The sequence below is a fragment of the Paraburkholderia sp. BL6665CI2N2 genome (genome assembly GCF_004366535.1).
In the GTDB taxonomy this organism is placed as follows: Bacteria; Pseudomonadota; Gammaproteobacteria; order Burkholderiales; family Burkholderiaceae; genus Paraburkholderia.
Genome location: NZ_SORC01000002.1, coordinates 57304 through 114974 on the forward strand (window position 1 = coordinate 57304; position 57671 = coordinate 114974).

36 protein-coding genes and 15 pseudogenes (1 of these 51 running past the window's edge) are annotated in these 57671 nt (G+C 56.4%); 23 read left to right on the forward strand and 28 right to left on the reverse strand.

Features of this window, described 5'->3' with window-relative positions:
- From B0G81_RS37900 to B0G81_RS37925, 6 genes are all read right to left on the reverse strand, one after another.
- Positions 1 to 1091 carry the 5' portion of a phosphoserine transaminase gene (locus tag B0G81_RS37900; protein WP_134143360.1) on the reverse strand. The gene continues 4 nt to the left of window position 1, outside the view, so the window shows 1091 of its 1095 coding nt (coding positions 1–1091); its start codon is at positions 1089 to 1091; its stop codon lies off the left edge, out of view.
- Positions 1091 to 2362: a hypothetical protein gene (locus B0G81_RS37905; protein WP_134143361.1), complete on the reverse strand. Its 1272-nt coding sequence runs from the start codon at positions 2360 to 2362 to the stop codon at positions 1091 to 1093. The genes B0G81_RS37900 and B0G81_RS37905 overlap by 1 nt, the downstream gene beginning before the upstream one ends.
- Before the next feature lie 122 nt (positions 2363 to 2484).
- Positions 2485 to 5601, reverse strand: a complete 3117-nt coding sequence (locus tag B0G81_RS37910; protein ID WP_134143362.1) for an efflux RND transporter permease subunit — start codon at positions 5599 to 5601, stop codon at positions 2485 to 2487.
- Positions 5598 to 6809, reverse strand: coding sequence for an efflux RND transporter periplasmic adaptor subunit (locus B0G81_RS37915; RefSeq protein WP_134143363.1), 1212 nt, complete (start codon positions 6807 to 6809; stop codon positions 5598 to 5600). Before B0G81_RS37915 ends, B0G81_RS37910 begins: the two co-directional genes overlap by 4 nt.
- Positions 6806 to 8284, reverse strand: a complete 1479-nt coding sequence (locus B0G81_RS37920; protein ID WP_134143364.1) for an efflux transporter outer membrane subunit — start codon at positions 8282 to 8284, stop codon at positions 6806 to 6808. The genes B0G81_RS37915 and B0G81_RS37920 overlap by 4 nt, the downstream gene beginning before the upstream one ends.
- Before the next feature lie 145 nt (positions 8285 to 8429).
- Positions 8430 to 9107 carry a response regulator transcription factor gene (locus B0G81_RS37925; protein ID WP_134143365.1) on the reverse strand — a complete coding sequence of 226 codons (678 nt, stop codon included), beginning with the start codon at positions 9105 to 9107 and terminating at the stop codon, positions 8430 to 8432.
- 165 nt (positions 9108 to 9272) lie between these two features.
- Between B0G81_RS37925 and B0G81_RS37930 the strand changes: the two genes are divergently transcribed.
- The 3 genes from B0G81_RS37930 (at position 9273) to B0G81_RS37940 (ending at position 12421) form a co-directional block, all read left to right on the forward strand.
- Complete coding sequence (locus B0G81_RS37930) at positions 9273 to 9956, forward strand: response regulator transcription factor (protein ID WP_134143366.1); 684 nt, start codon at positions 9273 to 9275, stop codon at positions 9954 to 9956.
- Entirely contained in the window at positions 9943 to 11319 is a 1377-nt protein-coding gene (locus B0G81_RS37935; protein WP_134143367.1) for an ATP-binding protein, read from the forward strand. The genes B0G81_RS37930 and B0G81_RS37935 overlap by 14 nt, the downstream gene beginning before the upstream one ends.
- A gap of 532 nt (positions 11320 to 11851) precedes the next feature.
- Complete coding sequence (locus B0G81_RS37940) at positions 11852 to 12421, forward strand: hypothetical protein (protein WP_134143368.1); 570 nt, start codon at positions 11852 to 11854, stop codon at positions 12419 to 12421.
- Positions 12422 to 12986: 565 nt separating this feature from the next.
- Here B0G81_RS37940 and B0G81_RS37945 read toward each other — a convergent pair.
- On the reverse strand, positions 12987 to 13862 hold the full coding sequence (locus B0G81_RS37945) for a lipid A biosynthesis lauroyl acyltransferase (RefSeq protein WP_134143369.1): 876 nt from the start codon (positions 13860 to 13862) through the stop codon (positions 12987 to 12989).
- Positions 13863 to 14645: 783 nt separating this feature from the next.
- Entirely contained in the window at positions 14646 to 14933 is a 288-nt protein-coding gene (locus B0G81_RS45005; protein ID WP_134143854.1) for a PepSY domain-containing protein, read from the reverse strand.
- Positions 14934 to 15154: 221 nt separating this feature from the next.
- Here B0G81_RS45005 and B0G81_RS37955 point away from each other — a divergent pair, with 221 nt between their 5' ends.
- The 8 genes and pseudogenes from B0G81_RS37955 to B0G81_RS37995 all read left to right on the forward strand — a co-directional run bounded on the left by B0G81_RS37955 (position 15155) and on the right by B0G81_RS37995 (position 22694).
- Positions 15155 to 15481: a DUF4148 domain-containing protein gene (locus tag B0G81_RS37955; RefSeq protein ID WP_134143370.1), complete on the forward strand. Its 327-nt coding sequence runs from the start codon at positions 15155 to 15157 to the stop codon at positions 15479 to 15481.
- Between the two features lie 1181 nt (positions 15482 to 16662).
- A pseudogene (locus B0G81_RS37965) lies at positions 16663 to 17344 on the forward strand (IS5 family transposase); the annotation flags it as partial.
- 209 nt (positions 17345 to 17553) lie between these two features.
- A pseudogene (locus B0G81_RS37970) lies at positions 17554 to 18164 on the forward strand (IS6 family transposase).
- Between the two features lie 77 nt (positions 18165 to 18241).
- A complete protein-coding gene (locus B0G81_RS45475) occupies positions 18242 to 18883 on the forward strand; it encodes a PAS domain-containing protein (RefSeq protein ID WP_166679169.1) in 642 nt (213 codons plus the stop codon).
- A gap of 10 nt (positions 18884 to 18893) precedes the next feature.
- Entirely contained in the window at positions 18894 to 20192 is a 1299-nt protein-coding gene (locus tag B0G81_RS45480; protein ID WP_279590543.1) for an ATP-binding protein, read from the forward strand.
- Positions 20193 to 21047: 855 nt separating this feature from the next.
- On the forward strand, positions 21048 to 21398 hold the full coding sequence (locus tag B0G81_RS37985; protein ID WP_134143375.1) for a DUF2384 domain-containing protein: 351 nt from the start codon (positions 21048 to 21050) through the stop codon (positions 21396 to 21398).
- A complete protein-coding gene (locus tag B0G81_RS45020; RefSeq protein WP_243856825.1) occupies positions 21395 to 21652 on the forward strand; it encodes an RES family NAD+ phosphorylase in 258 nt (85 codons plus the stop codon). The genes B0G81_RS37985 and B0G81_RS45020 overlap by 4 nt, the downstream gene beginning before the upstream one ends.
- 727 nt (positions 21653 to 22379) lie before the next feature.
- Positions 22380 to 22694 carry an AAA family ATPase gene (locus B0G81_RS37995; RefSeq protein ID WP_243856893.1) on the forward strand — a complete coding sequence of 105 codons (315 nt, stop codon included), beginning with the start codon at positions 22380 to 22382 and terminating at the stop codon, positions 22692 to 22694.
- A 7-nt stretch (positions 22695 to 22701) separates the two neighbouring features.
- Here the strand turns inward: B0G81_RS37995 and B0G81_RS38000 are convergent.
- Positions 22702 to 23456, reverse strand: a pseudogene (locus tag B0G81_RS38000) (IS5 family transposase).
- A gap of 187 nt (positions 23457 to 23643) precedes the next feature.
- Between B0G81_RS38000 and B0G81_RS38005 the strand changes: the two are divergent.
- The 3 genes and pseudogenes from B0G81_RS38005 to B0G81_RS38015 all read left to right on the forward strand — a co-directional run.
- A pseudogene (locus tag B0G81_RS38005) lies at positions 23644 to 24225 on the forward strand (acyl-homoserine-lactone synthase); the annotation flags it as partial.
- A gap of 109 nt (positions 24226 to 24334) precedes the next feature.
- Positions 24335 to 25042: pseudogene (locus tag B0G81_RS38010) on the forward strand (IS6 family transposase).
- A 145-nt stretch (positions 25043 to 25187) separates the two neighbouring features.
- The gene (locus tag B0G81_RS38015) at positions 25188 to 26240 is read left to right on the forward strand and encodes an IS110 family transposase (RefSeq protein ID WP_134143377.1); all 1053 of its coding nucleotides are present in this window, start codon (positions 25188 to 25190) and stop codon (positions 26238 to 26240) included.
- Positions 26241 to 26487: 247 nt separating this feature from the next.
- On the opposite strand, the pseudogene B0G81_RS38020 reads toward B0G81_RS38015, so the two are convergent.
- Positions 26488 to 26817 (reverse strand): annotated as a pseudogene (locus B0G81_RS38020) (transposase); the annotation flags it as partial.
- A 471-nt stretch (positions 26818 to 27288) separates the two neighbouring features.
- Between B0G81_RS38020 and B0G81_RS38025 the strand changes: the two are divergent.
- From B0G81_RS38025 to B0G81_RS38035, 3 genes and pseudogenes are all read left to right on the forward strand, one after another.
- Complete coding sequence (locus B0G81_RS38025) at positions 27289 to 27999, forward strand: autoinducer binding domain-containing protein (RefSeq protein WP_134143378.1); 711 nt, start codon at positions 27289 to 27291, stop codon at positions 27997 to 27999.
- Positions 28000 to 28246: 247 nt separating this feature from the next.
- Positions 28247 to 29569, forward strand: a complete 1323-nt coding sequence (locus tag B0G81_RS38030; RefSeq protein ID WP_134143855.1) for an IS5 family transposase — start codon at positions 28247 to 28249, stop codon at positions 29567 to 29569.
- A gap of 165 nt (positions 29570 to 29734) precedes the next feature.
- A pseudogene (locus B0G81_RS38035) lies at positions 29735 to 31094 on the forward strand (IS5 family transposase).
- Positions 31095 to 31165: 71 nt separating this feature from the next.
- Here the strand turns inward: B0G81_RS38035 and B0G81_RS38040 are convergent.
- Positions 31166 to 31879 (reverse strand): autoinducer binding domain-containing protein, encoded by a 714-nt coding sequence (locus B0G81_RS38040; protein WP_134143379.1) that lies wholly within the window; start codon positions 31877 to 31879, stop codon positions 31166 to 31168.
- Positions 31880 to 32989: 1110 nt separating this feature from the next.
- Positions 32990 to 33585 (reverse strand): annotated as a pseudogene (locus tag B0G81_RS38045) (IS66 family transposase); the annotation flags it as partial.
- 62 nt (positions 33586 to 33647) lie between these two features.
- On the opposite strand from B0G81_RS38045, the gene B0G81_RS43990 reads away from it, so the two are divergent.
- Positions 33648 to 33806 carry a hypothetical protein gene (locus B0G81_RS43990; RefSeq protein WP_166679171.1) on the forward strand — a complete coding sequence of 53 codons (159 nt, stop codon included), beginning with the start codon at positions 33648 to 33650 and terminating at the stop codon, positions 33804 to 33806.
- Here B0G81_RS43990 and B0G81_RS38050 read toward each other — a convergent pair.
- A pseudogene (locus tag B0G81_RS38050) lies at positions 33803 to 33979 on the reverse strand (ATP-binding protein); the annotation flags it as partial. The gene B0G81_RS43990 and the pseudogene B0G81_RS38050 sit on opposite strands and share 4 nt — an antisense overlap.
- A gap of 1519 nt (positions 33980 to 35498) precedes the next feature.
- Between B0G81_RS38050 and B0G81_RS38055 the strand changes: the two are divergent.
- A complete protein-coding gene (locus tag B0G81_RS38055; RefSeq protein WP_134143380.1) occupies positions 35499 to 35903 on the forward strand; it encodes a DUF4902 domain-containing protein in 405 nt (134 codons plus the stop codon).
- A 181-nt stretch (positions 35904 to 36084) separates the two neighbouring features.
- On the opposite strand, the pseudogene B0G81_RS38060 reads toward B0G81_RS38055, so the two are convergent.
- From B0G81_RS38060 to B0G81_RS45485, 6 genes and pseudogenes are all read right to left on the reverse strand, one after another.
- A pseudogene (locus B0G81_RS38060) lies at positions 36085 to 36357 on the reverse strand (DDE-type integrase/transposase/recombinase); the annotation flags it as partial.
- A gap of 38 nt (positions 36358 to 36395) precedes the next feature.
- The gene (locus B0G81_RS38065; RefSeq protein WP_166679172.1) at positions 36396 to 37709 is read right to left on the reverse strand and encodes an IS110 family transposase; all 1314 of its coding nucleotides are present in this window, start codon (positions 37707 to 37709) and stop codon (positions 36396 to 36398) included.
- A 269-nt stretch (positions 37710 to 37978) separates the two neighbouring features.
- Positions 37979 to 38414 (reverse strand): annotated as a pseudogene (locus B0G81_RS38070) (IS6 family transposase); the annotation flags it as partial.
- 72 nt (positions 38415 to 38486) lie between these two features.
- A pseudogene (locus B0G81_RS44215) lies at positions 38487 to 38573 on the reverse strand (IS6 family transposase); the annotation flags it as partial.
- An 87-nt stretch (positions 38574 to 38660) separates the two neighbouring features.
- Entirely contained in the window at positions 38661 to 39053 is a 393-nt protein-coding gene (locus B0G81_RS38080) for a VF_A0006 family four-cysteine protein (protein WP_243856826.1), read from the reverse strand.
- A 990-nt stretch (positions 39054 to 40043) separates the two neighbouring features.
- Complete coding sequence (locus tag B0G81_RS45485) at positions 40044 to 40178, reverse strand: hypothetical protein (protein WP_279590544.1); 135 nt, start codon at positions 40176 to 40178, stop codon at positions 40044 to 40046.
- A 129-nt stretch (positions 40179 to 40307) separates the two neighbouring features.
- Here B0G81_RS45485 and B0G81_RS38085 point away from each other — a divergent pair, with 129 nt between their 5' ends.
- Positions 40308 to 40928 carry a hypothetical protein gene (locus B0G81_RS38085; RefSeq protein ID WP_243856827.1) on the forward strand — a complete coding sequence of 207 codons (621 nt, stop codon included), beginning with the start codon at positions 40308 to 40310 and terminating at the stop codon, positions 40926 to 40928.
- 162 nt (positions 40929 to 41090) lie between these two features.
- Here the strand turns inward: B0G81_RS38085 and B0G81_RS38090 are convergent, their stop codons facing one another.
- From B0G81_RS38090 to B0G81_RS43995, 4 genes and pseudogenes are all read right to left on the reverse strand, one after another.
- Positions 41091 to 41723, reverse strand: coding sequence for a hypothetical protein (locus B0G81_RS38090; RefSeq protein ID WP_134143382.1), 633 nt, complete (start codon positions 41721 to 41723; stop codon positions 41091 to 41093).
- Between the two features lie 236 nt (positions 41724 to 41959).
- On the reverse strand, positions 41960 to 43105 hold the full coding sequence (locus B0G81_RS38095) for a hypothetical protein (RefSeq protein ID WP_134143383.1): 1146 nt from the start codon (positions 43103 to 43105) through the stop codon (positions 41960 to 41962).
- A 123-nt stretch (positions 43106 to 43228) separates the two neighbouring features.
- Entirely contained in the window at positions 43229 to 48139 is a 4911-nt protein-coding gene (locus tag B0G81_RS38100; protein WP_134143384.1) for an RHS repeat-associated core domain-containing protein, read from the reverse strand.
- 377 nt (positions 48140 to 48516) lie between these two features.
- Positions 48517 to 48807, reverse strand: a pseudogene (locus B0G81_RS43995) (transposase); the annotation flags it as partial.
- Between B0G81_RS43995 and B0G81_RS45025 the strand changes: the two are divergent.
- Both B0G81_RS45025 and B0G81_RS38110 read left to right on the forward strand, forming a co-directional pair.
- Positions 48703 to 49017, forward strand: a complete 315-nt coding sequence (locus B0G81_RS45025; protein ID WP_243856894.1) for a group II intron maturase-specific domain-containing protein — start codon at positions 48703 to 48705, stop codon at positions 49015 to 49017. The pseudogene B0G81_RS43995 and the gene B0G81_RS45025 overlap by 105 nt on opposite strands.
- Positions 49018 to 49175: 158 nt before the next feature.
- Positions 49176 to 49586: pseudogene (locus tag B0G81_RS38110) on the forward strand (DDE-type integrase/transposase/recombinase); the annotation flags it as partial.
- Positions 49587 to 50106: 520 nt separating this feature from the next.
- Here the strand turns inward: B0G81_RS38110 and B0G81_RS38115 are convergent.
- The 4 genes and pseudogenes from B0G81_RS38115 to B0G81_RS38130 form a co-directional block, all read right to left on the reverse strand.
- Entirely contained in the window at positions 50107 to 51123 is a 1017-nt protein-coding gene (locus B0G81_RS38115) for an IS110 family transposase (protein ID WP_018418421.1), read from the reverse strand.
- Between the two features lie 132 nt (positions 51124 to 51255).
- Positions 51256 to 52065: a hypothetical protein gene (locus B0G81_RS38120; protein WP_134143386.1), complete on the reverse strand. Its 810-nt coding sequence runs from the start codon at positions 52063 to 52065 to the stop codon at positions 51256 to 51258.
- Between the two features lie 214 nt (positions 52066 to 52279).
- Entirely contained in the window at positions 52280 to 53218 is a 939-nt protein-coding gene (locus tag B0G81_RS38125) for a hypothetical protein (RefSeq protein WP_134143387.1), read from the reverse strand.
- Between the two features lie 558 nt (positions 53219 to 53776).
- Positions 53777 to 54625: pseudogene (locus tag B0G81_RS38130) on the reverse strand (IS110 family transposase); the annotation flags it as partial.
- A gap of 412 nt (positions 54626 to 55037) precedes the next feature.
- On the opposite strand from B0G81_RS38130, the gene B0G81_RS38135 reads away from it, so the two are divergent.
- Entirely contained in the window at positions 55038 to 56360 is a 1323-nt protein-coding gene (locus B0G81_RS38135) for an IS5 family transposase (protein ID WP_134143857.1), read from the forward strand.
- Positions 56361 to 56531: 171 nt separating this feature from the next.
- On the opposite strand, the gene B0G81_RS38140 is transcribed toward B0G81_RS38135, so the two are convergent.
- Positions 56532 to 57479, reverse strand: a complete 948-nt coding sequence (locus tag B0G81_RS38140) for a hypothetical protein (protein ID WP_134143388.1) — start codon at positions 57477 to 57479, stop codon at positions 56532 to 56534.
- Positions 57480 to 57671 lie beyond the last annotated feature (192 nt).

The window sequence follows — 57671 nt, forward strand, 5'->3', positions numbered from 1 at the left end:
GCCCGTTGCATACTGAATTCCGTTAGTGCGTTTGCCAGAATGTCCACGGCTTGCTCGGTAACGGCGTTGTATAGAGACGCACGCAACCCGCCAATTGAACGGTGCCCCTCTAGTCCAACGATACCCTGTTCACGAGCCGCCGCGATAAACGCATCGCCGAGCCGAGAATCACCAAATTTAAAAGCCACGTTCATTTGTGAGCGCCAGCGACGGTCCGCGTGGACGGTCACGACCCCCTCCAAAGCGTCCAGCGTGTCATACAGCCGCCGCGCCTTTCTCTCATTGATGCTTTGCATCGCATGCAGACCGCCAACATCGAAGCGCAGCCAGCGCGTAATCAACGTCAGCACATAGATCGCGAATACGGGCGGCGTGGTGTAGTTGGAACTGTGCGAGACGTGGGTGCGAAAATCGAGGATCGCCGGCAAGCCGTCGGGGATCCGTTCAAGCAGCGAACGCTTGATTACCGCTACCGTTACCCCAGCCGGACCTAGGTTTTTCTGGGCGTGGGCATAAATCATCGAGTATGCGTCTGGCCGAATGGGCTTCGACAGAAAATCGGACGACATGTCCGCAATCAGCGGTACCCGCGTCGCCTCTTCGCAAACCGGAAATTGCAAACCTTCCACGGTCTCGTTCGACACGTAGTGCAGATAGGCGGCCGAGCCGGAGATGTCCAGCTTATCGAGGGCGGGCAACTGCCGGTAGCCTGTCGCGTGGCCGTCCCACGCAACTTTCCTCTCAGTCACCTTGGCCGCCTCCGAGGTCGCCCGACCGCTCCAGTAACCGGACGTCACATATTCGGGCGGGGCGATTCCTTTCGCGGCAAAATTCATCGGGATCATCGCGAACTGCAGACTACTGCCGCCCTGCTGAAAGGTAATGGCGTAGTCGTCGGATATACCGAGCAGAGCGCGCAGATTCTGTTCCGCTTCGTCCAGTATGGAGCGAAACCAGTCCGAGCGATGACTCATGCCGAGTACGGAGATGCGGGTTTCCGGTAACGCGGTAATCGCTATGCGCGTCTGTTCCAGCACGGTTTCAGGGAGCGCTCCGGGACCACCGGAAAAATTCAATGCATTGGACTTCACTATGCCTCCGAGGCCGGCCGTTGGATTTTGTCTGCGTTCGCAGCCGCGCCGCGCAGCATTTCATGAAAGGCGTCAGCAACCCGGCGAATTTGCGGAACCTTATAAGGAAAGATGCTCTGGTCGTCCAAGTCATGCACAACCATGCCCGTCGCGATCTCGAATATGAGCAGCAGGCCATCGCTCGTTTCAGCGCAATCGAATCCTACGTAATCAAGACCGGTCAATTCCGCGACGTTGCGAAACGCCTCGCGGTGACGCACAGCAAAATCGGTGTCAAAGCTCGCCATCAGGTGCGATTCTTCCTCTCGCCGGTCGGGATGCATCGACATTTCCGCGTAAGGGTAGTGAACAATCCATTCCTTCGAAATGCCCATATGGCACACGAATGGCGTTCCCTCGATCATCACGATCCGGTATTTGCGAAACAGACCGTCGGCGCTGCTGTAGTCGATAAAAGGCGCCATGTAATATTCCACGGCGTCAGACTCAGCCATGTAGCGCGCGAGTTCCTGGGCGTCAGACACTTGTGCCAGCCCTTGTCCGGCGTGCGAGCCTATCGGCCGTATGATGAGCGGATATTTTGCGCCGAGTAGTACCTCGGACAACTGCAACGCTCCCGAAGCCGCTTCGTTGACCCGCTCACGGGAAAGGCGCACCGTGCGGGCCATACAGATACCGGGGGCAGCGCCCAGCAGAGCATAGGCTGTGTCACGCATTGTCTTCGCAATGTGTTCGGACCGGTTTAGTACGCGGCAACCCGTCCCGCTCGTCAGCGACGCGATTTGGGCAAGAACGCCTGCGGTCTCATCCGACGCGCATGCCGCAACGAAGATAACGTCGTGCTCGGGCAACTCGGCATTCCCCCGCGGCCGCGCGTCGACATACAGGACCTCTATCTGCAGGTCGGCGTTCTCAAGCAGGCACTCAAAAGGCGTGTTCGCCATCAGATCGCCCGGAGCCTGGAGCACCAGCACCTTCAAAGGAGTCTTGATCGTCTGGGCGCTCTGTAACCGATAATGTCTGGTCATCTGAAGCGCTTGCTGCTGGACGGCGAGAGCGGCCGCCTTCTGGTATTTCAATTGCAACACTAGCGACAAATCGAGCAGAGCGTACGGGTCGTCATGGCGCTTTACGTGCTCGAGCAGGCTTTCCCCCAGCGGCGTCAGATCGCTCCCAGCCGTTGCCGCCCGGAGCAGCGCAGCCAGTCCCAGTGGCTGATGCATCGATGGAAGACCGGCATCACCCGTTAATTCAGTTCGAACAGTATTCATGAATGGCGCGTTTCAGTGGAGTGATACCGGGGCGAAAGAATGCGCTCGCCGGAAATACATTTACGTGAAGTTCACTCACGTCATTGACGGTGGGTGTCGGTCGGGATGTGGGTACAAGGCCATCAAGCGACGGTATGCTGCTGCTCGACTGCACTGCCCGTCGTACGCCAATCAGCGAGCCAATGCGACAGACGGTCAAACCACAGGTGCACGACCGGGGTCGTGAACAACGTCAGCATTTGCGAAACAATCAGTCCGCCTACAATCGCTATGCCGAGCGGCACGCGCAATTCGGCACCGGCGCCGTGCCCTAGCGCAAGCGGCAGTGCGCCGAACAGCGCGGCGAGCGTCGTCATCATGATCGGACGGAAGCGCAGCACACAGGCCTGCCGGATCGCATCGCGCGGCGACAAACCTTGCTCGCGCTCGGCCACCAACGCGAAGTCGATCATCATGATCGCGTTCTTCTTGACGATGCCAATCAGCAAGATGATGCCGATCATTCCCATGATCGACAGATCCTGACCACACAGCATCAACGCAAGCAAGGCGCCCACGCCCGCCGAGGGCAGCGTCGAAATGATGGTGAGCGGGTGAATCGCGCTTTCGTACAGGATGCCGAGAATCAGATACACCACCACAAGCGCCGCGGCGATCAGATACGGCTCACTCGCGAGCGACGCCTGGAACGCCTGCGCAGTGCCCTGAAACGAGCCCGTCAAACTATCTGGCTTGCCCGCCGCGACTTCGGCCTGGCGAATCGCCGCCACCGCGTTGCCAAGCGACTGACCCGCCGCCAGATTGAACGAGATCGTCACGGCCGGGAACAATCCCTGGTGATTCACCGAGATCGGCGACACGTTGTTTTCGATCCTGGCAAGCGTATCGAGCGGCACGAGTTCGTTCGTGAGCGGCGAGCGCACGTAGAGATGCGCCAGTGCATCCGTCGTCAATTGAAAGCGCGGATCGACTTCTTCGACGACGTGGTACTGATTCAGCTCCGTGAACAGCGTCGCAATCTGCCGCTGGCCGAATGCGTCGTAAAGCGTGTCGTCGATGGCTTGCGCCGTGATGCCGAAACGCGAAGCGGTGCTGCGATCGATCACGAGTGTCGCGCTGGTAGCGGCGGCCTGCTGGTCGGACGTGACGTCGGCCAGTTGCGGCAGCTTCGACAGGCGATCGGTCAGTACGCCCGCCCAGTGATTCAACTCGTTGATGTCAGGGTCCTGCAACGTGTACTGATACTGCGCGGCGCTGATACGGCCGCCCACCTGAATATCCTGCCGGACCTGCATCGACAACGAGATGCCCATGACCTTCGCCAACTGCGGCTTTAAACGATTGAGCACCTGCGCAGCACTGTCCTTGCGCTGAGCGAACGGTTTCAGGTTGATCATGACGCGCCCCTGGCTCACGGTCGGGTTAGGACCCATCCAGTAGTAAACGTTGTCGACGGCGGGGTCGGCCTCGATGATATGGCCCACCTGCTGCATCTTCTGCGACATCGAGCGGGGCGAAATGTCCGGCGCGGCTTGGGCGACGCCCATGATCAGACCGGAGTCCTCCTGCGGGAAAAATCCCTTGGGGATCGCGACGAACAACGCGCCGGTCGCGAGGATCGTCGCCACCGTGACAGCCAGCATCAGCTTCTGGCGGTCCAGCACCCAATCGAGGCCGCGCTCGTAGCGCCGCTCTACTGCGCTAAAGACGGCTTCAAGCCAGGCTTCGAGCCTGCGCATCCGGCCGCCACCACCCGGCTCGGGCAAACGGATCAGCCAGCCACAAAGCATCGGCGTAACGGTCAGCGATACCAGCGCCGACATCACTATCGCGGCGCTCACCGTCATTGCGAATTCGCGGAACAGCCGCCCGACGATGCCGCCCATCAACAGGATCGGGATGAACACGGCGATCAGCGAGATGGTCATCGAAATGATCGTGAAGCGCACTTCCATTGCGCCAAGCAAGGCGGCCTTCATTCTCGGCACGCCCTCTTCGATATGCCGCATGACGTTTTCGATCACGACGATTGCATCGTCCACCACGAAGCCTACCGCGATGGTCAAGCCCATCAGCGATAGATTGTCGAGGCTATAGCCGAGCAGATACATGACGCCGAACGTCGCGACCAGCGACAGCGGAATCGTCAGGCTCGGAATGATGGTCGCCCATACGTTGCGCAGGAACGAGAAGATCACCATGACGACGAGCGCGATCGTCAGCATCAGCGTGAACTGCACGTCGTGCACCGACGCATTGATGGTTTGCGTGCGATCGCCCACCACATGCAGATGCGCGGCCGCGGGCAGCATCGCTTCGAGCGCGGGCAGCTTCGCCTTGATGTTGGCGATCGTCTGCACGACGTTATAGCCGGGCTGCTTGTGAACATCGAGGATGATCGCGCGTTCGTGCTGAAGCCATGCGGCCTGCTGGTTGTCCTCGGCGGCGTTCAGCACGGTGCCGAGATCGGACACGCGAATCGGCGCGCCGTTCTTGTACGCGACCACCAGATCGCGATACTGCGAGGCGGTCGTGATCTGGTCGGTCGCGTTGAAGATCACCGAGCGGTCCGGGCCGTTCAGGCTGCCTTTCGGTGCGTTGACCGTCTGCACGCCGACGATCGAACGCACGTCTTCCAGCGTCAGGCCGCGCGCGGTGAGCTTGTCCGGATCGAGCTGAATACGCACGGCGGGACGCTGCTGCCCGTGGAAATCAACCAGACCGACGCCGGGCATCTGCGAGATCTGTTGCGCGAGATAGTCTTCGGCGTAGCTGTCGAGCTGCGTGAGCGTCAGCGAGGGCGACGTCAGCGCCAGTGACAGCAACGTGAAGTCAGCCGGGTTGACCTTCTGATAGGTCGGCGGGTTCGGCAAGTTCTTCGGCAACGTGCCGCCGGCTGCATTGATCGCTGTCTGCACATCCTGCGCCGCGCCATCGATGTTGCGCGACAGATCGAATTGCACGGCAATGCTGGTATTGCCGAGCGAGCTCGACGACGTCATCTGCGTCACGCCCGCAATCAGCGAAAGTTGCCGCTCCAGTGGTGTCGCCACCGAGGTCGCCATGGTTTCCGCGCTCGCGCCGGGCAACTTGGCGACAACCTGGATGGTCGGAAAATCGACCTGCGGCAGCGGCGCGACCGGCAGCAGGAAATACGCCACCGCGCCGACCAGCAGCACTGCGATCGCCAGAAAACTGGTCGCGATGCGCCGCTTGATGAACAATTCCATGAGGCTCATGACGGATTGTCCTCATTAGTCTGGCTGCCTGCCAGATTCGCGTTGGGCGGCGCTTCGGCACTGGCGGGAACCGTGGTCGCCGTCACATGCACGCCCGGGTTCAAGCGGCTTTGGCCATCGAACACGACGAGATCCGCGGGCGCGATGCCGCTGCGTATCTCCGTCATGCCATCGACGGTCACCCCGCTTTGCACCGGGCGCATCTGCGCCGTGCCGTTCGCGGCGATCACATAGAGCTGCGTGCCGTTCTGCGAGTTCACCACCGCGCGGCTCGGCACCGCGAGCCGCTGCGTATCGGTGCGCACCAGCACGCGCGCATTCACCAGCTCGCCGGGCCACAGCTTGCGGTCCTGGTTGGTGAACGAAGCCTTGAGCCTGATCTGGCCGGTCGTAGGATCGACTGTGCTGTCGATGAACACCAGCGTGCCGTCGGCGAGCGGCGTGCTGCCGGAACGCGTGGTGACATTCACCGCCAGCGGCGCTTTCGCCTGATTCGCGAGCAGTTCGGGCAGCACGTCCTGCGGCACGGAGAACAGCACGGTGATCGGCTCCATCTGCGTGACGGTGACGATGCCGGTGGTGTCGGCCGGATGGACGATCGCGCCGATATCGGCCTCGCGCGCGCCGACGCGTCCGGTGAACGGCGCGCTCAACGTGGTGAAGCTCAATTGCAGCCGGTCGCTCTGCACCAGCGCGGCGTCCGCAGCGACGGTCGCGGAGAGCGCGTCCACTTGCGCCTTCGCGGTATCCACCGCCTGAGTCGTCGCCGCGCCGATGCCGACCAGTTGCGAGTAACGCGCGAGATCGAGGCGCGCGTTATTGAGCGATGCCTGGTCTTTGCGCTGCGCCGCTTCCGCCTGGTGCAACTGGGCGGTGAGCGGCCCCTGATCGAGTTGTGCGAGCAACTGGCCGGCTTTCACGTCCTGTCCTTCGGTGAATGCGACGCGCTGCAATTGCCCGTCGACACGTACTTTGACGTCCACGGTATTGAGCGCCTGAACCGTACCCACAGCGGCGACCCGAATCGGGAAGTTGCGGCTCACGGGATGACCAGCATTGACCGGCACGGCGGTCGCCGCCTTGACGGCCGGGTGGCGCGGCCAGAACCACACCGCCAACAGTGCGACAAGGACGGCGAACGCCAGGATGAGCGGCGCGCGGCCGCGTCCGCGGGGCGCCTCGTGGTTCCGAAGGTCTGCAGATTTCATGAGCGGGATGACGTAGAGGTGGAGGCGGTGCTGCTATCACTATCGTCGGTCACGCCGAAGCCGCCGCCGAACGCGCGAAACAGGCTCACGGACGCTTGGAGGCGCGCGAGCCGCGCCTGCACCAGCGTGTCTTCGGACTGATACAGCGTGCGTTGCGCGTCGAGCACGGTCAGAAAGTCGACGGTGCCGAGCTTGTACTGGGCTTGCGCGAGCGTGGCGGCTTTGCGGGCGGCGTCGGCGGCGTCCTGATCAGCGGCTTCCGCGAGCTGCTGCTGTTGCGCCGCCGTGAGCGAGTCCTCCACGTCCTGGAGCGCGGTTATGACGGCTTGCCGGTAATCCGCGACGCCCTTCGCTTCGGCCGCCTGGCTCGCGTGCAACTGGCCACGCAGCGCGCCGCCGTCGAAGATTGGCGCCGCCAGCGAGGTGGCGAGACTGGCGAACGGGCTCGACAGGAAATGCGACAGCGACTTGCTGCTCAGCCCGCCGTCCGCGGTCAGTACGATGTTCGGCAGAAAGGCCGCGCGCGCCGCGCCGACACTCTGATTCGCCGACTGCAGCTGCGCTTCCTTCGAACGGATGTCGGGGCGCGTTTCCAGCAGGCTCGCGGGCAGATTCGGGCGCGGTTGGGGAATCGGGATGTCGGCGAGCGCGGCGTCGCCGACCCTGAATTGTTCAGGCGCGGTGCCCGCCAGCACCGCAAGCGCATGCATGTTGGTATCGAGCTGCTGCTGCAGCGCCGGCACGGCCGCCTGGAAGGTGGCGAGCGCGTTGCGCTGCTGCTGTACCTGCAATTCGGTCGCGACGCCCGCCTGCTGTTGCGCGAGCAGCAGTTGCAGAATGTGCGCGGCATCGTCGGAAATGGAACGCGCAATCGCGAGCCGGCGGCGCAGACTCTGCACCTGAAAATAGGTGTCGGTGACCGATGCGGTCAGCGTCAGCGCCACCGTATCGCGATCGAACCCGGAGGCGCGCGCAAGCAAGTCGGCGGCGCTGGCGTTGGCGGCGTTGAAGCCCCAGAAGTCCACCTCGTAACTGGCTTCGGCGAACAGGCTCTGGGTCTTCGTGGTCGAGCCACGTCCCTGGTGGCTGCGATAGAAGGTGGCGCCGAGCGATAACGACGGATACTGCGGCGCACCGGCTCTCTCGGCGTTGCCGCGCGCCTGTTCGACGCTCGCAATCGCGGACGCCAGCGTGAAGTTGTTGCGCAGACTGCGATCGACCAGCGCGTCGAGCGCGGGATCGTGATACTCGCGCCACCAGCCGCTTCTGACGGGCACGGTAGCGGCGAGCGACCCACCGGCCGCCCCATCGAAGGATTGCGCCAGCGGCGCGCCCGGCCGTTGCCAGGCAGGCACAAGCGAACACCCGGCCAGCAACGCGAGGCCGAGCGCACATAAGGCGGCGCGCAGGCACGATACGCGCGCAGGTGGACTGACGGCGCGCGAAAGCGGCTCCCAACGGGACAGTCCTGACATTGGAGAACGCTCCGGCAACTAGAAGTGTCGCCAGATTAGCCAGCGGGTCCTGTCGGCGCTTTCGCCCATTGATTAAAAAAATTTAATGCGGCGCAACATGCCGCGTCGGCGCGCCTGAGCCGGGGCTTACAAGGCTTTCCGCGTGTCAGGGCGCCGGGTTCAACACGTATCCCGCGCCGACCACCGTATGAATCAGCGCCCGCGGGAAATCGCGGTCCACCTTCGCCCGCAGCCGATGCATGTGCATATCGATGATATTGCCGCGCGGCTCGAAATCGTAATTCCATGCGGCCTCGAGCAGCATGCTGCGCGTCACCACCTGCCCCTCGCGGCGCAACAAACATTCGAGCAGCAGGAATTCGCGGTGCTGCAGGCGCAAATCGCGACCGCCGCGGTTTGCGGTCCGCGCCCGCGTGTCGAGTACCAGATCCGCGCATTCGAGCCGCTCGCTCATCCTGCTGCGATCGGCCCGCCGCGCGAGCGCCTCGATTCTTGCCAGCGCTTCGACGAACGCATATGGCTTCACGAGATAGTCGTCGCAACCCGCGCGAATCGCCTCCACACGTTCGTTCAGGCCGCCGACCGCCGACAGCATCAGCACCGGCGTCGTATTCCCACCGGCGCGCAACTGCTGGACGAGGACCGTGCCGGAAAGCGCCGGCAAGCGCCGATCAGTCACGATCACGTCGTAGATAGCCTCGCGCGCATAGGCGAGCCCGGTCGCGCCGTCGGCCACCGTGTCGACAATCAGACCGCTCTCGCTCAGGCCGCGCGCCAGGAATTGGCTAGCGCGCCTATCGTCTTCGATCAGCAGGATTCGCATGCGCTGCGGCTTACGTTTGATGGGCTTACATTAAAATTTTTTCATGTTGGCGCGAAACGCCTGCACGGCTTCACACGGCATACTACCCACGTCGTAGGTACGAGAGCGTAGTGTAAATCGGCCGGCCAGCGCAGGTTCGACGCTCGCTCATTTCTGGAAAAAGGCATGTTGAACATATTGGTCGTCGAGGACGACGAGCAGACTCTCGCAGAGATCGTCGAAGCGCTCACCGATCACGGCTGCCGGGTCGAAACTGCTAGCACCGGCCGCGACGGTCTGATGTTCGCGGTCGCCAACAGTTACGACGCCATCGTGCTCGATCGCATGTTGCCGGGCGGCCTCGAAGGGCTCGGCATACTGTCGGCGTTGCGCAGCGCCGGCGTGCTCACGCCGGTGCTGATCCTGAGCGCGCTGTCGGCGGTCGACGAGCGTGTGCGCGGGTTGCGCGCCGGCGGCGACGATTATCTGACCAAGCCGTTCGAGTTCATCGAACTGACCGCGCGCCTCGATGCGTTGATGCGCCGTCGCGAGGCGGCGCCCGGTGTCCAGGAGTACCTGGTCGGCCCGTTGCGTCTGGACCCGCTCAAACGCGAAGTGACCTGCGCCGGCCGCCCGGTACCGCTGCTGCCGCGCGAGTACCGGCTGCTCGAATATCTGATGCAGCACCAGGGCCAGGTGGTGAGCCGCACCATGCTGTTCGAAGCGGTATGGGACTACCGGCTCGACGAGCGGACCAACGTGATCGACGTGCACATCAGCCGTCTCAGAAAGAAGCTCGACCCGGACGGCACGGCTCCGATGATCGATACCGTGCGCGGTTCGGGGTACATGCTCCATGCGCCTGACTGAACTGCACCGCACCACCGGCTATCGCCTCGCCACGCTGTTTCTGGTGTTGTTCGGCGTGATCGCGTTGCTGCTGTTCGGTTACCTGTACCGCGAGATCACTGGCTTCGAACAGGAACGCATCGACGACTGGCTGCTTCGCGAGCATGCACAGTTGAAACGCGAAGCGCCGGATGAACTGGTCGCGCGATTCGAACATCAAAACCAGTTCGATCCGCGCCACCAGCGCCCGTTCGGCCTGTTCGAAGCCAGCGGCAGACACCTTGCCGGCGGCTATGCGGGCGGTCAGCCGGCGATCCCGGTCTTTGACCAGCCGTTTTCGATGCGACTCGTCAATCTGCCGGGCCAACCGCCTGGCCGATGCATCGCTGCGCACGTGCCCGATAGCCGCATCGCTTTGCAATGCCAGAACACCCTCGAGCTCGACCACTTCGACGACGAACTGCTGCATGCGCTGCTCTCCACCGCGATGATCACGCTCGTGATCGGCCTGATCGGGGCGACCCTGATTGGCATCTCGGCGATGCGGCGGTTCGATGCGGTGACCGCTTCGATCGAGGAGATCATCGCCGGCAATCTCAGCAGGCGCTTGCCGGTGCATGCGAAACGCGACGACATAGACCGGCTGGTGGTCGTCGTAAACGGCATGCTCGACGAAATCGAACGCCTGATGAACGAGGTCAAAGGCGTGTGCGATGCGATTGCGCACGATCTGCGCACGCCGCTCACGCGGGTGCTCGGCGGACTCGAACGTGCGCAACGGCGCGCCAGAACCGAGGCAGAGTATCGCGCGGCCATTGACGAAACCATCGTGGAAACCAGCGGCTTGCTACGCACGTTCAACGCCCTGCTGCGCATTTCGGAGATCGAAAGCGGCGTGCGGCGCGCCGGCTTCACCAGCGTCGACCTGGCCGCGGTGGCCGACGACGTGTTCGAATTCTACGAGCCGACCGCCGAAGACAGGCAGATCGGCTTCCGACTGCAGCGCACCGTGTCCGGGCCGCTGGAGATCCGGGGCGATCCGAACCTGCTGTTCGAGGCGCTTGCGAATCTGGTCGAAAACGCCATCAAGTTCGCACCGGATGGCGGAGTCGTGCATATCACGCTGTGGCACGACGCAAGAGGCACCGGCGTCACTGTCAAGGACGATGGACCAGGCATCGCACGGGCCGAGCGCGATGCCGTGCTGCGCCGCTTCTATCGTGGCGAGGCCAGCCGTCGTACACCCGGCAGCGGCCTGGGGCTCAGTCTTGTGGCCGCCGTGGCCGGCATGCACGGCATGACGCTGGCGTTCCACGATGCGGACGTCGGTTGCGAGATCAGTCTGTTCAAACCCGCGCAAAGTCAACTGGCGGATAGCCGATGATCGGTCGGTAACTGCCGGTGCATTGACCTCGCTCTTTAAGGCTCTCGCAGGCCCGGGCCTCTGCGCCGCTGGCCGTTGTTTGCCGCGCGCAAAATCTGAAGTGAAAGAGCGCTCAGATGGCGCGTTCCATACACACGCACATTCGTCATTGCGCGCCAGAGCGCCCGATACGCGTGGATCATAGGCGTGATCGCCGCGCAGCTCTGCCATAACCTGGGCCCAACATGAAATCATCATCGACGACTGTCCCGTGTCGAGCCGCAAGCGGACGACCAACGAACCTCGTCGAGTGGCTGAAACTGGCCGATCACTGCCTCATGCGGTCGGCCCCCTGCGCAGATTTTGCAGCCCGGCCAATGAGGGTTTTTCCTCCTCCTGCCTTCATTTTCATTGCCTAACATTCAGCGCGGGGTTTCCGACCGCCCCAAGGGGCCCAAGCGCTCGTCTGTGGGACTGGCAGCAGGAATCGTTCCAACGGCCGCAGTACAGCGGCACCCTAGCTCAGGTTCGGCACTGGAATCTAGGAGATGATATGACATCGAAATCGTTGAAGCGGTTGTCTGGCGCGGCCTTGGCGCTGCTGGCGTTCACTGGGTCGGCTTACGCCGAGGGAGAGTGTTCGGTCGCCAAGTTGAAGGGGACGTTCGCGTTCAGTGCGCACGGAAATCTTCTCGGCATCCTCGAACCGGTTACCGGCACACTCCATCCTCTTGCTACGCCTGCCATCATCGACGGTGTGGCTATCCAGACTTTCGATGGAGCCGGAAGCATTTCGAGAAGAACTGATTTCCTCAATACGAACGGTGCGCCGAGAGGTGGACAGACCGACTTCAATCCCAACCAGTCAGGCACCTACACGGTCAAGTCGGACTGCACGGGCACGATGCACATCAAGTATGACAGCGGGGCGGTGCTTGACGCCGAAATTGTCATCGCGGACGACAGCAGCACCATCAAGGGCATTCTGAGCAAGGAGACAGTGCCGTCTTTCAATACCACCCCGGACGGCACAACATGTATGTCCGGCTGTGCCTTGGGTGTGCAGGTGAGCCTCGACGGCAAGCGAACGGAAGGATCGAGCGAGCGGCAACGAGACAGATAGCACTTCAGCGCCGCCTCGACGCTATCCGTTTGCGGGCGAACAAGGTGTGGAATCGGTCGCAAGCTGCCGCCGCTCTCCGCGCCGCCCCAACACTTGGGGCGGATTCGCTCTGCTCCCACGCGGCGCTCAGCTAAGAGTCAGCGATTCTACTTGAAGTAGTGGACGTCTCAACTTTCAGCCCTCGACCTGGTCGAAACGAACCAACGATTGACGACGAAGGTCCGTTAACCGAATGAACGTGACGTTTGAGTATCCCTGGGATCGCCCACGCGACAGGCTGAAACTGGCCGGCACTACGCGTTCACAGAATCCGCCGGAAACTTACCGTCGAGGATTCCAAGGTCCGGTCTGTAGAAGTTCATCGAACTGGTGCAACCGGCCAAGTGCTGACGTTCGGTCTAGCACGCAGGCGGCCATCAAGTGGCCGCTCTGCCCCAACCAACGGACCTTCGTGCGCGGACCATGCCCGTCGCGTCGTCTGCCGGCACAGCCGTTCGCATCGGTTTTGTTTGCGAGTTTCGAAAGCTTGCCGGCAACGTAAAAAAGAGCGCGGCCCACGGCACTATCAATACACCGCAGACATTCCCGGTGGACGATGTTTGAAGCGTCGATGCACCCAGTAGTACTGGGCGGGGAATTTCAGTATCTGGGTCTCGAGAAACGCATTCATACAACGCGCGTCATCCGTGTCGCTCTTCGATGGGAAATCGCTGAGCGGGTCAAAGACGGTCAATCGATACCCTTTGAAATCCGGCAGTACTTCTGTGACGAAAGGCACAACCCGCGCGCCCCCCATTCGCGCAAGTCGCGAGACGGAAGTCAGAGTGCACGCAGGGACGCTGAAAAAAGGCACAAAAACAGAGTTTTCGATACCATGATCCATGTCCGCAGCAAGCATGACCGGTTTGCCCTCCCGAAGGAGTCTCACGATCTTTTTGGCGCTTGTCGAGCGTTCGACCATCTCGGCGCCGAATCGGCCGCGTTGCCGTTTGGCGAGGTCGCAAAGACGCGTGTTCGACATGCGCGTGTATAAGGAAGCGGCAGGCATTTTCAGCGAGTAAAGGATGCAACCGATTTCGATGCCCACGAAATGAAACCCCAAAAAAATAGTGGGCGGAGCATTCCTGTCTTCGAGATCAATTGCGCTTTCGATCTGGACGAGATTTCCTATCCTTTGCGCGCTACCGAACCATTGAACGCCCCGCTCGAGATAGCTGCGGATGAGATGCCGAAAGTGGTCCCTCGCAAGCTCATCGTGCTCACGTGCCGACTTTTCCGGAAAGCAGAGGCGCAGGTTGACCAGAACGATATGTTTGCGGCGGCTGGGAAGCGTATACAGTGCCGCGCCGAGCGCGCTGCCAAGCCTCGCGACCAATCGGTACGGAAGTATTGCGAGCGCGCGAAGTAAAGCTACGACGAATAAATGACCGAGCTGATCCAAGACTCGCTCCTGTGTGGCGGTCGGCTGTGCCACGGGAAAACTTCTGTCAATGCCCACTTTGCGACGAGGTTAGGCATGTTCATGCCGTACTCGGCGAAACTTGAGTTCGCTTTCGAATGAACAACGACCGCTACTGCCGATGACGCGATAGCGACACTCGATAGTGCGGACCCTTCAGCTCGACTTCAATTTCTGCGCTGTTTAATAATTTTCGCCAATTGTGCCCCGTTTGTCGCAATTGGATCAAGTTATCGAACAAGGGGACGAACGTCAACGCACGGGAGCAGCGAGACTCATCAAAATCTGGAGCAAACTCCGGTTAGCGGGCCTGCGGCGCGGATGGCCGTTCGTCCCTCAAAGCCGCCCGTAGCTGGGGGCGACGCCGACGGCGGCCCGGGTCGATGCGCGCGCGAATGGGTATGCCCAACAAGGCCAATGCGACGCTGCGGCTTCACAGGCCTCGCTGCGGCAGGAGGCATAAGGGCATCCGGCCATGACAAACGGTGACTGCGTGGGAATAAGCTTCCTTGCGTTTTCCTTTCCAGAAGAGGTTTCGAGCCATGCGGCTGTGCACGTCATGTGGACAGGTGCAGTTCCCCAACGACGGCGCTATCAAACTCCTGTGGCTCGCCTAACGCACCGTGCTTGCAAGTCCGCGCGTCGCATTCGCCTGGAAATCAGGCATGCCAGTTCGCTATCCTCTTTGACGAGCGCTACGCTCTCGCACGCGGGTAGCTCTATCAACCGCCTCCCACACGCCAGGTCGAGTTCGATCGCCGATGGTCAGTCCGGGTTCGGGCCTTCCGCCCTGTTCTCAAGAACGGCTCCGGTCTGCGCGTCAACCCCGACTTCCTGCGTGCCCTGCTTCGACGCAATATCGAAGGAATAACGCAGTCCGCTACCTCCGGCTTCCTTCTCCAGCTCTTCATCGGTGATCTTTCCGGGATGAGCCTTCAGCGCAGCGGCACGCGCCTGCTTAAGGCGGATCTTCGCTTCCTTGGCATATTGCTGACCTGTAAATGCAAAGGCGGGAATGCTGGTTGCAAGTAAGCCGACGGCGACCAGGACAATACCGAGTTACTTATTCATTTCGTACTCCAACGTTGATTGATTCATAGTCAATGATAGCGCTCCATGATTAAGGCACCCTTAGTTGCGCGGCTTTTGCACGTCCGCAGTGCGCTGCCGGTGTTCTCCGTCCGCTAAGGTTCTCATAAGTTACCTCTCCTAGAATTGAAGTTGTGATTACGGGCGTATCTCCCGAATTTATTTTTATCAGATGAGGAACTATTATGAAATCTGTTTTCCTTACCTTCGCAACGGCCATTGCGCTGAGCGCCCCGGTCATCGCCTTTGCCCAACAGGCCAACGCGCCGGTCACACGCGCACAAGTCCGCTCTGAACTCATCCAGATCGAGCATGCTGGATACAATCCCGCAAAACGCGACACGTCGGCTTACCCGGCGGACATTCAAGCGGCAGAGGCCCGCATTGCCAGCAAAAATGTCGAAAATGCCACGTCAGATTCCGGTATGGGAAAAGCGACCAGTGGCGCTTCGCAGTCCGGCAAAAAGATCGCACCGACACCCAGTTCGACGCATCTTTTCGCGCATCACTGAACAGGTGACAACGGCAGCGCACTGCCAGCAAGCCGGCCTCGCGCCAAACGCCTTTGAGGGATTCGACGCCACGATCAAATGGATTTCCTAGCTGTGAAATGACGGCAGATAAGCCGTGCCAATTTTTGAACGGGCGCTCGTCTCAACCTGACCGACCGCACGTTGGAAATCCGGCCCGCTCGCAAATTCAGGGTGTCGTTACCCGCGGTGGACGCGGCTCACAGCGGTTCTCGACGAGACCGGGACCAAGTCGGGGAAGAAACATTGCCAATGGTATGAACCGAAATACTTTTTGTCCCGATCAGTTCAGCGTTTATTAAGTTATCTGGGTCCACAATAAAGTCTCGGTCGACCACCACGACTTCTAAGGATATCTTATCATGCTTACATTTTTCCGAACTGCGCTCGCTGCGGCAGCACTTGCCGCCATAACCGCGACTGCGTCTGCCGCGCCGTCCACTACCTATACGACGACTGTTCATCTACGCGACGGAAAGCAGGCGATATGTACCGTCAACGAACCACATTCGATGCAATCAGATAGCGTGCAGACGCTCAACACAGGTGAGCGCAACGAAGCACAAATCGATGCGACCGCGAGGCTACGCAGGCACCCAGGCAACAAGAATCGCTATCCATCCCCTGCAACTGCCCCGCACGTAGATTGCACGTGAATGCTCCGCGCAAAAAATGCGGAAGAGAGGCACGTGGCATTTACCTCGCGCTTTGTCGACCTGATGACTTGCGGCACATGCTCATGACGGTTTGCGACGCCAGTTGCTTTCCGGGAGTGACACATGAAACGATTGATCATTCTGACGTCCACTGCCATTGTTCCGATGGCGGTGCAGGCCCATGCGCAGACCTCAGCGCCACCAACAAACCCGCGAGGTATGACGCTCAATGCCGCACCGCGCCCGCCTGCTACACATTCGAACGATATGGCAACGCCATCCGTCGGCCCAACTCATGCGTCCAGCAAGGTGACGCATCACCGGCGTAAAACTGGGCAGCGCCGGAAGCTGTACCGGCACCTTTGAGGACCAGAATAAGCCGCGTGTCTTGACAGCGGCTTGGGCTTGCGAAATGGATTAGCAGGTTGCGGAAATACCTCACGCGGAAGTCATCGCGACGGATAGTAGAAGCGTTGACGTGAGAAGCTCACCCGACCCAAGGAGATCATGCGCGGCGCCGACACGTTCACCGAAAGTCTGTTTTCCGTGCGCAAGCTGAACGATTTCGTTCCGGGCTCGCATCCGCTACGCTCGATTCGCATCATGGCGAATGAGGCGCTGGCGAAGATGGACCGGTTGTTTGCCGGAATGTATGAGGCTGACATCAAGGGCGGCCGGCCGAGCATCGGAGAAACTGCTGCGGGCCATGCTGCTGCAGGTGCTTTACAGCATCAGGTCCGAACGCCAGCTCATGGAGCAAATGCAATACAACCTGCTTTTTCGATGGTTTACCGGCCTGTCGATGGACGATTCGGTGTGGGTGCCGACGGTGTTCACGAAGAACCGCGAGCGTCTTATCCGTCACGATGCGGTGGTTGAATTCTTCAACGAAGTGCTGTCTATCGCGCAAAAGAAGAACTGGTTGTCGGACGAGGACTTCAGCGAGGACGGCACGCTGATCCAGGCGTGGGCGGGGCACAAGAGCTTTGTGCGCAAGGACGGTGACGACAGGGATAACGACGGTGGTAGCGGCGAGGGCGACTTTAAGGGTAGGAGGCGAAGCAACGAGACGCACGAATCCCGTACCGATCCCGATGCACGGCTTTACCGCAAAGGCAAGACGGCCAGCGAACTGCGTTACATCGGCCACTCGCTGACTGACAACCGTCACGGACTGGTGGTCAATGCCCGCGTGCGGTTGATGGCGACGCCAGCCTCCCGGTACGAGGTTGTGTCGCGCTAAGGATGCGGGAGTAAAATTCAGACGGACATTTTCCTGAAGTGAAGCGTGATATGAAGAATGCGACTGCGAGAAAAGCCCTGCCTGCCGGCGTAGCGAATGTACTCAAACGCCTGCACTATCCGCTGGACGTGATCCTGCTGTGTGTGCGGTGGTATGTGGCCTACTCGCTGAGCTTGCGAAATCTCGAGGAAATGATGGCCGAACGGGGTTTCGAGGTCGACCATTCGAGCGTGCATCGCTGGGTGATCAAACTCGTACCGTTGTTCGAGAAGGCCTTTCGCAAGCACAAACGTCCGGTCGGCAAGAGCTGGAGGATGGATGAGACCTACGTCAAGGTGGGCGGCCAGTGGAAGTACTTGTATCGCGCGGGGGACAAAGCCGGCAATACGGCGGATTTCCTGTTGCGGGCGCATCGCGACAAAGCTGCCGCGCGCCGTTACTTCGAGAAAGCCACCGATCGGAACGGGACGCTGAGACTGTGACCATGGATAAAAGCGGGGCGAATCTGGCCGCCCTCCAGGCCATCAACGCCGAGCGGGAAACGCCCATCAAGGTCCGGCAGGTCAAATATCTGAACAACTTCGTCGAGCAGGATCATCGGGCGATCAAACGACGAACCAGGCCCATGATGGGCTTCAAGGATTTCCGGTGTGCCCGCATCATCCTGTCAGGCATTGAGATGATGCATATGATCAGGAAAGGCCAGATGAACGACAGCAGCGTCCCCCGAACCGCCGCCGATCAGTTCTATTCGTTGGTAGCGTAAGGACTCCTTGTCATTGCGAAACTTTCTTGCCTTGCCAATCTTATCGCGACACAACCGTCAATGAGGAACTGGCCATTGTGAATGCCGAGCTGCAGGCGAAAGTCGAAGACGAGGCCAAGGCAAACGATGACCTTCAGAATCTCATCGCCTCAACCGGCATCGCGACGATATTTGTGGATCGGGCGATGCGCATCAAGCGCTTCACCGCGCCTGCGGTCAATATTTTCAATCTGATCGAGACCGATATCGGGCGGCCGTTGCTGGATCTCAGGCACCGCCTGAACTATCCGGAACTGGCACAGGATGCGGCTGCCGCCTTCGAAACGCTCAAGCTGACCGAACGTGAAGTCAGTACGACCGACGGGGAGTGGTTCATTGCCCGACTGTTGCCATACCGGACGCTCGAAGATCGCATTGATGGTGCGGTGCTGACGTTGATTGACATTACTGCGCGACGACGCGCCGAAGAGATGGCGCGGACCGGCGAAGAGCGATTGAAGTTTGCTGCACTCACGACGAACGACTACGCGATCGTTGTGCAGGACCTCGCCGGGATGATAGTGAGCTGGAACCGGGGTGCGCAAAGCGTATTCGGCTATGACGAAGCGGAAGCAATCGGTAAACCGATCGATCTGATCTTTTCTGCGGAAGACCGGGCGCAGGGTGCACCCGCTGGCGGAAAGACAAAAGGCCAGAAGTGCCGGCCGTGCCGAAGATGAGCGGTGGCATGTGCGCAAGGATGGCAGGCGAATCTATTGCAGTGGCGTCATGACTGCAATCGACACGGAGGGCTTCAGAGGCTACGCAAAAATTGCGCGGGATCTCACGGATCGTAAAAGCACTGAAAGCCGCCAGGCTAATCGGCTGGAACTCGAGCGGAGGGTTCGTGCGCGCGCCGTGTCGGCGAACCGCCAGAAGGATGAATTCTTTGCAGTGCTATCGCATGAGCTGAAGAACCCCCTAAACCTGATTCACGTCAAGGCGGAGATGCTGACGCGCGCACCGGAACTCCGGGAAATCCCGCTGGTCCGGGATGCGACCGATGTGATTCTCCGTTCGGTGGTCGGCCAGGCAAAAATCATTGACGATCTGCTCGATCTGTCGCGGGCGCGAACCGGCAAACTTGCGCTACATGTGTCGTCCGTCGACGTGTCGGCAATCTTGCGTACAGTGGTCGACGCGAGCGCATCTGATGCGGCCGCCAGCGGCGTGGCCATCGTGCTTTCGGGCGCGGATAACCGTGTGCAGATACAGGCGGACCCGTTCCGTCTGGAACAGGTTTTCTGGAACATTATCCGGAACGCGCTGAAGTTTACTCCAGTCGGCGGGCGAGTGGATGTGACGGTTTTCCATGAAGATGGATTTGTATGTGTACAGGTCAAAGACACAGGTCAAGGGATCGCACCTGACTTCCTCCCCCGCGTCTTCGACATGTTCAGCCAGGGTCATACTGGGCCCGCCCGGGAACACGGAGGTCTGGGGATCGGCTTGTCGCTGGTGAACCAGCTGGTGGAGATGCACGGAGGCCAGATTCAGGCGAAATCCGATGGCGTGGGACAAGGCGCAACGTTCTCCGTCAGACTGCCCGAGATCGCATCTTCGTTCCCTGCGGAACATACCCGTCCCGAGGTCGACGGGAGCACACTGAAGGATCTGCGCATACTGCTGGTTGACGATTCAGCCGACGCGCTCGACGCTTTGCGCGCGCTGCTGGAAATGGAGGGGGCGATAGTCCGCGCCGAACTCAGCGGCAAAGCAGCGCTTGCCGCAGTAGCCGAAACCCGATTTGACGTGATTTTGTCGGACATTGGCATGCCGGGGATGAGCGGCTATGAGCTCATTGCGGAACTCCGGCAATTACCTCAGACAGCTACCACGGCGGCCATTGCCCTAACCGGCTTTGGACGCGAAAAGGATGTTGTCGAAGCGCTGCAGGCCGGCTTCGACGCGCACATTGGCAAGCCTGTATCGCTAGCGGCGCTCATCGCTGCGATTGAGCGATCACGTTCAGTACGCGGCGACAGTTAGGGGCGGTTGAAACGCGTGTGAGCGCATCAGACTTGACCGCATAGAAGCGGCTAGTGGTCCGGATTGGCATTTCGAGTCGGTGGACGGCTGCAATGCCAGGCAGCGTGCGCGAGAGCAATCGGCCGCAATCCTGGCACGAGCGGCCGTTCGCCGAGGGTAGTTGACCGTCCCCTTGTGGCCGATACTGCTGAAAAAGTCGCTGACCGTCTTTTTCGCGAGGTTTGCTGGGGTCTTCTTACCCTCAACCGGAGTCCGCGAGCGGCTTGTGGGCCGATCTGAGAGGTCGTTTTATTCGCTTGGGTTGACTGAACCACCGGCTCATCCAGCCCGGCCTTCGGAAAGTGAGGCGCCTTTCAAGGCCCTGCTGATCAATGGCACGTCGCCCGGCGTTCACTTCTGGAACCCACGCAAATGATAAGTAGTGCGTATGAAATGGTGATCATTTCTTTTATGTCAAATTAAACGGGCGTCAGCCGCGGGGCATTCGCACGCCGCTACGTTGCATAGAACTGTCCGCGAAGTTTCCATAAATATGTACCCACCCCTCGTCCCTTAAAAAAACGGCTGCCCAACGATCAACGCGCCGAAAAATACGCGGCCCAACGGATTCTAACGCTCATCCGGCCTCGGTTATGTGAGAGCGCGGCTGCGCGGCGGAAATCGACGCCCCTGCGCGAATCGCGAGAGTCTTTTGAACCTGTCGCCTCAGGTGGCCATTGCTGAAGAAAATACGTCACATCTGGGTCCGGAATTCAGGATGCGTGCATGTATTGTGCATAGATTGTGCACGGAGATGGAAATGAACCCGGAATTCCCCATTACAGCCCGAACGCAGGCGCCAGTTTCGAACAGTTTATGGCATCGCTCCGCGACCCGGACAGTCCTGCGCCGGTCGTCTCGGCCCGTCGCTTCGGCGAGGCGCTGCATATCGACCTGCAGACGCTGGCGCAGCAGGCGCACGTGCATCGCAATACGCTCGGTCGTCAACCCGCGTCTGAAAGCGTCCAGCGGTTTCTGCGCGAAGCCCTCCGTGTTATCCGCGCGGCGACGGACATTTGCGGGGACGTGACTCAGGCCCTCTTCTGGTACTGGAACGAACCTTTACCTGTCTTCGACTACAGGACGGCGGAGCAACTGGTTTCCGATGGCCGGACTGACGACCTTCTTCGCTACGTTTCGTCTCTCGAAGCAGGCGCGGCAGGATGATCCTCACCGCCATTTCCCGCATCACGGCCTACCGCATGCACGCGCCAAAGTGGGCAGTCGCAGCTACGAGCGGCGCCGGCGCCGGCAAGCATGGAGGACGGGCAAACCGCATCGGACCTTCCGCCCTCTACCTTGCGCTGGATGTCGACACCGCGGTACGGGAATATCAGCAGGTCTCGCCATTGATGCCACCCGTCCACGTCAGTTACCAACTGAGCATCGACCCTGTTGTCGATTTCACCGGTAAATATTAAGGCGGCAAATGGGCTGCTGTCTGGGAAGACTTCTATTGCAACTGGCGAGGTTGCTGGTTCAATCAGCGCATCGAGCCACCGAGCTGGGTACTCGGTGACGAAGTCGTGGCTGCGGGCGCGAGAGGGATTCTGTTCAGGTCACATGTCTCGCCGCAGGGAGCGAACCTGGTGGTCTACGTGGATGAGCTTGGGTCGACAGACCGACTCGAGGTGTACGACCCGCAGCACGCGCTTCCCCGAAATCAATCGTCGTGGACGTAGAAGGCCGAACCGCAGGCGGACCACTCCCCCGATGGCAAATCAGACCGATCGCACCGATTGCGTTCCTTCGAAGGCTTGCCGGTCAACTGGGAGGGATGACTGCCTCGATTTGTGCCCGGCGCCCAGCCCCTGCAACATCGAATCGACGTTCGCCGCGCTTCGACCTGCCAGCGGTCGATCCCGCGGGGGGACGAGCGTGTAACTTGATCGTGGACCGACGTCTCTCATCGGTCCCGTTGCGGACATCCGTTTCTTCTAAAAACACCATTTCTAGCCGCGCGATCGCCGCTACCCATGCAGCGCGACCAACGCAACGACTTGGCGTCAGATCTTGGATATCATCTCGGGTTGTGTCGATCTGAGCGAATCTCATAGCGTGAGTCTGTCACGGTGGTAATGCCGGTATTACAGATCAGACGGTCAATTTCTAATTAGAGAGATGTGCGTGGGGACGATACGGCGATTGGTGCTCAGAAATTTCAAGCGCTTCAAGGCGCTGGAACTGGAAGTCGAACCTGAACTGACCATCTTGGTTGGCGGCAATGAAGCCGGCAAGAGTTCGGTGCTTCAGGCGCTGGACATAGTACTGAGCGCCAGCCGCAGTAAGGTGGAGGCCATCGGGATTGAAGCCCTATTCAACGCCGACTGCATAGCGGATTTCCTGCGTGGCAGCAGGAAGATCGCCGACCTCCCCGAGTTGCTTGTCGAGATCTACTTCGAAGGCCTGGCCGGCCACCTCGAGCTCGACGGTCGCAACAACAGCAAGGGATTGATTCCTTAGGTTCTGTTCACATTCTCACCAGCGCTCCAAAGGAGCTGGCAAGCGTCGCGAATGCGAGATAGTTGCCCGCGAGCTTGTCGTATCGAGTGGAGACGCGGCGAAAATGTTTGATGCGATTGAAAAAGCGTTCGACGATGTTCCGAGTGCGGTACAGACGCGACTATAGCGCCTCTTGGCCTTTCGATTCGAGCGCGGTGGGATGACCACCTTGGCATGTGCAGCACGGATCGTGTGCGCAAAGCATCCGAGTCGTAGCCTTTGTCTGCAATCACCGCGCCCATGCGCAGATGCTCGACCAATTCGTGCGCGCACGAAATATCGGTAACCTGTCCCTCGGTGATGATCATTCGCAGCGGACGTCCGGCTTCATCGACAGCCAGATGCAGCTTGGTCGTCAGTCCGCCACGGGAACGACCGAGCGCTTGCGGGCCGCTTTTTTCGAGCGCCGGCCGAACGCTGGTGCGCACGCACGATGGTCGAGTCGATCAGCACGCGTTTGATCTCCGATTCGTTGGCCACTGCGTGCGCTACGCGCTCCCACACGCCTTTGCGCCGCCACCGCGAGAAGCGCATGTACACCGTATGCCATCGGCCGAACTCTTTCGGCAAATCGCGCCACGGGCAGCCGGTTCGGCCGATCGAGAGAACGGCTTTGACAAACCAACGATTGTCGGTCGCCGTTCGCCCCGGATCGCCTTCCTTACCCGGCAAGACAGATTCGATTCGTGCCCATACCTCGTCGCTCAGTAACGTTCGGATCATCTTCCCGGATGTGCAAAAGACAAGATGTAAACACATTTCATCGAATGTAAACAGACCCTAGGCTGTCAAAGTTAACAGTTTCCGGCATTGCCATTTGGGAATGTAATTTCTCACAGGTCGTCAGGGCAAAGGGGTCCAAGGACACGCCCCGATGCTTAACTGTCTGCATCACAATTAGGGGCAAAAAATGAGTAGCTCGCTTTGCGTTGTTGTTCATCGTGGGTCCGAGCTGTCTACTGATTGTCGCCGAAAGCTCGGGAGATATCGACACGACGTGTTCATAAAAGAACTGGGTTGGAGCTTGCCGGACAAATGCGAAGACGCCGAATGGGATCGATATGACACGGATACAACTACCCATGTCGTACTGCAGGACCAAAAAGGGGATGTTCATGGATGCACGCGTCTGATTCCAACCCGAGGTGGCGCCTACATGCTCAGCGAGCTGTTTTCGCACCTGATGCCAGACGATATTCCACTGCCGGATTCCAACCAGGTGTGGGAGCTGTCAAGACTTGCCATATCTGTCGCGCGAGTACCGTCCGTTGACGACGGCCAAAACTACCTACAACGTACGTTACTAACGGCGTTGCTTGCCAAAGCGGCAAATCATGCGTTGCTTCATGGCGTGCAGCGCCTGATTGGCCTGACATATGTTGGCGTCGAAAGGCTTTTGCGCCGGCTGGGGGTACACATACACCGAGCCGGACCTGCGGTTGAAGTTGATGGCCGCATGGTAGTAGCGGGCTGGATCGAACTCGACGAGCAAACTATGCGGGCGCTCTCTGCTGATTCGTCCGTTTGCGGATCTCACCGAGGGTTCCGTCGCAATAAGGCGTTCGGGTATGCTGTCGATTCCGAGGCGAGCGATGGGAGCGATGAAGGAACACCTGAATGGGGCGGTGGCAAAAGTGCTCAAGCGCCTGCACTCACTACCCACTGGACGTGATGTTGCTGTGCGTGCGGTGGTATGTGGCGTATCCGTTGAGCTTGCGCCATCTTGAGGAAATGATGGCCGAGCGCGGTATCCCGGTCGATCATTCGGCCGTGCACCGCTGGGCCATCAAGCTGCTGCCGGTGCTTGAAAAGGCGTTTCGCCGATGCACGCGCACTGTGGGCAAGAGCTGGCGGATGGACGAGACCTATGTGAGGGTCCGGGGCGAATGGCGGTATCTTTACCGCGCGGTGGACAAGGCCGGCCAGACGGTTGATTTCCTGCTGCGGGCCCGTCGTGACAAGACGGCAGCCCGACGCTACTTCGAAAAATCGATCGACCAGAACGGCGAGCCCGAAACCGTGACGGTCGATAAAAGTGGGGCTAATCTGGCTGCGCTGCAGGCCCTGAATGCTGAGCGCGCCGGGCCTATCCGGGTCCGCCAGAACAAGTATCTGAACAATCTGATTGAACAGGATCATCGGGCAATCAAGCGTCGCACGGCTTATGCTGGGGTTCAAGAATTTCCGTTGCGCCCGCATTCTTTTGGGCGGCATCGAGGTCATGCATATGATCAAGAAAGGACAGATGAAAAGCGCAAGGAAAAAGCCGACCCTCTGCTGCCCAGCAGTTCTATTCGCCTGCAACGTAAGCAGTACTCGACATTGCGCTTTCGTTTATCCCGATTCCCTTGTCGACAAAACCATGGTGAGCGCGCAATCAATTAATAGGATGGTCCACCCCTCCCGTTATCGCATAATTACCGGCGGCACGTGGAACTTCCGAGGAGGTGTGCCATGAATCAGCAGCCTGCTAACTCCGCCGTAGTTCGCATGGGCATCGACATCGGCAAATCAACATTCCACGTCGTCGGGCTCGATTTTGCTGGTAAGCCCGTGTTCAGAAGCCGGTTCACGCGGGAACGTCTCATCGAATTTCTCGCCCGTACGTCACCGACAGTTGTCGGGATGGAAGCCTGTCCTGGCAGTAACTGGCTTGCCCGTAAGGCTACCCTCTCCGGGCACGATGTGCGCATAGTTCCCGCACAGTTTGTCAAACCGTTCGTCAAGTCCAACAAGACGGACCTTGTCGACGCAGAGGCGATTGCCGAAGCTATGTCCCGTCCTACCATGCGCTATGCACCGCCGAAGACAGAAGCGCAGCTCGATTTACAAGCGCTACATCGTGTACGGCAGCGATTGGTCTCCAACAAGACGTCCGTCATCAACCAGGCTCGTGCCTTTCTGCTCGAGTACGGTCTCACCATCAGTGTCGGCGCTGCATACTTTATCCGCGACATACCGTCGATTCTTTCTGACGACCAGAACGGCTTGACACCGTCCATGCGCAACTTGCTCCAGGAACTCTGGCAAGAATATCGCTCTATCGAGGCGCGCCTGCTTCAGCTTCGGCATCAAATCGAATCTATCGCCAGCGCAGACGATGCCGCGACGCGACTGACATCAGTGCCGGGCATCGGCCAACTGACGGCGACGGCCATCACCGCTTTCGCCGGCACGGGGACCCAATTCAAATCTGGTCGGCATCTGGCTGCCTGGCTTGGCCTTGTGCCGAAGGAATTCTCAACGGGCGGCAAACAGCGCCTACTCGGTATCAGCAAGCGTGGTAATCCCTATTTGCGCAAGCTGCTCGTTCACGGCGCTCGTTCCTGCGTGTTGCATCTGGACAGGATCAAAGACCACCTTGGTGTTTGGATAGGTCGAATGGAGGCAAAGGGCATGCACCGCAACAAAGTCATCGTCGCACTCGCCAACAAGTTTGCACGAATCGCCTGGGCGGTTCTTACCCGAGAAGGCGCGTTCTATCTTCGGCAACCGCAGCAGCAATAGGAGTTTCTCTCACAGTCTTCCAAGTTTGCTTGCCTGCACCTGATGACGAAACAGCGCAACGGCGTTCAGTAAACCCGGGACAAAAAAAGCGGCGTTCGGGGCCGGTCCAATTTGTTGGGAACCGGGCGCGCATATCCCATCATGGCCTTGCCGCCAAAAGCGGCTGACTCGCGAGAGGCCGGATACATTTACGCAAACTGCTTCGTTTGCCAGTGCTCGCTTGCAAAACCGGGGTGGACCATACATTTTTTGCCCGACCGTACTCCACTGCTTCGCGGAGGATTTTCACTTCCACTGTCTTCTTTCCCAGCAGTCGCTGCAGTTCACGAATCTGCTTCATGGCTTCAGCCAGGTCCGATGCCGGCACCGCCTGCTCACCGGCGCTCACTGCCGACAGGCTGCCGTCCTGATAGAGCTTGCGCCGCGCGAACACCTGATTCGCATTCACCCGATGACGACGGGCTACCCCGGAAACGGTGGCTCCGGGTTCGAAGGTTTCACGCACAATCGCCAGTTTCTCTTCAACCGAGCGGCGTCGGCGCTGCTCTGGCTGGGTCAGAACCTCGACGGGTTCCATGTTGTTAGTTGTAGGCTTAAACATAGTCGGAAGACTACCTCAAAGTTAAGCGTTACCCAGTGTCCGGTTGGCAGGGGCCGGCCCAGGTACTTCGGGATTCTCACCTGGGTGCCCTACTCACTTCCATCTTCCTGTAAAGGTTAACAGCTACCATCTTTCCTCTCGCGGGCTTGTAATCTATTCACGATCATTACTGGAGCGCGACCTATGAAAGCGCGATGATGCTATATCAACCCTATATTTGAGAAATCCAGTTATCGGACTACCCTTTGGTGCGCGGAACCCTAGTGCCTCACGGAGAGCTCAAGAGCGCCTTCCTGGTTCGATCTCTTGGTCGCTCATCAGGGTACTACCACGTGTGTCTTTTTGTTTCCAGAGATGCGAAGGGAGTTCAAATAATAATAGATCGTCTTTCCCACGTGCAACGACGCGAAAAGGCATCCTGTCCACACCGCGAATTTGAGGCCATATATGCGACCGTCTGTCGTCCGCGACGTTTCTCAAGAGTATTTTACGGCGGAGCTTTATGGGGCCCGTCCCATTCTAAGCGAATTACAAAACATAATTAGCTTCGATTACTTCTGCTACATTCTTAGAGCAAGCGTTCCTGTATCTTGTCCGAAAATAGCTATATTCTGCACGTATCCCGAGTCCTGGATCAAAAAGTACCAGCAGTCTGGTTACGCAAAAATTGACCCGATAATGCATTTTCGCGGCGAAGCAGGAGATTGCTTGCAATGGAGCAGTCAGCGTCTAGCAAGCTCGTCGGATTTTTTGACCGATGCCCGGAATCATGGACTCGAAGGTGGGGTTACATTCTCCTTTCCCGCGATCACTGGTGTCTCCGCCCTTGTGTCACTGGCCCGCCGCAGTGGCGACTTCACCGATCCAGAAGTAAAAGGCGTTCGTCTTTCCTTGTTCTCAATGGAAGCCCAACTTAGAGGAGTGTTTTATCGACTACTTTCAAATAAAAAAAGCTTTTTCCCAAATATTTCCCTGAGTGGGCGCGAGCAGGATGTTCTAAAATACACAGCTGATGGAAGAAAGGCTGAGGAAATCGCAGAACTTCTTTACGTAACGACGTCAACTGTTCATTTTCATATACAGAACGCGATAAACAAGTTGGAAGCGAAAAACAAGACGGAAGCCGCAATTAAGGCTGCGCTGTGGGGGTTAATATAGCGTTCCCGGTACCCGACCTTTCGCTTGGACATTGTTGCATAAATCGAATCGTAGGCTAACGACGGTTCTGTCGCAGCAGTAAGACGGGTGCGGATTCGCGAGAACTATATAATTAGGTTTACTTAGTCGAACCTGAACAATCCGGTGAGCCTTATGCGGCATGGCTTTGGAGCCGAAATGGTGTTGTGGGAATTGCAGAGACCTGGCATATTGGTGCGTGAATCCTGCAAATCCTGGCGAGGTGCAGATGGGTCCGAAGACGCCTGTGCCGGAACAAGACTTCTTCCGGCAACCGCTGCGAGAACAGATCAACCTTAAGCATCCGCTGGTGCGCCTGACTGATCTGATCAACTGGGAGCGGCTGGACGCATCGATGAGCGAGAGCTTCGTGTCGCACAAGGGGCGACCGGCAACGTCGCCGCGCCTGGTTGCCGGGCTGCTGTATCTGCAGCACGCGTTCGACCTGTCCGACGAAGAGGTGATCTGGCAATGGGTGGAGAACCCTTATTGGCAGGTGTTCACTGGCGAAACCTATTTGCAGACCGAGCCGCCGATCGACCCATCGAGCCTGACTCGCTGGAGGAAGCGCCTGGGCGAAGCCGGCGTTGAGGAGTTGCTGGCCGAGACGATCGAAGCGGCCAGGCGTGCCGGCGTGATCAAGGCGTCGAGCGTGAAGCGCGTGATCGTTGACACCACAGTTATGGAGAAAGCGATTGCCCATCCAACCGACTCACGATTGCTTGAGCGGTGTCGCGAACATCTGGTCAAAGCCGCAGCGCGGCACGGACTGAAGCTCAGGCAGAACTACAACCGGGAAGCACCACGGCTTGCATTGCAGATTGGCCGCTACGCTCATGCGAAACAGTTCAAGAGGATGAGAAAGTCGTTGCGCACGCTGCGCTCCCGGGTCGGGCGGGTCATGCGCGACGTAGAGCGGCAGGCCGGCCAGGTGGCCGAAGGCGGCCGAGCGGCACTGCTGGAGCTGATTGCGCGCACGAAACGCATCCTGTCGCAAAAGCCGAAGGACAAGAACAAGCTCTATGCGTTGCACGCGCCGGAAGTCGAGTGTCTGGCCAAGGGCAAGGCACGCACTCCTTACGAGTTCGGCGTGAAAGTTTCCATCACGACGACACACAAGGAAGGGCTGGTGATCGGCATGCGCTCGATGCCGGGCAATCCGTACGACGGGCACGCACTGGCTGAAGCGCTGGAACAGGCAGCGATCCTGAGTGACACGAAGCCCGAGGTGGCAATCGTGGATCGCGGCTACAAGGGTGTCGCCGTCGACGGCGTGAAAATCTACCACCCGGGTTTGCGACGCGGCATCACACGCACACTACGCGCGATGATCAGGCGGCGCAGCGCAATCGAACCAGCCATCGGCCACATGAAGGCAGACGGAAAACTTGATCGGAACTGGCTCAAAGGCGCGCTCGGCGATGCGATGCACGCGGTGCTGTGCGGCGCCGGCCACAACCTGGGGATGATCCTGAGGAAGCTGCGGCTTCTTTGCGTCTTCGTTCTCGCCGTTCTGATCAACCGCCAGGTTGCCGCCGACGTGATGGTCTGACGCCGGTGGCGCGAGAAACGATTTGTTCAGGGCCGACTACTTAGTCGACCCTGAACAAACTGCAGAGCCTTCTACAGTGAGGCTTTGAGTGCGAAATGGTGTTGTGTGAATTGCAGGGACCTGGCATATTGATGCGTGAATCCTGCAATTCCTGGTGAGGTGCAGATGGGTCCGAAGACGCCTGTAACTGAACGAGATTTCTTCCGGCATCCGCTGCGCGAACAGATCAACCTGAAGCATCCGTTGGTGCGACTGGCCGAACTCATCAACTGGGAACGGCTGGGCATGTTGATGAGCGAGAGCTTCGTGTCCAGCAAAGGTCGACCTGCGAGTTCGCCCCGCCTGATTGCCGGGTTACTGTATTTGCAGCACGCGTTCGATCTGTCTGACGAAGAGGTCGTCTGGCAATGGGTGGAGAACCCATATTGGCAGGTGTTCACGGGCGAAACGTACTTGCAGACCGAGTCGCCGATCGACCCGTCGAGCCTGACGCGCTGGCGCAAGCGGTTGGGCGAAGCCGGTGTTGAAGAGTTGCTGGCCGAGACGATCGAAGCCGCCAGACGCGCCGGCGTGATCAAAGCATCGAGCGTGAAGCGCGTGATTGTAGACACGACGGTCATGCCGAAGGCGATTGCCCATCCAACCCATTCGCGATTGCTCGAACGGTGTCGCGAACGTCTGGTGAAGGGCTGCGGCCCGCAACGGCCTGAAGCTGCGGCAGAACTGCAACCGCGACGCGCCGCGTCGGGGGTTGCAGATTCGCCGCTACGCGCACGCGAAGCAGTACAAGCGGATGAGAAAGGCATTGCGCACGCTGGGTTCGCGCGTTGGACGGGTGATGCGCGATGTGGAGCGACAGGTCACCCAGGTAGCGGAGTCAGGCCGTGTGGCCTTGCAAGAACTGGTTGACCGCACGAAGCGGATTCTCTCGCAGAAGCCGAAGGACAAAACCAAGCTCTACGCGCTGCATGCACCGGAAGCTGAATGTCTGGCCAAAGGCAACGCGCGTACGCCCAATGAGTCGGCGTGAAAGTGTCGATCACGACGACGCACAAGGAAGGACTCGTAGTTGGGATGCGCTCGATGCCGGGCAGTCCGTACGATGGTCACACGCTGGCCGAAGCGCTGGAGCAGGCGGCGATTCTGAGCGACGTGACGCTGGAAGTCGCCGTCGTAGATCGCGCGGCTACAAGGGTGTCGCCATCGACGGCGTGACGATCTACCACAGGGGTTTGCGGCGTGGCATCACGCGCGGACTACGCGGCGAAGGGCGATCGAGCCTACCATCGGTCACATGAAAACAGACGGAAAACTCGATCGCAACTGGCTCAAAGGCGCGCTCGGTGACGCGATGCAGGCAGTGCTGTGCGGCGCCGGCCATAATCTGCGGATGATCTTCAGGAAGCTGAGGCTTCTATGCGTCCTCGTCCGCATCGCCTTGCTAAGCCATCGCGTCGCCGCCGTGCAACAGCATGAGTTGGGCGGTCGACGAAACGAATTGTTCAGGGTCGACTATGTAGTTTGATGCTCGTGATTCTGACGCGCTTTTCGCGATCAATTTGCAATAATTCACCGAAGATTTTTTTGCAAAAAATTCTAATTAATCAGACCGATTAGTGCAGCTTTCACTACTGCCTGAGTTTTATTAGTAGAGTGAAGTTTTTGCAAACTGTTGTTGATATGAAAATTTACGGTGCGATCAGCTATCTTGAGGATTAGTCCAATTTCGTGCGCAGTTTTTCCTTCTGCTGTCCAGCGAAGCACTTCGCGTTCTCGAAAGGTTAATTTTTCGTTAGCTTCAGGAATGTACTTCGGTGCGAGTAGTTCGCTCATTAGCGTGTGTGCTGTCCAAGACAGGATGCTTAGACTGCCTCTTAATGCAAAAGCCTCAGCTTCAGTAACGCAACTCGTGGGCCGAGCTAAGGTCAATAACCCAATAACATTGAATGGTGCCAAGGAGGAATGTGCGACGCCGCCGGCAATGCCAAATTCTCTGGCCTCGTCCCATAACCCTTGGGCTTTAGAAAATAAGCTGTCTGACCAGACAATAACGTCAGTGCTTTGTAAGCCTGCTTGGACGGTAGGGTCTATGTTAACATAGCCCTTTTCCTTGTAGTTTGCCATCCAGCCTGCCGGATATGTATCGAGAATTAGTGTTTTTGGTTGGGAAATCGGGATGGGAAATCGAATTCCGTAACAACAATAATCAAAACCTAATTCCTTAGCCTTATCAGAAATATTTCTGAAGAGAGTAACCTCATCCACGTCGCCACAAAACTTATCCAACAGAGAGGACAAATATTGATTCATTTTGAACTCCGCTGGGGAGAATTAGTTTGACTGTTGAGAAAAAGTTTTAAAACATTTCCATTTCGGGAATTGCTGGACACGACTTCTCACAAAGCGAGCGGGCGATGAGTAGATCCATGACAGTATCGCTATCTACTGAGTAGACTATTCGCACCATGAGAGTCACCGTCGACCGAACAAGCGTTCGCCGATGGTTAATTGAGTTCTGCCTGACCAAGCTCTGCTTCCCGTCGATGTAAGGGAAGCCCCCCAACCGATCTGACATTCGCGGCGCGGAACGCTGTGCTATTGCGTGATTTCCAGATAGTCCGTAGAGCAAGCAAACCGGTAAACGGTCGTTGTAAGTTTCGCCGGTTAGGGAGTTACAACGAGACCGCGCCGATCGATGATCGCCAGAGTCTCGACCGTTCGGTTCTGTCGTCCGATCGTACGGTCTAACCTGCCCCGCCTCGAGGCGTGGCTTTATCTGCGATTCACGTAGTTGTGAGACGAGGCGCACCGATGAAATATTTTCCACCGCCGCGGCACTGACATGTCCGTCAGTGGCGATGAGGAGCAGTGCACGTTGCATAGCAGTTTGTCGCACATCCACACCTTACAATCTGAAATAAATATCGACTGCTATATGTCTGATGTTTGGTTAAAACCGGCCCAAAGTCAACTATAAAAAGCATCATTTACGACTGAAAATGGCATTCATATTTGTGAGGTTGTGTCGGAACTATTCAAATTTGGTTGATTTAAAGGTGGCTTTGGGAATTCGACAGTTCGTTGAATGGCAAAGCTCGGGCGTGAGTCGATCGCAATGGCCGGCGACAAGCAGCCAGAAGATGCCGAAAAGGAAACCGACGGACACACTCGCCGGCGTTCAATGCAAAGGTGGCACTGGCGGGGCGCTGTAGGCGAAACATCGAAAGAAGTGGAACCGGTCTGCACCGCACTTTGCTAGCATGTGTGCGTCCGCAATAGAAGCAGATTGCAAAAGAAAAGCCGTATCAGATTAAAAGCGGCTATCTTCAAGCGTTAGGCGTGGGTGCGAGCGCGGCGGGTCCGACGCCCGCAATGGTGTTTTCCGTGAGGAGCACACAAGTTGAAACGATACGAGCGGTTAGCGGCCCCGCGTTCGCCGCCGCTGTCAGAACCGAAGTGCAGGAAGTTTTTTCGGCCGAGAGCGACGGCACGTAAAGCGCGTTCGGCTGCGTTGTTGTCGATTTCCACGGCGCCGTCATCGACGTACAGCGTGAGCGCCGCCCACTGATTCAGCGCGTAGTTGATAGCTTTGGCGGTATCGCCTTTCTGCGACACCGTGCCCAATGTCGAGCGCAGCCAGATCTCGAAGGCATCGAGTAGCGGACGAGCCTGCTCCTGCCTGACACGTCTTCGTTCGTCCGGTGGCTTGCCGCGAATCGCGGCCTCAATTGCGTACAGTTCGCCGATCCGGTGTAACGCTTCAGTGTTGACCTCGTTTCTGTGCGCGACGAACAGATCGTGGAATTTGCGGCGCGCGCGTGCCATGCATGCCGCCTCACGCACATCACCACCCTCGTAGATCGCGTTGTACCGCGCGAACGCATCGCGGCCTGCAACGTTCCCCTGAAGTCCTTCAGATGGGCCTGATATTCACCAGCCCTTGTGGGACTTTATGCGAAGCAGACCGCTGGCGCGTCCTTTGAGCCAGCCGGCCGGTCATCCCGAACGTACGTCCAGTGAGGTAGGCTGAAGAAAGTGGAGATCAATGTTTCGTAGAATGAGCGAAAACGGAGATCAGATGAATCGAGTACCGAAGGGCAGCTACACGAAGGAATTCCGCGAGGAGGCGGTGAAGCTCGTTCTTGTCGATGGGCTAACCTCGGATGGTCACTTCACACTCCCCCACTTGTGGTCGCGCAAACTCCCCACCTGGCAGCAGGACAAGGTTGGTTTTTAGCTCGCTTTGGTTTTGCGCGCAAGGGTTTCAGCGGCCTCCTTCAGGCGGTAACTTCGGCCGTCGAATTCTGGCGAGTGGCAGTGATGCATGAGTCGATCGAGAATCGTGCTGCTCATCGTGTTGTCGCCGAGGTAGGCGCCCCAGTCCTGGACGATGCGGTTGGACGTGACCACGCTCGGAAGCTGGGACGATGTCGATCACAAGGACTTTGCCGGCGGACCACGTTCACTCTCATGAATCAGTACCGCTCTTCGGTGGCACCGTTTCGTTTCCCGCCGGACCAGGCTGGAGAGAATATCCGTTTCAATGCCAGCTCTTACAACTTAGGCGCATAACCTTTTCCGCTCAGCCGTCGTGAGCCTGTCACGGCGATATTTGCCATTTCGACCCTCTTGGTCACCAAAATAGGTGTCCAATGGCAGTTCAACTTCGGGCTACTCACCAAGTAATCTATAGCATATCGCCTTTGCTCATCCCTCTTTTCCCCGTTGCGACACAACCACCGGAAGCGGTCCCCGCCCACTTCGATGGTGGTCAAATGGATTCACTTGTGGCTTCACAATGTTCCTTAAACTCGGTCGCGCTCTCGTCTGTCGGATTATTTTCAACCGTTCCCAATACGCGTTTTCGATGATATCGTAACAAGTTGGAATATCAGAAATTAAACGGGGCAGCTATGGAAGCTGCGCCCCCAAATATTTTTAATACGCTTCGTCCGTTCGTAGGAATTCAAAGATATTACGCCTCTTGAGGCAGCCAGCTTCATTCTGGTGAATTGGCAGAATGTACATTGGGACAGGGGCGTCGGCGAAGCATTCAACGCACTATGATGTCAAAATGTAGCATTTTTTATAGCCTACCTGGCGCGCAAATTTGGCAATATGCAAACAGGGCCACTGAATTCGACCGTCTAATGGGCATAACGCATTTAGGAAATACGGTCATTCAGGAAACACTAAAATATTTGACCGAATACAGGTATTTCGGGGACTGGACATTATGACTTCAATTAGTTTATGCCGGCGCAACGTTATTACACGCCTAGCGACGAGCTGGTTTGCGAGTTATTGTCGACGGTAGGCCTTGCCTGATTTGAAGAGTTCGCACCACCTACGACAATGTATATCGTGTTGCGTTTTAAAAATCGATTACGCCAAAATAACACGACACATATGTGAAATTCGACGGCGGATGATAACGATCTGCAATAACACAAGGCCCCTTCATAGGACTTCCATTCTATCCTGCACAAGCCAACCTTGGATTTCTGCAACAATCCAAATTTTTCCGCTTGAATTTATACCCATCGCCACCCAAATCCATGGAAAACGATTAATCAGCGCGACGATGCTGACAATGTTGGCATTTTTTATCGACCCACATCTTGTTCAATGCGATAACCGAGCGAGTCTCTGGTCTTGACTGACGGGTCTCCCCCGCGCCCGATGGGACGTCGTTTTTCCGTTGTATGGGAGAAGGCTTGCGTAGCGATCCGTTCCAAAGTATGCTGATCGCGTAGATTGGTAATTGTGCATGATGTGCGGCACTGTTTGATTCACTAGATCGCTTTGTTCGGCATGACATTCAAGTGTGATATCAAACGGAATTTTCTGCCCAATACCGGGCCCTTAACCCTGCGAACTGGTTTTTAAACGGCAAGCCAAATCCTACTGGGTTGAATAAAATATCGCCATGTTCCTTACTCTGTGTCCTGACGGCTATATTCGCGTGCTGGAAGGCAATCTCGATGAAGTTCAACTTTTTCATTTGTGTTCGGGCAGAGATGACTCGCTTGCCGCCGAATTACGCTCGACAAACCCCAGCGTTCTGGTCGCTGGATTCACGGAGTGGTCTTTTGGTGAGCGCGGTCGACAACCGGTGATCTCGATCGCCTGGGACTGGTATTTAGAACTCGCCGATAGCATACCTAAGATCTACGGGACCGACGTGCGGAGTAATCTGATGATTGTGAGATCAAACGGGGAGGATGCTGGATTTAAGGCAACTACTCAACGATTGTTGGTGCTGGTTCAACGTAGCCAGTGGCAACGCGCCGTCTTTGCTTGCGCGTACTCGGATTGTGGTGCAAGACACTGAAAGGAGCGCTATGAACTTGGGTATCTCGGATTTTGAAAACAGGATTGAGCGATTCAAGGCCCGCGAGATATGGCATTAAACTTTCTTCGCGGCGAGACGATTGCGGACTAGCAGGCTGCGGAAATACAGGTTTTGTCGATAAGGGAATCGGGATAAACGAAAGCGCAATGTCGAGTACTGCTTACGTTGCAGGCGAATAGAACTGCTGGGCAGCAGAGGGTCGGCTTTTCCTGCGCTTTTCATCTGCCCTTTCTTGATCATATGCATGACCTCGAAGCCGTCCAAAAGAATGCGGGCGCAACGGAAATTCTTGAACCCCAGCATAAGCCGTGCGACGCTTGATTGCCCGATGATCCTGTTCAATCAGATTGTTCAGATACTTGTTCTGGCGGATCCGGATAGGCCCGGCGCGCTCAGCATTCAGGGCCTGCAGCGCAGCCAGATTAGCCCCACTCTCTCCATGAACCCTCCCGCATTCGGTGGGTTTTTACGTTAGTGAGCGACGCCGGGGAGCGGCACCAGTTCGCGCCCCAGCTCCCTGGCTAACCGCTTGAGGGCTTGCTCTTTGGTTTTGCGGACCTGTTCCTCGTAGCGCGCGAGTCCCTTTTCAACGTAGTCGTCACCTTTGACCATCACACGCCAGAACCAGGCGGCCAGCTTGCGCGCGAGCGCCTTGGTCGCCACCAGGCCACCGCGGTGTGCCGCAAGACGGCGATAGAAACCACCCAGCGCAATATCGCGGCTACGTATCAGGCTTTGCGCGATCATGCAGAACAGCCGTCCGGTCCGGTTGCGTCCGCGCTTGACGCCTTTCCTGCGTTTGCCGCTATCGTGGCTGCCCGGTGCCAGTCCTGCCCAGGCGGTGAAGTGTTTTTCCGTGGGCCAGACGCTCAGGTCGGTACCCACCTCACCGATGAGTTGCAGCACGCCGTAGGACGACAGTGCGGGCAGCTTCGTCAGATCCCGTCCGCCACACATCTGGGCCAGGATCTCGCGCAGCCTGGTGATTTCCGGGGCGTTGACGCCGGTCCGTCGGGTGGACCTGGGCAGCGGCGGTTGGGTGTCATCGTGCGGCGGCAGCACGGCGGCGATGCGTTCGTCGCAATCGGCGATGAGTTTCTGGTAGTGGTCCCAGGATTGCAATGCCTGAGCGAGCGCGAAGATGTGCTCGTCGGCCCAGGTGCCCCGCAGGGCCTCGATCACGGCCTGTTCCTTTTTGCGGCGGATCTGCACGTCGCACAGTGCCACCAGGGCCTCGGGGGAACGCTCGCCGGCCACGATCGCGCGTGCCACCGCCAGGCCACTGACGCCGGCCAGGGACGAGATGACGTCATGCAGTTTGATGTTCATGCGCTCGAGCGCCTTTTGCATCAGTTGCACACAGCTGGCGGCGGCCGCCACGTGATCGGCGCGCAGACGCAGGTAGTCCTGCAGCCGGCGGATGTCAGCCGGTGGCACGAAGCCGGCGTGCAGCAGGCCATGCATGTGCAGCGTGGCGCCCCACTGGCTGTCCGCCATGTCGGTCTTCCTGCCTGGCAGGTTGCGCGTCTGCCGGCCATTGACCATGCGCACTTCCAGACCGGCGCTTTCCAGCACCCCATACAACGGCATCCAGTACACGCCGGTCGCTTCCATCGCGACCGAATGCACGCCCTGTGCGAGCAGCCAGTCGCGCAACGCGTGCAGCTGCGAGGTCACGGTGCCGAACACTTCCGGCCTGTTGCCGCCCACTGAAACATGCATGTGTTCGCTGCCGACGTCCACGAACGCCGCTAGCGGATCGAGCATGGAAAGTTCTTGTGACATGGTGAACCTCCGCATTGGGGCATCACAATGCGCGCGGCGGCCCTGGCCCGGTCACGTCATAGGAAAAACAAATCTCTCCAGCGGGAAGCAATGCTCACCAGAATGTGCGACTGATCATGACCGGAGCCATGCTCTTATACAGGCAATCCGACAGTTGTCCGATGCACCAGAGCGGGACGCAGCTACGCTGCCAGGAACCACTACGCGTTATGTAAGGATAGGCGACCGCTGGTTCATGGTCCGTATGCGGCTTTCGACGAAAACTGGCTGCTTTTATCGACCGTCACGGTTTCGGGCTCGCCGTTCTGGTCGATCGATTTTTCGAAGTAGCGTCGGGCTGCCGTCTTGTCACGACGGGCCCGCAGCAGGAAATCAACCGTCTGGCCGGCCTTGTCCACCGCGCGGTAAAGATACCGCCATTCGCCCCGGACCCTCACATAGGTCTCGTCCATCCGCCAGCTCTTGCCCACAGTGCGCGTGCATCGGCGAAACGCCTTTTCAAGCACCGGCAGCAGCTTGATGGCCCAGCGGTGCACGGCCGAATGATCGACCGGGATACCGCGCTCGGCCATCATTTCCTCAAGATGGCGCAAGCTCAACGGATACGCCACATACCACCGCACGCACAGCAACATCACGTCCAGTGGGTAGTGAGTGCAGGCGCTTGAGCACTTTTGCCACCGCCCCATTCAGGTGTTCCTTCATCGCTCCCATCGCTCGCCTCGGAATCGACAGCATACCCGAACGCCTTATTGCGACGGAACCTCAGCGGATACCCACATGCCAGCGCCCACACATCAGAATCACTAGCGGGTAGCGCAACCGCTTGAGCACGCAGGCGACTGCCGGACTTACACTCTGCATCATCGGTCAAATCGGTTGGTCTAGTTCACTACGGCATAGCAGTCTACCTTATTGCGGCAAAACTGTCTGAAGGCCCTGTGGGACCGCTCAGAGGTTACCCTGTCGGGAGCAGATTGAGACGACCTGCCGGATGGCGAACGAGTCCCGAACTCCGGGCAGGTTGTTGATGAGGCAGGCGTAATAGGTCTGTTCACGGGGTAAGAGCATCGCGCCATTGCGGTAGAACTTATCGCAGGCGCTTCTGAGCAAGCTGGCGCTTTCGCTACTATCACTGTTTCGCAATGACTGAAGGACACATTGGTCATACGGCGTGTCGCGGCCGGAAGCGGACGCCACCAGTGGCGTGGCAAGTATCAAAGTGAGCAGCGAGAGGGTAATCCGACGCATGGCGTTCTCCGGAAATGGATGGGGCAAGTGTTGCATCAATTCAATACTTGCGATCATGATCGCGGCATCCATGAGCCGCTTGAAGCCGAGCATGGCTTTGCTCCGGGACTTCTTGTTTCTACGACCGTGCTCAAAGAGGTTGCGCTAATACTTGGGAGGACCGTACTTTCGCGTCCTTCGCTGGCGTGACGGATTCCCGCACATAACGCCGCACACAGCGTAAGATCGTCACGTGTGACGGTAACAAACACGGCTTCGTCTTTATCTCGACCAGATCGCACAACTGAGCCAGTAACGAGGGGACCCGCAAACACACAATGATCGCCTCACAGTCAGACTGACACCCTACCAATAACTCACCCGTGCTGTTTAGCTTTCCCATCATCGCTCTCTATTCGATTTGACCGGCACTTTAATGAATTCGCCATTGCTACCTGCGCCAGAGTTGCAAGGCGCATGTTGCGCACGGCGCCGTCTCCATGTACCAACGCTTATGGACTTGTGTCAATGAGACGAGTCCAGAAGATCACGGGTCAAGACTATGCCTTGCCACGGGGTTTGCTGGACAGTGGGAAGTAGACGAGGTGCAGTAGCCAATGGACCGGCATCGTCGCCCGAGAACCGTACAGCCATAGGGGTGCGTCGTATCTCATCCCTGACAATGAGAAATCCCCGTTACTACTGCCCAGATACCAATCCCAAGCCTGTGACGCGACCGTCCCGTCCCGGCCTCGATGGAATATCCACACGGTGTACGCCGCGATTCGAATTTTGATGAACTCCGAGCTTAATGCGTACTGTACGCCGCGTCGCCCTTGCCAGAGCAAAAAATGCGAAAACTGAAGCCACATCCGCTTGTCTTCTAGCAAGCGGATGTGGCCGTCTTCACACGAAGATAATAGCATGATGATCTCTGTCGCAACTCGCTGGGCCCATCCAACGAATGTCGGAAGGCTTCTTCGATAATGTTAAAAAATTGTGGGCGGCGGAAAACTTGAGGGTGTTGGTATCGGTCTGCAACGTATGCCATCAACCTTGTCTAGCGAAAACTCAGTTTTTGCAATCCCAGCGGAAACTTCATTCTTATGCCAAACATGATGCAAAGCTCTCGCCGTCGTCTGCTCCGGATTTGCGGTACATCAGTTGCAATCCTTCATTTCCTTCATTTAGCTTATCAATAAGTTGGCCTTTCAGGCTATCAAATTGGAGTGCGCTCACGGATAGACTTCTGTATAAAGGATTTTGTTCAACAGTCCCAACGGGCCGAATATGGAAGTACGACGCTGGGGATGTTTTCAATCTAAACCTGAGCCGCCGGATTTTATCTATCATTTTTGGTAGCGATTTATGACACCACTGACGAAACACTACGAAGCACCTCTGACGCCCCTGGAGCGGGTTCTGCGATCGCCGTCCATACCCGAGCCGACTAAACGGAGGTTGCGTGCGCGGTTCCGCGCGCTCGATCCACTCGATCTGTTGCGCCGCATGCGCGAAGCACAGCAGCGCGTCGCGCAATGCAGTGCATCCGGCACGGCGTCGGAAGAAACACAAACGGCTGGTCCGATTCCCCTTCCCCTCGCTGACTTCCTGGCGAGTCTTGGAACAGCATGGCACGACGGAGAGGTTCGAGCGACGCATCCCCGAAAGGCGCGCGTCGCACATACCTGGCGCAGCCGCGAAGATCCGTTCGAGCATACATGGCCGACCATACAGCAATGGCTTGAAAGCGAGCCCGGTATTACGGCCAGGAAGCTGCATGAACGTGTCGTCGCCATGGCTCCAGCGATGTATTCCGGCAGCCCAGCTGCGCACCCTGCAGCGCCGAGTGAAGGCATGGCGCTCGAACCGCGCGAGGGAACTGGTGACCAGGATACTCGGTGGTGCGGACGCTGTGAAGGCTGGCGCCGCTACGCAGCACCAGCCTTCACCGCAAAACAATCAATAGCGACAATTACGCGGGAGTAACATCATCCCGTTAGGCAACACGGGCGGCCATCGTAATTGACAATCTACACTTAGCGGTCAGAATCCGATGCAAGGCCGCGATAGTCCTCTTCATGTCCTCTTAACCGGTGGGAATACTAGCACCGCCCCTGCAATCTGACGCAGCTCGCGTCAATCATGCACCTATGTATCTCGAGTGAACTTAATGGCGTCCTGCGTCCCACTTCGTATTGCCTCCGCAGCCCGATATTTAAAAAAACTCTCCTTAAACCCCATGATGTCGCATACGCTTTCTCCCTTCTCAACATTCAGAAGCCATCTGGTCTCATTTTCTTTTGGGACATTGTGCTCCTTTTTAAGCGGCTGGACAACAATATCTCTTTCATCCTTTGATTTACTCAGCAATATTCCCGATGTCAACAGTTCCACCTTCTGCGGATTAAAAATTATTGAAAATATAGATTTCTTGTAGTAGAAACCCGTTATAGGCATATATACACTTAATTCGCTTATTTTTTCAAGTCTCGCAGGCCTGTTGCTGTTTCCAACCGCCCTGTCAGCGAATTTATAATAATATGATTTTTTGTGAATATGTTTTATCCATTGCCCCTCCACAACAGTGCCAGCTTTTGCATTCCAATACCAGTACATAATCGGTCTAACCGTAATATTGTCCGCAGTGACAGGTGTTTCGCCGCTCACGGTAACCGGCACATCTTCGTGCGATTGCGGTCTTGCTATAGCAACCGGTCGTAAGACCAAATCAGCGTCACCGGCAAGCGGTTCAGTCGCACTCTCGGTAAGAGAAGATCTCATAAGAATTTCCGGATACCTGAATCTGGTTATTGATGCGTTGACGAACTATTTTCGTCCAACCCGTTTCCTGTCTTGGGTAGCTCTTTCGGCTCGACGACTGAAGGAGTAGCCGCTGCTGTGTTTCTGGGGTGTGGATATGCATCCGCTTGTCATAGAACTAATGTCACTTGCACCGTTGGCAAATATTACAATTTGCATTCTCTGTTACGTCCAGCCCCTACACGCAAATTCACGCTCTACACGTCGGAAAAGACGTCCGTACCGGGCCCCTCATCGACAGACCAAGGCTCGTCAAGCATATCAATTTCGACTTTACAGATGTTGCCATACTGATCATATATCGCAAACTTAGGATCAAAGCTCCGAAGCTTCGCACTGCCGAAACGGCCGGCGTCTTTTTGACGGGTAATTAGTATTTGGAAGCTTCCCGCGCGTCGTGCATCGTCCGCGCCAATGGGAATCGGAATTTTTACGTAAAAAGCCCAATTTTTCCTGCCCAGCAACCTGTAACTTTTATCACCATCCTTATACACATCGCCCGCATCTCCGGGATTTATATTATAAGCATAATATGCAAATGTATAAGTACGATTTATATAATATCGCGCAAGCCAGTCCAGATCATTGTCAAAATATTGCCTTTTCAGGGACGTAAGCTCGCCATCGGTCTTTCCCGTTCCAATAAATTTGGATTTTACAAATGCCTTATCTGCGGCGGTCGGGCGGACGTAGATGCGTTTGCATGCATAGTCGAGATCCGGTTCATGCTGGACATAACCAACGCGAAAGGACTCCGCCTTCTCCCAATTCGACGATTTATACTGACAATCGCTTGCATGATAGACAATAGGCTTTTTTGACCGGAAAGAGACTTGTGAAGCCATACTCTGGTTCAGTCTCGAGGTACTTATTACCTTGCCTGAGGTCGTTTCGACCTGTATAGCAACCTGAATCGTTTTGCCGCCTGCCGGCTGGAGGGCGTAGACGTAGAAATCGAAGAACCTTAAGCCTTCCACGCCAGCTGGCTGCTCGGCAACCATACGTCGAACACCGAACCTTTCCGGTATTGCGTCGAATTCATTGGGCGAGTCAGAATAGTACCATCCATCGACCACCGCGGCATTACCTTCTGATTCTCTTGTCAGCTCACTTCCGTTGCTAAAGTCGATCAGCTTTATTCGTTTTCTGATCTCGTCGTCCTCAAGCTCACTGTGAGGAATCGGCTGCCGATTTTTATCGATCGGCAAAATGTAGACCATTACGCGTATTTTGTTTAACCCATTACTGTATATGGGACACTCGCCACCGGTGTCACTCCATGTCGGCGCTATGTAGAAGCGGGAGACACCATCCCATTCAGTCAGCGATTCTTCAGGTTTCATCTCTTTGATTCCTCTGCGATGCGACAAATTATTACAACCATTAAGAAAACTGGTTGAAGTCGAATATTGATGATTCACCGCAGCTCATTTTTGGAATTGAAACTGCGCACAACCGGTTCATTCCTACACCATTTTTGTCGGTGCAAAAGCGTAAACATAGAACGTCTGAATTTGCGGCATAAGGGAATTCATGATGCCCGGTGCACCACCCGGCTGTGGCAGGTCCCAGCTATGACCTGGCGATCCCAGAGTCCGCATACTGAATTCTTCTACAAGCGGGAGCTCTGGCACGTCCCATGACCCCGCACGCCCGGTCAACCGCATCATCCTCGGGTGCACGAAACCCGCGATACTAGCTACATCACTGAGCAACCCTGAGTAAAAACTTATGTTTGACAAGACGTTGTCTGCTGTACTGTTCGCCGCGTTGGTTTGGTCCAACACTCTCTTGGCTGCCACCGTGCCGTAACTAACAGTTCCTCCCAAGTAAGCTGTAGCAGTGAAACCCAGGTTGATTCTGGACGCGACGCCCATCGTCCCTATCGCGGCGCGAATACCGAGGTCTTTTATGACGGAGCGCGCGGCAGTCACAATGCCGGACACGCCGAACGCAAAACTGAGCAATCCCGCCCCGAGCGATATCCACTTTAATACCTTAAAAGCTACGGGGGAGACTTCGCTAAGTGCGGTACCGACGAGCGAGGTAACGCCCGATAAGGCGCCTGCCGCCGTTACCCCAATCGCGGTTGCCGTCGCCACTATGCCAGTGGCCGCTGCGATTGCGAGAGCCCCCGAGAAAGCGGTTAATACGAGTCCGATGCCAGCAGAGGCGATACCAATCCAACTCTGCCAACCGAGTCGACCAGATGGATCGGCATAGTTGACTGGATCGCCGCCGCAATATGCGTAATGGTTGATGTCTGCCAGTCCAAAAGGGCTGTCGCTGGGTCCGTCAGGGGACTGGAAACGCATCAAGGCCGTAGAGTATTGACGGTAACCGTTGCCGAGGTTGTAGGAGTCCTCGTCTTGTTCGACTCTCTCACCGTTATAAGCAAGAATGCTCAAGGGCGTGTCGCCGATTTTGCCCTCACCATAAGGCCCGTAGACTGGCCGTTGAGCACTGTTCCCGTCGCTGACATGCACGACCGACAGTTTTCCGTCGATACCAGCCAGCACAGTCTTCGCGCCCTGTCGTTCGGCAAGCAATCCGCGATCAATTGACCTTACATAGCTTATCTTTTCACTGCCACGAATCTCGCTTTTTAATAAATCTACGTCGTAATACAATTCGGCATCACCGGACTTGACAAGTCGGTTTAGAGCATCGTAGGCGTATTTTTTCTCCGAACTCGCTTTCAGCCTACCCAGAGCGTCATACTCGATGCTACGATTCCCCTCACTAATAAGCCGCCCTGCTTTGTCATAGAGACATTTGGTCGATTTCGGGTAGTCTGGATGGGTATGTTTGATTTCTGTCAATTGGCACGGATCGTCAGCATTGCCATATACGAATGAAATGTCATCAGTCGTTCCATCCGAAAAACGGCACCCTGCTGAGACGATATTGCCAAACGCGTCATAGGTAAAGTTTTGTTCCACCACCCGATTCGCTCCGGCGGGAGACGGCGTTTCCGTGCAGCTATAGTTTTTCAACCGACCATTGTTATCATAGACAAAAGCTTCTTTGCGTACTGTGCTTTTACTGCCAACGTCTGGGGTAGTTGTAGTCCGATTTGCCAGTCTGGAAATCGATGACCATCCCTGATCAATTGTAATGCAACCATGCTTGTTGTCATCCAACGTCCGCTTAATCTCGCGACCGGCATCGTCAAAGGTTATCTTTGTCTCCACGGCATGCTGTGTAATTGTATCGACAGTTTTCCAGCTCGTCAGCCGATTCAGTGCATCATAATTCAATGATACGTCGACTGTGTTTTCACTGACCCGTATTACCCTACCATATTGATCAAAGAACATTTTCCGCGCCGAACCACACACGTCTGTGCTACTTTGAAGTGCGCCTCTGAGCGTCCACGTATTTTGAATTTTTTTCTCGGATTGACCATCGATCTTCACTACCTCTGCCTTGAGGTACCCCGAGGCATTGTATTCGCGCGTAAGCTTGCATCCTTCTGTGATCGCGCTCTTTATAGCATTTGTAAGTGGGTTGTAGCTGAATTGCTGAGATACGTCGCCTGCTTCGACGCTTTCAATTTCGTTTGTAATTGGCGCATATCCAAATTTTCTTACCTTCCCCATCGGGTCGACGACCGTCGAGGGGCTTCTGTCCGCGTCCGAATCGAACTTGAAAGACCAGGTTCTCCCGCTTACCGTACTACTTACAAGACGTCCCAGCCCGTCAAACTCCTGTGAGCCCATCGATCTGGCAGCATCCGCACCATGCATACCCGCGCTGCCATCTACCCGGTTCATTGGCGATTTCTTAATGAAAATTTTCGTGATCAATGATTCAGCAGTAAATCCAGCATATTCCCTCGTCAATTCTGTTCCATCAGGATTGCGGATATTAACAATTCGATCAAACGCATCATAGGCGTATCGAACGGTGTTCCCTGCAGCATCCGTATCAGTTACCACACGATTCCAACCATCCCGTACCATTGTCCGGCGCCCGACCTCAGTGCCATCGTCGTTGAAAAGGGCAACGCTGACGGCATGTCCAGATCTGTTGTATGTAACGACCTTTTTGGCGGTGCTTAGGGCACCGCCTTTTGAACTGGAAACCCTTGTGAGAGTTACAGGGTCAAATTGCGAGTATTCTTCAAGTCCATTATCGGAGATTCGCTTAAACTCCGCTCCCCAGCCATCATATATTCTCTCAATCGCATGCTTCAGCGTGTCCTTCGCTTGACCGTCAGCAAGCACGTAGTCATAGCTTGTGGAACTTTTTTCTCTTCCAAATTCGTCATAGACGAATTCCGAAATCCTTGGCCAGTCAATCACAGTTGAGTTGCTAGTCGGGTCGACCGGAACTCGTTCACATGCAATTCGGCCCAAACTGTCCATCTCGCGCAAATATTTCCTGCCATCAAAGTCAGTAATCTTGATCTTAAGCGGAAGTTCCTGCGCTTCATCGATCAGGTAGTCATATTGCCGGTGGAGGGCCTGGGAATCCGCGCGTTGTCGCTCGGCAACTGGTCCACTAATCGTTTCGGTCAGGACGCGTCCTGCCTTATCGTAGGTCGTGAGTTTTTGGTTTCCGCTAGCGTCAACGTGAGAAGTCACCCGACCGGTGAATCTAGACCGCGTTTGCGTCGTCGTCAGCTTCTTTTTGTCGTGAGAGATAAAGGTATCGACGCAAAGGAGAGATTCGTCTTGCTTACTAACGCTGTATTCGTAGCGACACTTCCTTGCACCACTTTCACTTCCAAGCCATTCCTCCTCGACAGCAGTCAACCGGCCTAGATCGCCTGACTGAGTGCTGTAAGTAAACGTCTTGTTCAGCAGCGACTGGGTATCCCCGCTCAACACAAGCTCGCTGGATTTAAGGATGACATCCGGCCTGGATTTGTCTGGCGCGACGTATGCAAATCGAACGACCCGCAGTTCCTCACCGTGATTTTTTGTCAGCGGCACTTGGGTCACGGTTTTGACAAATCGCTTGAAGCCAAGCGGGTCGGGGGGACATCCGAGGCCCGAAACATCTGCTCGTTGCCCGTCTGTGGAGTAGTACTCCCACGAAATACCCGGCTCTATTGCGTCGCCGGTCGACTCGTCTTTGACCGATTTGCTGATAGGATTCGCAAATTCGTCGAACTGAGTCCATGTAATAGCGGTGACGCTGGCTCCATCGGGATTGGTCCTGGTCTCTTTCCTCAATTTCGGTAGTTGAAAGCACGCGGGCTGTTCGTCAAATGACTTACCACCGAGTGCATAATAATCCGTCTTGATCTCGAGTTTACAGCGATTCGAGACTCTCTCTTCAGCAGTCAGCAAGTGGTAGTGATTGTAGACGCGTTTGATGTTTATTCTTTCATTACTACTTTTCTGGATTTCCTCCGAATAATATACATAATCCGTCAATATTCCATACAGATTATCCTGACCGGCACTCCACGTAACCCCAGAGTGCCCGCCGAGGAAATTTGTTGAAGAGAAGGAAAAGTCGCTTTCTGACGCAACGGTTCCGTTGCCCAGCCTCCGCGTGAAGTGCGTGACAAAAGGTAGTTTTGCCAACTTTGCAGAGTCAGGAAATGCATGCCCTTCGAGTCCATAATCCGCACGTTCCTTCGTTCCACCTGGCATTGTGACTTCTGTCAACCATCTTCCCCATTCCCCCGCCTGCCCGACCTTGTCATAGCCAAATTTCCACGTAAGAGGTTGATTGGCGCCGAGAGAATAGTTTGTCAACGTGTCCAGAAGGTCATTCTGAAACGCAAGTTCGACGCGATAGCCTTCTAACTTGCCGGGAAGCACATCTGCGGTCACCTTGATGCCCGATTCGTGCCGCATGGACAAAAGCGGTTTGTCAATGCCCTTCGAGTCATATATTGTTTGAAGCAATGCCCTTTCGCGCTGACCGCCGGATTCAAATGCCCATTCGAGGTACAGAACTTGTCCGGTTGTAGATTGAAGTTCGTACGGAACCTTGATTCCCTCAGCGTTCCCCGCTCCTTTCAGTCGCTCTACGACACCGGATTTATAAGTAATGATATACTCGTTGTTATTGATTTTTTTGAAATTGAAATTATTTAATTTTTTCTGCTGGACAGTGACGCCATTGTCGTTTTCGACGACTTTATATTGTTCCCCAGAAGATAGGCAAAGTAGCGATTGGCTATTATCGTAAAGGGACAGGCCGCCTGTGAAGCCGAGACCAAATCCTGTGTCGATCGAACTTAGCGCGGAATAGCGTAAGTCGAGAGAAACATCGGGGCCGTGGCCGTCGTTGGCGTTCAACTGAGCAATAGGCAGAGTGACGCTATACAGTCCTGTGCGGGGGTCGACGCCGCCAGTAATAGTCTCAATAAAATTCGTAGCTTGTGTGAATATCTGCGTCTTTGCGATAGTCATGGTGCTCGTCCAGGTTTATCGGAATCTGCGGCTCTTCTTGCGATTGATCAAATGATCACGACATATTGGCGCCTATATCTGGCATCGATCGGATCAAACCGCGACTCGGCACTTTGAAGATAACCATATTTCGACCGGGGCGAACTGCTTCTTTTAGCAGTTCGCGAGGTCAGAGGTTGGAGTGGTCGAAAAAAGAGGCCAACATTTCCCGAATTCTGAAGTGGAAGCATGCATAAGCCGAGTCCCGATAGCCGTCTGTTACCACGCACGTATCGCCACTGAGCTTGCTCCCTGAGAACAAAACGTTTGATGAACGGTAAGCTCATGCAAGGGGAAAACATTGATGGCTCTTTTGAAAACCGAGTGGGTAACGGTCTTCAGCGGGCATGCGAATTGAAGGCGGAGAAGTCGAGTTTGCCTGCGATGAGAAACAGGACCGTTCGCATGGTTTCGAAGCGAGCGTATCCGCGCGCCTTGCGCTTGGCGGCCTGAAACAGTCCTTTGATGGCTTCGATGAAGCCGTTGGTCTGGCGGGTCTGAGTCCACGCAACAACGCCGTCGAAGTGCCGGCGAATCAACCGCGCGACGTCCTTCATCGGCTCGACCTTCGAACGCATGACGTTGGTGCACCACTGCTGCAACATCTCGGAGACGACATTGATTTGCTTGCACGACCGGACTTCCTGCTTGGCGCTATCCAGAAATCACTGTTCGAACTCGCTGAGCAATGTAATCCCACGATATGTGGCTGGTGGAACTACTACGGGGCTTTCTATCGGACAGCCATGCATGAGTTGAGTCGGTATCTCGACCGGAAGCTCGTGCGCTGGGTTCAGCGCAAGTACAAAACACTGCGACGGCGCAGATCATTGCAGTGAAGAGTGGTTGCGCAAGATGAAGAAGGCGTACCCGCGAGAGTTCGCGCACTGGCAGTATCAGGGGGGACAGGTTGGATAACGGGAGCCGTGTAAATCGAGAGGTTTACGCACGGTTCTGCGAGAGACTCGGGGCGCAATTCCCCGGGTCTACTCACCCGTACATCCGCGTCAAGGGAGAACGGCGGTATCTTTACCGGACCGTCGACAAGGACGGCATCGCCATTGACTTTCTGCTACGCACACATCGGGACAAGACTGCAGCCCGGCGGTACTTTGAGAAATCTATCGCCCAGAACGGTGTACCCGAGACAGTCACCAGCGACAAAAGCGGCGCCAATCTCGCCGCGCTCGAAGGGATCAATGCCGATCGTGAAGCGCCCATCAAGATCCGCCAGTCCAGGTATCTCAATAATCTGGTCGAACAGGACCATCGAGCAATCAAGCGACGAATGCGGCCCATGCTGGGATTCAAAACCTTTCGCTGTGCCCGCATCCTTCTGGCCGGCATTGAAATCATGCACATGGTCGTCAAAGGACAGATGAAATGTGCTCGCGGAATTCGTCCGTCCGCCGCGGATCATTCTACGACCTCGCAAGAGAAGCAGTACTTCACATATTGAACTCGATCGCCCCTTGGTCTTTACCGCGACACCCATCAGCCGACCAAAGTCAAGGCACAAATTTACTCACCGCCCGATTGCAGTGGCGATGGTATTTTTATCGCCACTGCAATCGGGCGGAATTCTTTCTGTTACCTGCCATGCTGTCTGCCGATCGTAGCCGCATCCGTTTTCTCCAAACTGGTTGCGAACCGGATCGCACCAGACACCCATCGGGATCAAGCATGCCGTGATGTCACTCACGGCTGCCCTGGCGGCCGTTGCCGCCCCAGAGAAACGTTGGTGCCAGACGAGGTCCAATGGGTTTCGCAGAACCGTGGCTGTTGCTTGCGCAACGCCAGTCAATGGTGGCTCATCGCCTGGGCGACCCGGTCATCCGCAAGCAGTCGGTGGGGCAAAGGAAAGGCCCAATCAAAACCATGGCTTTCCACCAGTCGCAGTACTGGGCTCGTTCCCCTTGCACCACCTTTTAGCCAAAGCAGCGGGTTACCTCAAATGACTTGTGCTCCCGAAGCATGTGATAGCAGGCGCGCGCCAGTTTGTGCGCCAGCGCCTTGATCGCCACAATCCCGTTTCGCGAGCGTTTCTTGCGCTCGTAAAAGCGTCTGGCTTCCGGGCACGAGCGGATCGCGAAGTTGGCCGCCTCGACAAACGCCCACGCCAGATATTTGTTGCCGTTCTTCGTATTGCCTTCGCCTTTCTTCCTGCTGTTGCTTTCACGCCGGCTGTCTACGCAGCGGCAGTACGAACTGAAATTGCCAACCTTGGTGAAACGGGAGATGGTCCCGGTTTCCAACATGATCGTGGTTGCGAGAACCGGGCCAATGCCCGGCACCGTGTTCAGCAACGCGTAATCCGGGCGCAGTTTCACCCGCTCCATGAGTCGCTTCTCGATGATCCCGATTTCCTCCTGCAAGGTTTGCATGACCGCGAGATTGGCTTGCATCGCGAGCGTCACGTCAGATGCAAAACCGAATCCATTCACCTGCATCTCATCCAGACGCTTAACCCGCTCACCTTGCATCTGCCCACCAGTATGGCGTGAGAACAGATTCTCAATCGCGAGGATCTGGGCCGTACGACACTGCACCAGTTGGATCCGCTTGCGAGAGAGGTCACGCACCGGGCGTTCTTCTGCTGGATAAATGTAGCCTTCAGGCAATAGTCCAAGACGCAGCAGTTGTGCGAGATGGGCGGCATCGGTGAAGTCACCACTGTATTTCAGTCCCTCGTACTGCCTGATTGCCGCGGGGTTGGCCAGATGCACCCGGTAGCCATCGTTCATCAACTGATCCACCAGCCAGTACCAGTTATACGTCGCTTCGATGACCACGCCCACCAGATCTTCGCGGTGCGGCGCCAGCGCCGCCCGGATCTGCACCGGATCGTTCGGCAACCGTCGCTGGTAGACAACCCGGTCAGCGTCATCGCTAACGACGACCACACTGTTGTTCGAGTGCAGGTCGATTCCACTAAACTTATTCATGCTGGCCTCCTGTGCGTCACGTCGGTGTTCGCACCCTGACTGTACGCCGGCCGTTCGATTCGAACGGAGGGAGGTCGGCTATATGATTATCAAAACCCCTCTCATTGAAGCCTTCAGTAGAACCCGACGCATTCACGGTAGGGGGGCAGACCTGATCTCCTGGGTCGGATCGCATTCAAATAAAGTCTCAAACTTGTTCTTCCATTTCTGTGTATCTGCCACGGTTCCGGAAACGTTGAAGGCCAGTGGTGGCGTCGAGAATTCAACCGTAACGTAGTCAACAGCAATACCCGGACCGAGCTCGTAATTTTTAAACAGATTAGACCATTCCAGACGAGTACCACTTTGAAACATGATTGTCGTCAACGTTGTATTCATCGAGCAACTCCAAGCACCATTTTGAGGTTCTTGGAAATATTTCTTGTAAGCAGGTCCCCACGCGTACAGTTGAACTCCGTCAACCGGAGCGAGCCAATTGTCGCGCCATACATTGAGAATATTTGTCAGCTCCGCCGAAAGCTCGTTAGCTTCTTGAAGACAATCTTTAACGCCCGAAAATTGATTTGCAAGATCTTGCGAGAGCGTTGAAACGATTTCGTGAGTTTTGTCGTAGATGGAATCGGTTGCCCCTACGGTCATACTCCCCGAGCAGTTATCCAGATAATTTGTCTTTGGGATCACGTCGCTATATTTTCCTGAATAAAGATCCCATACGTTTTTTACAAAATCAAACAAGACAACTTCGGAATATGCCCCACTCCAGACCATGCCGAAGTCGCCAGTGTATTCGGACTTGATTTCCCCGAATATCGGCGCAGTAAGCTTTTGGAGTAGCGACACTCCGGAGAGAAATGTCGCCATGACATTCGATTCATTATCGTTGAAATCGTCTTGTCTTGAATGATAAAACACGTGATCACCAGTTAATATTTGAATTGACATGATTTTTTCAGCCGAAGGAAAATGAGAACTTCGTTAGAGCATGAAAACGCATACAAAGTTAGAAAATCGTTTGCCTTACCAACAAGGCACGATTCTCATCAGCGCGTTCACGGTATTCAGCGGACAGTCTGCCGTTATGAGGTTCGCGACTCGGCGGCAGACTGCCTGCCCGTTCACTTCATCCCAACTGTCTTTATTCGACTAATCGCCGCTATCAAATTGGAGCCGTCTGAATCTGCGTGCTGACAAATTCACCAAGTCGATATTTGACGTACTCTCCAACGGTTGTCGGCCTCGGTTCGGGAATGTCTTTGACAACGTTCGGATCGACCTTTGCGTTCCATTGCGGAAGTGCGAGCCGGATCTGCGCGGAGCAAGCGCTAAATGTAAATTCCTCATAGTGGCTCTGGACGAACAAAGTTCGCCAGTCATCCTGAATTATGCTCTCGTAAGTGAGCAGATAAGCGTACTCAACAAAATTGTTCTCGTTCTTGAGAGCCGGCGTCACAGTGAATTGACATTTTTCGTCCTTGTGATATTTACTGTTCCAGAAAAAATTTCCAACGTTACTAACGCCGGTATCCTGCTCCTTAGAAGCGAGCGCCGCGGCACCGACAGCTAGCATTTCGGCAGTGCCGGGAGCTGCAACTGCTGCCAAGACCGTTTTCACGACCGCTGAGATGTCGATTTCGCCTTTCTTAGTCTGGTCTGTATAACTAGTATTGTAGTTTCCTACCAATGCAATCCAGCCACAATATTTGGCAAGAACCGAGATTACGGCGTCGTAGAAAACTGTTGTATTCCTTGTATCTGGGTCGCTGAATTTTTCGAGCGTCCAACCTAAATAACCTTTGTTTGGATCTCCAGTGCAATATCCTTGCAACACGTGCTGGATCCACAGCACTGAAGTCGAGAGCATGTCTTGTTCGTCCGACGTCAGATCGCTACTGACTGGAATCAGGTGATCGTTTACGGCTACGACAGCACCTACATCGGGGTCGCCTGAGTCCTTTGCCCTCCTAGGTAGCTCTAGAGGGCTGGATGGGACTTTAATCTTAGGGAGGTTTGCCAACGCATCATTGATTGGCCACATGAGGTCGGGAGTGGGTACGAGGCCACCGGTTCGAACATGTTCTGGAATAAAGACAGTCATTAAATGCTCCTTCGGATAATTTAAGGTACGCAGATTTTCGCGTAGCCTGAAGATTTTTCCATACTGCTACACGTCGTATTCAGACCACGCCTTCAAAAGATAGATGGATGCTGAAACCCAATCGCCATCAATTTTGACAGTTGTGACCTGCCTGATTTCTTCAGGCCATTCCAATCTTGGAGAACGGTCTCTGCGAGGGGCGTGGACTGGTTCTGTCGCAATAAGGAAAGTGCGTGGAACAATGCCCCGCATGGTGAGGACTACTTATACCGCTAACGTATATGAACGCCTCCCGTTTGCGGAGGAATTTCGCGTGCATTGACATACAGAATCGGTTGCGGCTGTATATGCGGCCTTATTGCAGCCGATACGGACGCTGCGGGCCTCTATGAAATTCGCTGACTCGCACCTCATTGAGTTCACGAGCGTGCAGCTCTGATGCATATTCAGGTTTAGCGAGTTCAGGTCCGACCTGTCGTGTCATCACATTCGAGTACCAACGCAACCTTTCGATCGTGTCATGCTGTAGACGTCTATTCGCGAGGTGCCTTCAACCGTTCAGGCGGGCTTCGCGCTCACGTGTCCCTTCTGGTAAGGCCGGTCGTGGGCCAGGACTGCCCAGATCGTACGCGCCATCTTGTTGGCCAGCGCCACAGTCACTACGTTTTGCGGCCGCCGCTTGCTGCTCTGCTCGACCCACGGGCCAGGTACTTTGGCATGATTGAGCACGCTGCGCGCGCCGTGAATGAGCAGCGTGCGCAGATACGTGTCTCCGCGCCTGCTGATGCCAAGCGGTGTCACCTTGCCTCCTGAGCCCGTTTGCTTTGGCACAAGACCGATCCAGGCCGCAAACTCGCGTCCCGATCTGAACGACTTCACATCTCCCATCGTCGCGACTGCAGCTGTTGCAGTCAGCACACCGACGCCCGGAATTTCGGTGATCGACTTGACCGCCTTGTCCTCTAACATCCACTGACGTAGCCGCCGTTCGATCACGACGATCTGCTCGTCGAGCTTCGTCAAACCGTTCCACTGCTCGCGCAACGTATCGACCAGCACAGCCGGCAGCCGATCTGAGACTCTGGCCAGCACCGCGGGTATGGCCTTGTCCAGCGCAGATCGACCTTTGCCCATCACTTCGCCATATTCCGTCAACAGTCCGCGCAAGCAGTTGATCTGCATCCTACGGAACTTCACCAGTTGTTGGCGCATCCGGTGCAGCGCCAGCACCGCCTGCTGCGGTTCGGTTTTCACTGCCACCGCCTTGCCTGGTTGCTGCACTGCCAGCCAGATCGCTCGGGCGTCCGCTGCATCGCTCTTGTTGCGGATGTTGAACGCCTTGACGAATTCGGCCGGCATCAGCTTCACCGTGTGTCCCAGCTTCGTGAGTTGCCGTGCCCAGTGTTGTGAGGGGTTCTTCTTCATCCCCCATTCTACCCAGCGCGGCCTTCAAGTTGACATTGCCCCAGCGGATAATAAAGCCGCTTCAAAACCTGGGCACCGCCTGCAGCAAGGGCCGTTCGTGGTGTCGCGGTCTTCTTCATCGTGAGCCGAAGCAAAGTTTGCGCATCTCGAACTTTAGCCCGGCATCGTTATTGCGACAGAACCAACACGTCTCGCACCAACAAAGTGACACCACCTCATAAACAACTGAAAACTATAAAAGAAGGTAGTTCACGCCGTATCGACTCTCGTTAGTCGAACCTGAACAATCCGGTGTGCCTTATGCGGCATGGCTTTGGAGCCGAAATGGTGTTGTGGGAATTGCAGAGACCTGGCATATTGGTGCGTGAATCCTGCAAATCCTGGCGAGGTGCAGATGGGTCCGAAGACGCCTGTGCCGGAACAAGACTTCTTCCGGCAACCGCTGCGAGAACAGATCAACCTTAAGCATCCGCTGGTGCGCCTGACTGATCTGATCAACTGGGAGCGGCTGGACGCATCGATGAGCGAGAGCTTCGTGTCGCACAAGGGGCGACCGGCAACGTCGCCGCGCCTGGTTGCCGGGCTGCTGTATCTGCAGCACGCGTTCGACCTGTCCGACGAAGAGGTGATCTGGCAATGGGTGGAGAACCCTTATTGGCAGGTGTTCACTGGCGAAACCTATTTGCAGACCGAGCCGCCGATCGACCCATCGAGCCTGACTCGCTGGAGGAAGCGCCTGGGCGAAGCCGGCGTTGAGGAGTTGCTGGCCGAGACGATCGAAGCGGCCAGGCGTGCCGGCGTGATCAAGGCGTCGAGCGTGAAGCGCGTGATCGTTGACACCACAGTTATGGAGAAAGCGATTGCCCATCCAACCGACTCACGATTGCTTGAGCGGTGTCGCGAACATCTGGTCAAAGCCGCAGCGCGGCACGGACTGAAGCTCAGGCAGAACTACAACCGGGAAGCACCACGGCTTGCATTGCAGATTGGCCGCTACGCTCATGCGAAACAGTTCAAGAGGATGAGAAAGTCGTTGCGCACGCTGCGCTCCCGGGTCGGGCGGGTCATGCGCGACGTAGAGCGGCAGGCCGGCCAGGTGGCCGAAGGCGGCCGAGCGGCACTGCTGGAGCTGATTGCGCGCACGAAACGCATCCTGTCGCAAAAGCCGAAGGACAAGAACAAGCTCTATGCGTTGCACGCGCCGGAAGTCGAGTGTCTGGCCAAGGGCAAGGCACGCACTCCTTACGAGTTCGGCGTGAAAGTTTCCATCACGACGACACACAAGGAAGGGCTGGTGATCGGCATGCGCTCGATGCCGGGCAATCCGTACGACGGGCACACACTGGCTGAAGCGCTGGAACAGGCAGCAATCCTGAGTGACACGAAGCCCGAGGTGGCAATCGTGGATCGCGGCTACAAGGGTGTCGCCGTCGACGGCGTGAAAATCTACCACCCGGGTTTGCGACGCGGCATCACACGCACACTACGCGCGATGATCAGGCGGCGCAGCGCAATCGAACCAGCCATCGGCCACATGAAGGCAGACGGAAAACTTGATCGGAACTGGCTCAAAGGCGCGCTCGGCGATGCGATGCACGCGGTGCTGTGCGGCGCCGGCCACAACCTGCGGATGATCCTGAGGAAGCTGCGGCTTCTTTGCGTCTTCGTTCTCGCCGTTCTGATCAACCGCCAGGTTGCCGCCGACGTGATGGTCTGACGCCGGTGGCGCGAGAAACGAATTGTTCAGGGCCGACTTCTTAGTCCTAGTTCACAAGGTAGGGGAATTCAGGGAGGATAAATGGCGGGAAATTGACCGGCCGGAGACAAAGCGACAAAACACTGGAACCGCCGCCACCTTCGATCGCCCGCCTCACTCCATTTACCATTTCTACTTGGGCTTTTCGCCGGCTAGCGGGCTGCCAGAAAAGAGCATATCACTTTCGACCGCAAATGGAGCAGCATCAGGTTCCTTTAAGGCATTCGAACCCATGATACTCATGCTAGTTATCAATAAAAAGCTGCTGACGCTAATTGAGGCATTCATGAGCAACCCACCGTTCTTATTTATGTAATACACCGAAAATTTTGACAGATCCGAGCTTGGCAAGACAGAAGGCGATGTGGCTATTGAAATTTTCTCCCCTGGCCATGTATATTCTTCTTTGAAATCGCCGACACTGTCAAAAGTTGCGCATCGAAGCTCGTTAGGTTTTCTTTTAGATTGATAAAATACCGCAAACTTTCCGCCGTCGCCACCGTCGTACGCTATGGCGCTTGGACTGTATGAGATCGAGAGATTTGAATAAAATTTAGGCGTAGCGTCGTATTGCATATTGCCGAAGTTGGAGATTCCTACGCTTGCCAACCGTTCGTGGTAGGTGTAAAAGAGCCGGGCGGATCGAGAGTCGCCGACAATGCTTGGGTAACCATCGAGACTGACAATATTTTCTTTGGTCTGCATTACCTCATCCCAAGAATTAATCTTACTCCACGATAAATAACCTAATACTGGTTGATGAAACAAATGCAAGTCACTGGCCATGTACGGAATGATGGTTTCCAGTGATGTGATTTTTAGATCGACAGTCACACTGGGATTGCTAATGCTCCTCATTATCATCACCGAATTGGTTGATTTTTTTCTTAGCAGCACATAGATCTTGTTTTCTGCACCGTCATAAACGGCGGTTGGATTGGCGCGATAAGGTGTTTGATCATCCAGCCTAAAGCCAGGGTGAAGCACTGTTACGGGATCCCCGATCCACCCACTCACAACAAGGTATGCCGCGTGACCTGAGTCACCTTTCGTTCGAAAAAATAGATAATGTTCGCTCATAAATATTTCCGATTTTTTATCTACGTGATTTGCTAGGCAAAGGTGTGGGCCGATGATTTACTCAATGAGGTTCAATGGGCGTTTATTCGCGCGGATCAGGCAGTTTTCCTGCGATAAGCAAGGGGCGGCAAGGCGACCAGATCCTAATAGCGATTCGGACTGTTTGCCTCAACAGCGAGTAGCACCGCTTGG

Bases quoted from the DNA above. Each gene is read 5' to 3' on its own strand.
- B0G81_RS37905 (WP_134143361.1), bottom strand. From the start codon at position 2,362: ATGAATACTGTTCGAACTGAATTAACGGGTGATGCCGGTCTTCCATCG.
- B0G81_RS37910 (WP_134143362.1), bottom strand. From the start codon at position 5,601: ATGAGCCTCATGGAATTGTTCATCAAGCGGCGCATCGCGACCAGTTTT.
- B0G81_RS37915 (WP_134143363.1), bottom strand. From the start codon at position 6,809: ATGAAATCTGCAGACCTTCGGAACCACGAGGCGCCCCGCGGACGCGGC.
- B0G81_RS37920 (WP_134143364.1), bottom strand. From the start codon at position 8,284: ATGTCAGGACTGTCCCGTTGGGAGCCGCTTTCGCGCGCCGTCAGTCCA.
- B0G81_RS37925 (WP_134143365.1), bottom strand. From the start codon at position 9,107: ATGCGAATCCTGCTGATCGAAGACGATAGGCGCGCTAGCCAATTCCTG.
- B0G81_RS37930 (WP_134143366.1), top strand. From the start codon at position 9,273: ATGTTGAACATATTGGTCGTCGAGGACGACGAGCAGACTCTCGCAGAG.
- B0G81_RS37935 (WP_134143367.1), top strand. From the start codon at position 9,943: ATGCGCCTGACTGAACTGCACCGCACCACCGGCTATCGCCTCGCCACG.
- B0G81_RS37940 (WP_134143368.1), top strand. From the start codon at position 11,852: ATGACATCGAAATCGTTGAAGCGGTTGTCTGGCGCGGCCTTGGCGCTG.
- B0G81_RS37955 (WP_134143370.1), top strand. From the start codon at position 15,155: ATGAAATCTGTTTTCCTTACCTTCGCAACGGCCATTGCGCTGAGCGCC.
- B0G81_RS37985 (WP_134143375.1), top strand. From the start codon at position 21,048: ATGGCATCGCTCCGCGACCCGGACAGTCCTGCGCCGGTCGTCTCGGCC.
- B0G81_RS45020 (WP_243856825.1), top strand. From the start codon at position 21,395: ATGATCCTCACCGCCATTTCCCGCATCACGGCCTACCGCATGCACGCG.
- B0G81_RS38015 (WP_134143377.1), top strand. From the start codon at position 25,188: ATGAATCAGCAGCCTGCTAACTCCGCCGTAGTTCGCATGGGCATCGAC.
- B0G81_RS38025 (WP_134143378.1), top strand. From the start codon at position 27,289: ATGCGACCGTCTGTCGTCCGCGACGTTTCTCAAGAGTATTTTACGGCG.
- B0G81_RS38030 (WP_134143855.1), top strand. From the start codon at position 28,247: ATGGGTCCGAAGACGCCTGTGCCGGAACAAGACTTCTTCCGGCAACCG.
- B0G81_RS38040 (WP_134143379.1), bottom strand. From the start codon at position 31,879: ATGAATCAATATTTGTCCTCTCTGTTGGATAAGTTTTGTGGCGACGTG.
- B0G81_RS43990 (WP_166679171.1), top strand. From the start codon at position 33,648: ATGAATCGAGTACCGAAGGGCAGCTACACGAAGGAATTCCGCGAGGAG.
- B0G81_RS38055 (WP_134143380.1), top strand. From the start codon at position 35,499: ATGTTCCTTACTCTGTGTCCTGACGGCTATATTCGCGTGCTGGAAGGC.
- B0G81_RS38065 (WP_166679172.1), bottom strand. From the start codon at position 37,709: ATGTCACAAGAACTTTCCATGCTCGATCCGCTAGCGGCGTTCGTGGAC.
- B0G81_RS38080 (WP_243856826.1), bottom strand. From the start codon at position 39,053: ATGCTCGGCTTCAAGCGGCTCATGGATGCCGCGATCATGATCGCAAGT.
- B0G81_RS38085 (WP_243856827.1), top strand. From the start codon at position 40,308: ATGACACCACTGACGAAACACTACGAAGCACCTCTGACGCCCCTGGAG.
- B0G81_RS38090 (WP_134143382.1), bottom strand. From the start codon at position 41,723: ATGAGATCTTCTCTTACCGAGAGTGCGACTGAACCGCTTGCCGGTGAC.
- B0G81_RS38095 (WP_134143383.1), bottom strand. From the start codon at position 43,105: ATGAAACCTGAAGAATCGCTGACTGAATGGGATGGTGTCTCCCGCTTC.
- B0G81_RS38100 (WP_134143384.1), bottom strand. From the start codon at position 48,139: ATGACTATCGCAAAGACGCAGATATTCACACAAGCTACGAATTTTATT.
- B0G81_RS38115 (WP_018418421.1), bottom strand. From the start codon at position 51,123: ATGAATAAGTTTAGTGGAATCGACCTGCACTCGAACAACAGTGTGGTC.
- B0G81_RS38120 (WP_134143386.1), bottom strand. From the start codon at position 52,065: ATGTCAATTCAAATATTAACTGGTGATCACGTGTTTTATCATTCAAGA.
- B0G81_RS38125 (WP_134143387.1), bottom strand. From the start codon at position 53,218: ATGACTGTCTTTATTCCAGAACATGTTCGAACCGGTGGCCTCGTACCC.
- B0G81_RS38135 (WP_134143857.1), top strand. From the start codon at position 55,038: ATGGGTCCGAAGACGCCTGTGCCGGAACAAGACTTCTTCCGGCAACCG.
- B0G81_RS38140 (WP_134143388.1), bottom strand. From the start codon at position 57,479: ATGAGCGAACATTATCTATTTTTTCGAACGAAAGGTGACTCAGGTCAC.